The following is a 57,671-nucleotide window of genomic DNA, read 5'->3' on the forward strand; positions in this document are numbered from 1 at the left end:
TGTAACCACCTGAGGATTTTGCGCGCCTGAGGTAGACGAAACAAGAACTGGATCGAACTGCGCCAGAAGGCCGCTTTGTTTTTCCACCGTCACCGTGAAGGAAGCGGCGTTTGTCGTGCAATTGAATGATACCTCGTGCGACGTACCCGCCTTCAGCATGCGACTATCAGCCCCTTGACAGGTTACCGTCAAGCTTGGCTGATCGACAGAAGCCACTGTCAACGAGCTGGTTTCCGTATTGCTGCACACGCCGCGCATCATGTTGAGCGTTGCGAGCGCCGCACCGGGTGTCTCACCCGTCGCACCTGCTCCCGCATCCACCGTACCAGGCGCCTCACCTGCGCAGAGCTTCCATTCGATGCTGTACGTGCTTTCGGACGCACCCTCAGACAGTCCCTCGAAGGAGAAGGAGTACGCCCCCTTCGCAACGCTCCCATAGGTGCCCAGATTGAACGCCACCGTGTTGCCGTTGATCCAGGTGCCGCTGACCTTAATGCTGGAACTCGACGGCGTCAAACTAGCTGACGCGTTAAGCGGAACCTTAAATGCCGAGGCGTCCTTCTTGCTCAACGTACCGACCAAATACACCGTCGAGTTGGTGAGGCGATCGTCGCCCGCAGGCGCAGTTTTCACCGTGACGTCGGTCGTAGTCGCCCCAATCTCGCCAAGCGTCACCGTGCTCACTGCGTAGCTCACCTGTGCAGTGGCACCAAAGTCGATGGAATTCGTAGAATCCCCTGCAATCAGCGAGAAAGCAACCGAACCACCCGCCGGGTTGACGTCCGTATTAAGCTCACCGAAATCGGCGCTGAGCAGGAATGTCTCGCTTTCCCCTATTGCGCGGTCAGTAAACACAGGAGAAGCTGTATCCGTAGTTCCCATCTTGGTGAACTGCGAGAACTTCACCGTATTCGCGCCCCCGGCAGGAACCGTGTAGTGGTAATATGCGTTTGGTGCAGTATTGGTATTGGGCTTAGCATTTTCCGCGGCAAGCACTGTAAGGGTAAGGTCAGTACCCTCAGGCAAGAAGCTACCGAACTTCACCTCATAGTCACGACCAGTTACATATGTGCCCTCGCTTACCAGCTGCGCCGTCCACGCGCCCCGCTGCGAAACCGAAACTTGTTTGTCCACGTAGCCGTTTTCGAAGCCCGTGAACACCCTACCGCTCTTGATCAACGCCGATCCCGTCGGGTTCACCCAAGCATGAACGGTGAGCGTCTTCGTGCCGTCAGCATCAGCAGCACTCATGTCCTTGGATGTGGTATCCGCCGAGAGCTGCGTCTTACCATGCAAGCCACTCGGCCAATTAGTATCTGCACGCAAGCCGAGCCGTTTTGAACCGTCTTCATTTGCAATATACCAACAATTGAATTTACTAGCGTCGCCGCCTTCTGTCGGATTCGTCGGGTCTGCTGGTATGGCGTCATGAACAGCAGGAGTTCCCGCCGTGCCATTGTCGCCATATTGCGTTTCGGTACGCAGCACAGTGGGCAGTGATTTACCGTTTTCATCTACAAGATTAAGCCTCAAGGTGCCCGTATCATAGGCGATACGGTAATGATCTTGCACCAGGTTGCCAGTAATCTGCGGGTTGTTTTCCATGTTTACAAACGTAAAGGTGTTGTTCTGAGCCCCACACGCGCCGATGGTGGTCGCTGTAACGCTACCGCCGTTGATGGTGACCGTGGAAGCAGTGCTTGGAACAGGTGTTCCGTCGGCCCCTGTGGTCGCAGCGCCGCCGCCATTACTGCCAAGTTTGCCGTTTCCGCAGTTTGCCGTCACCTTGACCAGAGTCATGTTCCCCTTGGCTACAACGTCGGCGTTACCAGCAGGGTCTCCATCAACTCCTGCAGTAAGAGTTCCTCCCGTTTGGGCGTAATTTCCATCGCCGGATAGGCCCTTTTGATATGTTATGCCATAGCCGTTTTCGCCGCTTGCATTATCTTTGTCTGGAACGGGTTTGCTCTCAACCGTGAGCGTCTTGCCCGCCACAACAGAAGCCGCGTCTGTCACCACCAAGTTGCCGCTCAAAACCATCTTCACATCATCGTTGATAGTCAGCGCCCCAATGGTCACGTTTTTCGGGAGCGCTGTCGTACCATCCGTACTCGATACCTGCTCCGGTTGCTGCACCGTAATCGTCTTGCCCTCGCCCAGGCTAGTCACCGTTAAGGACGGCGGCGTAGCAGGAAGACCCTTTTCCTCCAGTAACAGGTAGTTCAAATGCAAGCTGCCACGGTCATGAACAACTTCAGCCTTGGTACTCGAATAAACCTGAGTGACCTTAGACGTCTCAACCTTAATATCGCCATTGGCGACCTCGATAATCTGGGTGCCATCGATGGTCACATCGGAAGCAATATCCTCTAGCACCATCTGTCCGGTAAAGAGCTTATTGGTTTTACCACTGTTGACGTAGGCAACCTGCACGGTGCTGCTTGTAATTGTATTGGCTTCATCGTCAACATTGCTCGTGATTGTGGTGACTCCACCATCCGTACCGATCATGGAGACATCACCGAGATCATATTCGTTCTGCAGATATATATTGCAGCCTGCGATGTTCAACGTACTTGCTGCGTGAATTGGCTCTTTTACCGGATTATCACTCGTGCCAATCGCACAATTCTTCAAAGACACCAAAGTGCCATCTAGTGCTTTCGCATTATGATTTGAGCTTCCTTCGGTTTCCGCAACGACCGTATTAGTCACGCTGACATTCCCCACACCAGCGCCACCGATCCATGCACCTTTGTACTGGCCGGATGCGTTCGTGCTTTCCTTTACGGCTATTCGGCTGTTGGTTATTGACACATTGCCGTATGAGTTTGCCCCTTCAGCGGGCGCTTGATTCCCAGAACCAATACCCGAAGAACTCAACGGAGCATTCAATTCCATCGACACATCAACCTTCTCCAAGGTGATGCCACCGTTCGCAGGATTCGTCTCAATAGCACCAATTGCAGCTCGATCTGATGTCGGTGCGAGCGTAATGGTCTTGTTTTGTGCGGCATCGCTTGCGTTATAACCACCCGTCAACGTTAGGCTCGTATTTGTCGGTACCAGAATATTCTTTGCCTTAATATTGCCTATCTGTGTCAGGTTGACCTTCGTGGTGGCATCACCTGCACCTGCCAACTGAATTGAATCCTCACTTGTAATGTTCAAGTTACCCAAACTAATTGTGCGCCCTACAGGGTTTCCTTCGCTATCAGCTTTATTATCGGAGCGCGTGGTCATATCGCCCGAAATCTCTAGCACGTTCGGAGTTTCGTGGAAGTCGCTATTGTCGCCCGCACACTGCAAGATCTTATAGTCGCCGCGCCACGTAACCTTCGACTCGTATTTGCCCTTCTGCGTAAACCCATCAGGGAACAACTCGATGGAACCTTCGTCCAAATACAACTCCATGACGTCGTCGTAACTGATGGCCACGTTGCGGGCAGGCATTGCGAACGTATAGTCATTGCCCACCTTCTGCGCGAACTCATCAAGGCGCTTCGTCTCTATGACCGTACCGCTGTCTGGATCCTTAAACGTTAGCGTAATGAATTCCGCAGGCTGACTTGAGGGATTCGGCTTAAACGTAACCGTTGAATGATACTTCACATTTGACGAAGTATCGCTCAAGGCGACATCACCGGTCGGAGTCGTATCAGCCGCACCATCTCCGTAGGTAATGTCCCATTTACCGCCCACAGTCGTATCTTTTTCGAGGGTATACTTTTTCGGCGCATATTCAGCAGAAACTGTTATCATGCCATCGTTCAGTTCTGCCTCTCTCGCGGCTGAGGTCGAGCCCAAACCATCCAGCGTCAACTGTGTCAGCGACAACGGCGACAAAGCGGCACCAGACGTGCTAGAAGGCGTATAACTCCAATTTGCTGCTCGGTCATAGCCCTCAAGTGCGAGCGTAGCATCTGTCGACAGTAAATTAGTTCCGTAATTCTGCGTGTCAACGCGGTGATAGACTCGCACATTCGCGTCGACCCCTGAGCCGATACCGGCGTCGGCCCCTGAGCCGGCACCCTCGCCTGCGCCCAGCGGCTTAAAGTCTTTGGGTGCCGATTGCGGCTGAATCAACTTCAGGTCTTCTGCTGGTTCTGGCAAAATCACCCGATAATCAACCTTATATTGAGAAGGGTTCAGCTTCACTGTGACATTCTCTTGCAGCCACTGGCTCTCCAAGGGGTTTTCCCCCGAGGATGAGCCTGCTTTGGCGAAGGTATATTTAATGACAAAGGAGTATTCTTTCTGTTCGGTCATGACCTTTGAATGGTAGAGCGACAGGGTAAGATTCCAGCCCTTCCCTATAGCTTGACTTCCAACATCCCGCTCAGCCCCTGCCGTCACGCTAGCTGTGATGGGAGACACGTCACCTTTTTCCAACTTCAACTCAAGAGCAACGGTATCATTTGCGGTGTGCTCCACACGGTCGCTCGACGTCCATGTGCTGTCGTACTGATGCGCCACCATGTCGTCTTTGCTCACCAACTTTAAATCGCCCGTGTAGGCAGAACCAGCCGGATCCGCATTCAGCACCTGATATCTCAGTGTTCCTTCCTGCATACTACCTGGCAACACATAGGAAGCACTGGGTGGATTAGTCGCTGTAGGATCGGCGTTGGCTACCAGCACTTGTTTGATAGTTTGCCGTGCCACATAGGCGGTATAGACGTTAATGTCATAAGTTTGAGTACTAGTAAACTTATTTTTCCAATCATCAATCTTCTGTTGGAAGATTGCATCGTCGTTCGGATACGCATTTGCCGAGTTAATATCACTCGAGCCCACGAACCAGCCCACCAAGGCATACCCCTTGCCCGGAGCAGTCAATACTCTGTAGTTTCCCGCCTCGTCGGTTAGGTATATTTCGGGATAATTCGTGTACTGGTTCCAAGGATAGGAGTACATGACTTTTTCCCGCATCAAGCCCTCACCGTCTACGTATCGCTCGATGAACACCAAAGAACGCTCGCGATACACGCCGTACATAGGGATAGTGGTGCCGGTTGGATAGTCGGGCACCTCGAAGGAATCAGAAGACGTCGCACTTACGGTAGCACCCCGTATGTTATCTTGATATTTTTTGTTCTCAGGCAGGAAGAAAACATCACCGTTGTCGAACATAGTTTTGCTGTTAAGCATGCGCGTGACCGCGCTCGCGTATCCGAGATAACAACTCCCTGAATCTGTTCGCGTACTATTGCCCGGGTCAAGTGCAGCAAAGGTCATCCCTAGCAAGAGACGACGTTCATCCTCGTCAGCGGTGTTGGCATCTGGGTTATGAGCGTACCACTCATTCTTGCTCGGCCAGGTGTTCTCAGGAATAGAGCCTGTAACTTGTTCAGGCCAAGTGTTCGCGCTAATGGGCTGTCCTACCATGACACCCGTAATAGTTGCAGTGTCGGGCGACGGATTATTGAACTGCGACTCATATGAATTAAAGCCCGCGTCCTTCACATGGAGCTCAAGGCTGTAGGTGTTCGGTACCCACTCCGCCTTCAAGCTGAGATCATTGAAACGCGGAACGCAACCGTAGTACTCGGCGATGCTTCCGGTGCCCCCGGCATCTCCAGTGCCGCCAGCGTCCCCTGAGCCTCCAGCATCTCCGGTGTCGCCAGCGCCCTCGGAACCTCCCGGTTCACTCGTGCTACCGTTTACGCGCTTCCAGCCTTTGAAGGTATAGCCTTTGCGAGACAAAGTATTGCGATAGTCGTTAGGGACGTACTCCTTGGAGTGCTGCTCATAATAAACGCTCGTAGTGCTGATTGCGCAATACTTTTCGTTTCTCTCGCCTGTAGCTTGACCCAGCTTGACATAGTCGTTGTTCTCGGTCAGATTATTGTCGATCTTGCTCTCTTCGACATACCCGGCAAGCGCGTTGCCATATGCCGGATTCTCTGACGGCTCATCCGCTTTCCACGTGCCGCCATTCAAATCATACGTGACTTTTACCGGGCTATAATTTGCGTACAGCGTTAAAGCCGGTGTGTCGCCTTTCTCGCTGCCCACATAGTTGTCCACCTTCAAGTTCTTCATCACAGCCTGACTCAATTCGTCTTCACTGGCAACAGTATGACTCACTCCCTCATCGTCAGTGAACTGCCAGTTCTTGAATACGTAGCCTTCTCGCCATGCAGAGGGAAGTGTATCCTTATATACCCTACTGCCCGCGCCTTCTGAAGCCTCTTCTTTTATCCAGAAATTATTGTTGTCTGCATCTGGCGCAGTATCGTAAGTCCAGAAATAATCAAGTGTGTTGTTCGTGGTCGAATTCACGCGCGGAGCAGTTTTATCCGTTGTCACCCATTGATTGCCCGTGTAAGCAGGCTCTTCTTTTGCACCTGTCGCTGCGCTGAACTGAACCTGGTAAGTGTTTGGCGTCCATTTGGCATAGAGCGTGGTTTTGCCCTCAATGCGCAAATCCTCCAAAGCCGTAGTGCCAGTAACGGGATCGCCCGTGCAGTCACTATCTGTGTACCAACCACCAAAAGTGTAACCCGGCGCAGTTGGCTTAATCAGTCCATCGGTAGCAGATGCTCCCGCAAATGCACTTATGTCACCCAAGGTTTTTGTGATGTTCCCGTATGCACTGACTTGCGAAGCCGTATCGCTACCAGAGTTCATCGGTTTACCTGGCACAAGATTAAACTTCGTGTCATCAGGATGTCCCTCAGCGTTTATGTTCTGATTCAAGGTTATCAGAACATTCAACGGGGCCGTACTACTCGATGGCACCTTAAGAACGAGAGCAGTTCCGCCTGTCACGTATTCATTTGCCATCTCCGCCGTTACGCGCGTATTGGGAACAACCGTACCTGGCTTTTCCTGTCCAATAGGCTTATCGTTGTAGAAAACCGCCTGAATACTCAAGGTGTTGGTGGTGTAATCGGCAAAACGAAGTCCGTTATCCGAAATGATTAGGTCGTCGTAGTCGACTTCCACGGGTTTTTTAAACCTATACCAGTTCTTTCCTTCTGCTCCCGAGCTGACGAGTTGCATAGTCTCGAAATTACATTCGCTCTCCGCCGCCTCAACTTGTATCTCGAAATTAACTTTCACCTTTTTCCACTTCGCGCCCAAATAAACGGCGCTGGAATTCGATTTGTCAATTTGTTCGACTTTTTCGTCGCTCTTAAACTCCTGCTTATCTGGGTCGTACTCATACCACCCCAAGAAGGTATAGCCACTGCAGGATGCATCTTGTAGCTCGTATTTTCTTCCAGCGTCGCTGCTCGACGTGACTACATAGTAGGGCAAACCTGTTTCCGCATCCGCATTGGGATTCACCACTCTCTCCACATCTTTAGAAAGAAGAAGGGTGTTCTTCGGCTGAACAACGTAGTGGACATCTACCATTTTCGTGCCGTAGACGTTTTTCTTGAGCCCCGACTGGTCATTCGCGGTATCAGTATAGCTGGAGTTACATTCGCCTTCGCCGATAGCGCCATAAGCATCGGTGGTATAGAGATAAGCGCGCGTTGTTTCATCGGTGTTAGCAACCAGAATCTTTCCCGACTCGCCCTTAGGCACGCTCGCGTAAGCGGAAGCGGCGTAGACTACCGAGCCATTCTGGATGGTAAGGTTCTTGGCGGACAGCTGGTTGGCCACGTTCACGGCAACTTTATCATGCTCCCTATCATTGCCGACATATGTATTGTTGTACGTTTTCCCAATAGCCCCGTCGATAGTGATATTGCCGCGGTTGGCCACCATGTCATAGACGCTGACAGCGGTATTCTCCCCAGAAACATTCACAGTACCGTAAGGCATAAGAATAGAGCCGCCTTTTTGGGAATCCCCTTCTCCAGACACCGCGCCTTCCACGGTGCCACCAGTTATAGTGAGGGAACCGAAGTTTGCGGGCGTTTGACCATGGGAAGTAGCATAGTTCAGCAGCGTCGTCTGCTGGGCGTCCGTCAACCCAAGAACGGCGTCTTCTGCAAGCTGCACTTTACCGCCTATGATGTTGACCTTTGCTTTCATGCCACCCAGATATGGAACCACGCCGCCTTCGGTGGCACCCTCGGGTCGAGCCACATTGACCGTGCCGCCCTCAATATTAACCGTAGTGCCTATAGGGATTCTTTCGTAGGTGTAGATGTATTTCTCGCCCAACCTCGGAACATATTGCGTGTAACCGTAGAGCTTGCCGGTGGTTCCGATGGCTGGGGCATTAACGGTGCCGCCCTTAACGGTGATCTTGCCGTTCACATCGCCGGTAATGTACTCCTTGGCCGTTACCGTGCCGCCATTAACCACCAAGCCGTTGTAGCCGCCTCCGTCTAAGACGAACTCACTCTTATTTATGTTATTTTGGAAATCGGTTTCTGACCTCCATTCGCCTTTTCCATTGTAGAAGCCAGAAACGATAATGCCGCCCGCCTCCAGCGTCGCGTTGTCGTTTGCCTGAATGTCCCCACAAAGCAGATAGCCATCTCCATTCTGTCCAGCTTTAACCGTGCTGGTTCCGCCGATCACTAGTTTTTTCAGGAGGGCGTGCTGCTCCAGGACTAGGGTCGCACTTCCCTTCAGCTCGATGGACGGAATCCGATCCGCATACAACCAAACCCGATAGGTCCTGTTGTCATCCTCATCCGAGGACCCACCCGGCACACGCAGGGAAAGATCAAGGGTGGAGTCCTCAATTACAAAGCTATTCTTGATTTTCGCGTAGAAGGTACTGGCCGGATTGTTGTCGTAGGCACCGTTGTGCGTGACGGTGATATTCGAGCCGTTACGTATGATGAGATTCTGGCTGTTGTCGCAGAAGAATCCCGGCCAGTCCCTCGACACCCGAATCTCAAAATCGCATTTGTCAAAAATTACATTTTGAGCTTTACAAGCAAAATAACCTCGGTCGTGCCAGCCGTGAGTGTTAGTTCCATCCAACGCTGTCTTAAAAACGCAGTTTTTGTACTGCACAGTATTGTTGCTATCGCAGGTGCTAAAGCCAAGACTTCCATTCAGTCCATCCTCTCTGCCGAGAATGGTTAGACCCCGCAACGTGATATTGCCCGCTGGGTCGTAGTAATTACCAATGGCAGCCCAGTCGTCTTTCCCTGGCTGCCCTTTTACGATTGGATAGATCGCATCCTGGGTTCGATCGTTGTTCTTTCCGTCCAGCGTGAAATCCGAATTCGCAGGGACACGGATGCGGCAGATTCGGATGGCCCCGTCCAGCAGGAAGCTAGCTTTAGCCCCATCCTCCAGGTCGATGCCGTGAGAGGTGTTGATGCCGTTCTGGTAAATTCGGGTCAGCGTTACAGTCCTGCTACCCGGTGCACTGTTATTAAATTCGTTGTCTACCAGAATCTTATTGTAAGTCTCCTTGTCCAACCCAGGGCTTTTCATCTGTTCTATATTGAAGTTGTTTATATCAAATTCGATAGACTGTGTTATGCAGCCCTGACGAATCACCAGATTTCCAAGGTAGTGGAACTTGGAATCCTCCCGCTCCGGCTCCGCGCTTGCCTCGGTGCGGAAACCGTCCTGCAAAAGCGTATAGGATGCAAGGTCCAGATCCAAGGTCAGATCATTCGTGACATAGACCTCAACGTCGGCTTTGGGCATAGTGAAGGTTATGATGTTTTCGTTCACGGTAGGGTTGACGCTGTGGATGATATTACTGCCATCGATATACCACAGGACGGTTTTGTCCCGTGCCATAACGGCATCCTTAAATGTCAACACAACTTGCCTGTCCGCCTTAGCGGAGGCTGTGGTTTTCTCGCCTGAAGTTGTTTTCTCAACCGCGGTGCCATCGCAGGTAATACTCGTGATTTGATCTGCACCCGCCTTGAAAATCAGGTCATAGTTGTCCTTAACCGCATACAGCTTCATCTGGATACGGTTATATGCGTTTATGTCAGCGGAAAGAGCGTCGCCTTCATTTTGCGGAATACCCTGTTCGGATATTGAATTTACACTGTTTCCGTTCAGACTGTCCCAGTTCCATCTTCCTGCACCAGCCCCAACTATACTGGGCGCGGTGAATGTCAGGGAGTTGTTGCTCCAATTCTGGGTGGCAAAGGTTGTGTCGCCGTTCCACATGGTTGTGAAGCGCAGACTGTTCTTGTTCAGCGGCGGTCCGTCGTTGCTGAACTGGGCCGGGTCGTAGACATAGTTGATGTAGACATCGTGATAGATTTTGGGCTCGACGTTAATGGTTGCCCCCTCACCAATGGTGACGGTACTCTTGGGCTGATACGCCTCACCAGGCACCGCCTCATCGGATACTCTCTTTTCAAAAGCACCGATCCTGTCCGTCTTCACCGTGCCGCCCTGAATGTCGGTACGCTTCCAGCGAAGCGTTCCATCCTCTAGGATGGTGGTAAGGTTGTAGGCGTTGCCGACGGCGGTGGCATCGATACTGCCGCCGGTGACCGTCAGGTCACCCTTACTGCCGAAGGAGCCGTTGCAGCATATGGTTCCCCCGGAGACCGTTGTGTCGTTATAGAAGGTAATATTGCCCGCAGCGTAAATCTCACCCCCGGAAATTTCAACAGATCGCCTGCCAGGGTCGGCGCAGTATGCACTGTTGCCCAGGACGACGCACTCGTTGCTTGTTAGTGTACTGCTTTTTACCACAGTCTCCACATCGGTGGTGTTCACAGTGAGGCTTTCATGAAGGTCGCCGTTTTCGTCAAAAAGCGGATTCATAAACGAGGCCACCGGGTTGCCCTCAGACATTGCCTTCAGCGTGGAATCGTATACTTTCTTCCCTGCATTATTCGGATCATTCGTTATCTGGTAATACCCCAGCAGGTAGATCTTGCCACCGCTGAAGGTATAGGTATTCGGTTCCGCAGCGCCATGGTGGTAAGTGAGGAAGGGATAATTGTCGTTGTTTTGGTCCGCTGCCTTCGCCTGGTTGCTCCTGAACGGATCATAGGTGTACGTATGCTCATCTTTCTTGTAGTCCCAGAAACCAACGGCCTGGTTTGTGATCTGGTTGGTGATGACGGTGCCGCCCTTAATTCCTCCAGTGCGGCCGAGAACCAGGTTGTTGCAGATCAGCGTGCCGCTATCCCAGCTGTAGCATGAGATATCGCAGAAGGTCCCCTTGACGATGAGGTAGTTATTCGTAGTGTCCGTTAAGGCGCCCGAATTGGACCAGTGATGGTAGTTCATCTCCAGATTTCCGTCGATAACCGCCTTGGAGTTGTTCGCAAGGTAAATCGGAATATGGCCGAACCGCGCATTTTCACGAATGCGCAGATAAGACTTGTCCAACATAACACCTTTGAAGACGCAAATGCTGTATAGCTCCACTTTGCAGCTTGTAAAGGAAACCTTCTCTTCATCCTTCGTCAGGAATCCCTCATGCACAGTCTTTTTCGGTGCTTTGATATCGGTGTCCCGGAATTGGGCGCCCGATTGGTTGGCGCCGTAGAAAAGATATTTGAATTCATCGCCCTGTTCTTTGGTATATTCCGTTATCGCAACATTAGCGACCTCATACCCAAAATAGCCAAAGACAGTGCCCAGCTTGACGGCGCTGCTATCCCTACTGTCGCCCTCCAGCTTCAGAGGACTTATGTTGCTTACCTGCAGTGTATCATGCATAATCGCGCCGACAGTGTTGTTCTTCCCCGCGAAATGGAGCGACGTGGTATAGGACGCGTGCTTGTTGATGTCGATGACGATGTTGGCGTAATCTGCCAGATCGACATTCTTGAGCTTGTCCGCGACATCCTGGGATGTGATCCCGCCATAGTTCTGGGAGCTCTCGCAGTCTACGTTGTTGAGCCAACTTCCGTTGGTGTTTTTCACATAGGTATCGCGCATTACAAGATTGACGTCTTTGAAATGCACGCCGTTTGTTAGGGCATTTACCAACGTGAGTTGGTTTTGAGTTTCAGCTTTTTTGCTTGTGACACAGAATTTGTCTGCGAAGTCCCACTGATAGAAGTACGCCTTGGTGGAAAGCGAATTTCCGCTTATATCTGTGCCGGAAAGCGTTTTTGTGTCACTTTGGAACAGTGGTGTCATTCCATCAATGAGATCGGCATACCAGAAACCTGCGCGATCCTTGTTTTGGTAACTAACCTTTTCCTGAAATTCGATGGGGCTTTTCGCTATATCAACCCAAATATCTTTACCCTCATTGTAGTCAGCTGTTACGTTGGCTGAGGGCATCGCGAATTGATAGGTGAGCTTTGAGTCGCCAGAGTTATACGGTTGCTCTCTTGGGGTGATCTTGTTGCTATCGGAGTTTTGTTTAAAATCCCATAAGCTGAAGTTCTTAGGAGCTACCGCACCCGTAGTGAGCGTGACGGTGGTGTTTTGCTGCACTTGGATAGTGCCGCCTGTTTGACTCTTCTCACCGATGGTTTTCACTGTGCCGTCCGAGCTGGTATAAGTCAGACTCCAACCCGCTGGCATGATTTCTGGCAACGCCAGATTGTAACTCATAGTACCCCAGACAGCGCGTATGGTGGGAGGGTTTGTATGCATACTTGTTTGGTATTCATTCAGCGGTGTTACTCCGCTTGGTAATAACATACCGTTTTCCCCGTACCGGAGTAATGTTGCCTCATCGACTGCTCTACCATCGGATGCCCAGCCAGCAAACTGCTGTGCCACGCCCGCTCCTCGGTTGTCCTTCAAAATCGGCAGAGTGCCTTCTTGCAATGCGGGGAAGACTTCCCTGAGATAAGCGCTGATGTTCTTATCATAGGCAATGGCGTTCTTTGGCCGAACGGTAAGTTCCGTTACGGTAACCCCCGCATTGTTGGCAAGCTCATCTAATGTCGTAAAAGTCGCGCCGTTGTTAAAGGAAATAAGAAGGTCATTAGCTGTTGCAGTACTACCTCCAAAAAACAGCTGAAAGTTGAACTCGTCTTCACTCCACTGAGCCTCCATGGTGACAATAGTGTTTTCGCCATCAACAGCGCAATCCTCATGCGCTATTGTGTACGTCGTAATGTCCTTAGAAATCACTCTTTGATTCGTACCACTCGTAACCTTCCAACCGGTAAACCTGTAGCCAAAACGGAAAGGTTCAGGAAGGGTAATAGTCTCATCCAGCTTGGCTGTTTTCGTGCTGACCCTTTCAGGATAATTCCCGCTACCATCTGCGTCGTTGGTGTATTTGTTGGGGGTATAGCTGCGGTCGAACTTCACCGTAACCTCGCCTGCTTCCATCACGGCAGACAAAGTTATATCTTTCGAGGCCTCGGAAAACGAGGTGATCGTATTGGTTGATGCTCCGAGTGTCCAGCCTTTATGCACGTACCCGGGCTGTTCAACACCCAGTGGCAAGGGAACGCTGCTGTTCTCTGTATAGGTTACGGCAGCACCATTGGCACCTTGAGCGTGGTAGCCTTGAATTGTCGTACTGCTTAGGTCTGCAGAGTTTGACATCACACGATAAGCCACCGGCCAGTTGGTTTGGGGCTTGATAGTGTCATCATTATGCTTATAGGTAATTGTGTAATCGTTATAGTAGGTGGTGTTGCTTGAGGAAGAAACCAAGTCAAGTCCCGTTATTGAAACCTGAACGGCACTGTCGGGCAAGCACCCAACAGCGATTACACTTGAGAATGTGTTACCGTTGTTGAGAACAAGTGTTTTCGGGTTGTTGTTGCTGTCGCCACCTTCGCTGCTTGCGACATACCCAAACAACGAGGCATTTTGAACCGTGCTACCCTCCATGGAAAGCGTATCTGTCGCTGTAATGGCCTTGTCAGACGCGTTCAGTGTCGTGTTGACCAGCGACAGATTCTTCGCGGAAATGCCCTGGCTTGCTTGGATGGGGCCGCCATGTAGCGCGACCGTTCCTTGACTCGTGAATGCGCTCCTTGCCTCCAGTGTTCCTGAGCCTGTTATTGTCAGCGTGCTGTTATTCCCGAGCGTGATGCCACCGTTCACGGTGAGGTTTGCATTCAACACTATGTTGAGCTGGGCGTCGTCATCCACAACCAGTCCACCCAGAGAAGATGCCCCGCTCACGGTGAGCAGCGTCTTGTTGTTGTAAACACCTTCGGCGGCTTCCCCCACGGGTTTCACCGTCAGGGTGCCCACCATGCTCAAATTGCTTAAAACAACGGGGATGTCCGTATTCATCGGCTTTGTGTTGTCGTCTCCCGCTTTCGCGTGGTTGCCAATGACGATGTTGCAGTCTGTTGTGTTGTTAGTGCCTAAGATAACATAGCTGCCGCTGCCATATATGGCTTGCTCTGCACTTGCGGCGCCCGAATAGTACAAGTAATTGTAAATGTCCAGGTCGCTGATTCCGTAGACCCCGAAATCAACCGATGTTGCGCCTTCTGAACCGCTGCCGGTGGCGGGATCGGCTATTGCTTCTGGGACGCTTGTTCCGAAGCAGCTCAACACTAGTAAAAGAGCGAGCACTACCGAGAGCGCACGCTCGAAAGGGGTGTTTCTTTTTTTGTTCATTTCCCTTGCTATCATCATTCTTGCTCCAGTGTTATTTCTGCGCCAGTGCCCGAAACAGGGACCTTATATGTTTCGGCGACGGTGCGCTTGAAGAACAACAGCTTGTAGGTGGAGTTGGGCTCAACCGTAAACTTGCCCTGCGAACTTCCCGGCGTAGCACCTGTCGCGCTTGCGTCTGTCCACGACGCCATCAGATCGTTGGTGTTGTCGGGCGAAAACTTACTGCTGTCCCACTTCAGTGTTACTTCACCAGCGTAGTCGTTGGTTTCAACCGTCACCAACACCGTACCGTCGCCCTTATCGGCAATCTTGTAGCTGGGTACGCTGCCGGCAACCGTAAATGTCGCAGCAAGCGTCTTGGCGTAGGGAGAGGTCGTTTGCACCATCACCGTAATGGAGCTGCCCGGCGAGGTGGGTGTATTAGGCGTCACGTGAAGCACCTGTTGTGCTTTATCATCTGCGTCCGTTACCTTATTAAGCTGGTAGCTGCTACCAGCATCGGGGCTTACCTCTGTCCCATCAGCGGTTTTCACACTCACTGTCGCATTTTCAGTCGTCACTTCTACCGTGTACATTATGTCCACCTGTGAGATGAGCGCGATGTTTTCCTTCTCGTAGTTGTATAAGCAAATATCGAAAGCGCCCGCGTACGGTACCACGCGCTGTTTAGGGGTTTGCCCTTCAGAGCACTCAACAAGATAGTCGGAGCTTATGTGGAATGTAGCCGATTCCATTTCGGACCTATAGGGATTCTCCGTCACGTAGCGCGCCGCCACGCTGCCAGCCGCTAAAACGACCATGCAAACGATCAACGCCACCCATGCGGCGACATGCTTGCCGCCCTTGATGGGTGCGCTCTCGGCAATTTGTCGTTTATCGTTTCGCATTCCTATTCTCTCTTCCGTACTGAGATTTCGCTAGCCTACTCGGACACGCAGCACGTTGCGCAGGCTGGCAGAGCCTCAGTCGATCTGCTCTGCTCTCACGGTTAGCCTCACTTCCGCCACCGCATTTCGTGAGGCGTATTTCGCATCGTTTTTTTCTTTTGGCCAAGTGGCTGTGAGCACATAGGTGTCCGTACGCGGCGTTGCAGCGGCGAATTGGGACGCTTGCCCTGTCTTCTCAACAGGAGATGCCGAACCGTCCTCCAATCTGACCGTGAGAGTCGACGAACCCGGCCCGCTTTCTCCGTCCGAACCCCCTGACCCCCCTTCGCCTTCCGCTGTCTCCGTACCAGCCGCGACCAGAGCATCACCTGCGCCCCTTGCAGCGCCCGCATCTCCTGTGCTCTGCTCTTTGATCGTGCATACAAGCGGCATGCTGCCGTTGAGCTGCACGGTGAACGAGCACTGCAGCGCCACCTCGCTGACCACGGTACCGTCGGTATTACCATTGCTCACCGTGAAGGTATAGTCCTTACTGTCTCCTGGTTTCTTGATGCTGCTCAAGTTAAAGGTTGCCCGGTCCTTACCCTCTGCCATGAACGCAAACCCTGCCACGCGGGCGGCGTCTTGCGATTCACCTTCGGAGGCGAAGCGGGCGTGGAGGGTTACGGCGAGGCACGTCGTGATGACGACGAGCACCAGCAGCACGCACGCTGCCCGCGTCGCGCTCCCCCTCTGCTCTCTCGCCTCGCCTTGCACGTACCTCATAGATCCTTCTCCGCCTTCGGACTTGCCTCGCGACCAGTTTTCGCTTCGCGCGCGATTGCCGACGACTCAGGCCCGACAACCACTTTGCGAACTGCTGTCGCTTCGCACGCCATCGCCGAATTGCACGCAGCCGTCGCTCCACGAACCGCTGCCGTCTCACCCGCCGCTGCTTCGCGCGCCTTCGCCGTCTCGGCGCGCAGACGAGTGACCTCGTTCCGCAGGGCGCTCAGCTGTGCGTCCTGCTCGCGCTGCTCCGCCTGGGAGGACAGCGCGAGCAGAGCGAACGAACCCAGCACGATGATGACGATCGCCGCCGGGGTCTTGAGCGTGCTCACCACAGCCCCCAGAAGCGGGATGCGCAGCGCCACCACGCCCTTCACCGCGCTTTCGGCGATCGGCTCGTCCGGCGCGTTGTTCGCGTCGCCCTGCGTGGTGAGCAGGCCGCCCTCGCGCGCGATCACCCGGTGCGTCACCAGGCTGCGCCCCGCCTGGTACACCACGACGTCGCCCACTGCGTAGCCGTCCTGCGCCTGCACGATGACCAGGTCGTCCACCTCGAGCGCCGGGGACATGCTGCCCGACATCACCGTGGCCACGCCGAACCCGAAGGGCATGGGCAGCGCGTCACCCGCCAGGACGACCGCGACGAAGCGGTAGATGCCCAGCCCGAGTACGAGGCCCACGACCGTCAGCATGACGCAGCGCACCGCCGCGGAGATGCGGGGCGCGCGCACGCGGCTGGCACGCGACGCAGCGGCGGGCTGGGACGCAGGTTGGACCGCGGCACGGGGTTCGACGGCGGGCTCAGCGAAGGGACGGCCTGAATGCCGCCCCGCATTGCCGCCGGCGCCCTGGCCGATGCTGCAGCTCACGTGTTGCTCTGTGCTACGGACGGGCATCGCCTGCGTCCTCCTTGCGCCTGCGCCGCAGCGCCACTACGATCACGAGCAGCGCCAACGCCGCCGCACCCGCAAGGCCCGCGGCCAGCGTCGCCAGAGCGGCATCGCCCGTCTGGGGCAGCCAGCTGGCAACGATGTCCCACGGGGTCTTCGGGCTTGCAGAAGCATCCGACGTGGGGTTGCCTGCGGGATCCTTGGTAGCTGCCGGGTCATCAGCGACTGTCGGGTCGTCGGGCCTGGCAGGGTTCGTGACCTGCTCTGCTCGCACGAGGATGGTTGCCGTGGCGCCGAAGTCCTCGCGTACCGCCCGGTCGCCATGAGCCGTGTCAGCATCGTCGGCGTTGGCAGGAGCAGCAGCCGCGGGGGCACTTGCGCCGCTGGCGCCATTGGCATCCACAGCATCAGCTGAGCTGGCAGCGACGACCGAAGTGTCAGTTGAGTCGATTGCGTCGGCATTGGCGTTCGCAGAGCTGGCGCCTGCGTCAACGGCGGCGTCGGTGTCCTGCTCGTATGGCCAGCGCCACTCAATGGCGTACTTTGCCTGTCGCCCCGCACCCAACGTGGCGCTGTCGAGCACCTCCTCGCTACTGCGAAGCTGCCAGTCGCTCACGGGAGCCCCGCTGGCGTCCAGCAACCGCCATTCCAGCGGGATGATGGTTGCAGCATCAGCTGGTTGGCTCTCTGACCAGGTGTCCACCTTGAGCACCACCTCGTAGCCCAAGGAGACATCGGCGTTGTTTCGCAGCGTGAAAGCGTAGCTGCTCGTGGTGCCAGGGGCGAGCAACTTGTCCCCGTCGGCAGACGCCACGTTACCGTCGTAGCTTCCTTTGAACAGATCGACCTGCGTCTCACTGCTCCACACCTGCACGTCGTCGGCAACGTCCAGCTTGCCGCCAGCATCGGAGCTTGCCGAGGCACTTGAGCCCATCGAAGCGTTAGAGCCCGTTGACGTGCCAGCGTTTCCCGACGCATCAGAGTTCGATGACGCTAGTGTGTCAGATTTCTCCGAGGAATCGGAACCTGTTGATGCGCTGACACTTGTTGACGCCTTGACGTTTTCAGACGTGCTCGAATTTGCCGACGCGTCAGCGCTTCCTGATGCGTCGGCGTTATCTGATGTGTTGGAGCCTGACGATGCGGCAGGGATCGTCGCGGTCGTCGCCGCACGACCCTGTTCCGAAGAGTCCGTCGTGTACGACGCTGTTGATCCAGAACTCGCTGTCGGATCGGATGTCTCAGCAACGGCAGATGGGACAAGGGGGATCGCATAGGCGTCGTGCGACGAGAAGCGGCCGAGGCTGCTTCCGAGCACCGTCATGCTCACCGCCACGCCCAGCACCACCAGCAAGCAAACTGCTGGAAGCCACGATGTCGAATGATTTTTTTGAGAATGGGCGGCCTGCTGCGAGGCCGTCTGATAGCTACGCGGCTTCTTCACAGAACACCTCCTCGCAAAAAGCACTGTGTCAAGCCTCGTTTTATACTCTCTGGAAAAGCAGGAAGCGCCCTCTCCCTTCAGACGCAAAGGAAGAGGGCTTTTTGCGCATCACGCATTATGAAAACTGCGCCGCATAGGATTAGTCGATCTGAGTGACAGTAGCGGTGTAGGTAAACCCTATCGCCGGTGCAGAATTCAGATCGCCAAGAGCGGTGTCTTTTTCATCGGTCCGATAAGCACCATCAGTAGTTTCGCCGTTAAAGTCCCAAACCCAACCAACCGCGTGGTCGTACTCGTCAGCTAAGTTAACGCCAGGAGCGACGTTCTCTTCTTTTTCTAGAGCAGTCTCTACTCCTGTTATAAAGTCAGCGATAGTATAATAGGTATAGATATGCTTCCCATTGACCTCAGTAGTGCCCTTACTTGCACCCATCTTATACTGATCACCATCAATGGTGATCACAATGGGGCAATATTCATTACCATTAGCAGTCCAATCAGTAAGGTTGAGCGTCGCTTCGGTCTTCACCTTGACCGCTACCTCAGGAGCACCGGAAATAATAGCGTTAACCAAAGTACCAGACGTACCAGGAGCAACTACCTTTTCGTTACTTACGACAGAATTGCTTATTGCATTATTATTATCATCATTAACTGCACCATCCGTAGAGTATGCCTCTGCAAACGCACCATCGCCTGAGAGCGTTACCATCACACCCCACTTCGCAACGCGCGCCGTATCGGTAGCGTCATCACTGGTCGTGTACTTCGCGAAGGTGGCGCCGATGATGCAGGTGGTCAGCAGCACCAGGATGAACAGCCCGGAGGCTGTGCGGAGAGATACGTTCTTCTCCATCCTTACATCGTCTCCTCTCTTAACAGGCTATTCTGCTGAGCTCGCAGCTGCTCGAGCTCGCTTTGCAGCAGGCTCGTCTCAGCCCGCATGCGCTTCTCGTATTGGCGGCGGCGGAACACGTCCCAGCCCACCAGCAAGATAATGGGACACACCACGCACAGGACCAGCCCCGCGGGCGTCTGCATGAACATGACCACGTTGCCGAGGCCCGGAAGGCGCATCTGGTAGACGCCCACCAGCTTGTCAGCCGGCACGGGCGTGGCGTCGTCGGCGTTGTTGGCGATGCCGCGCGTGATCCACGAGACGCCGCCCTCGCCTTTCACGACCTCCGTCACGGAGTGCGACACGATGCTCGTGCCGTTGCCCGCCGGATCGAAGAAGGCGATGGTGTCGCCCACCTGGACCTCCTCGGGCTCGACCGCGTGGCATATGATGAGGTCGCCGCTTTGGATCTCGGGATACATGGAATCCGTCAGCACGATGAGGGGGAACACGCCGCCCACGCTGGGAACCTCGTCGGGGGCTATGAAGCTGCGTATGATGAGGGTGACGTTGATCGCGAGGATCGGGAGCAAAATCACGCAGAGCACGATGCCGATGACCGTGCCCACCTTGTGCCTCAAGCTCGAAGGCTGCTTCTCGCCGGCGCGCTCCGCACGTGGTGCTTCCCCTTGACCGTGCAGCTTCGCGCTATCCTGCTTGGCTCGCGCCATTTCCCCTAACTCCTGCTAACGCCACCCGAGCCTTCCCTCGGGCTGTGATAGGCTGACATTATGGCAGCCATAAAGTTACTATATGGTGACCATGATACCAGTTATGGCCCTAAATGAAAGTATTTGTCAGGGCCATGACATACCAATTCTAACGGATTCTGGAATTTCTCTTCCACGGGAAACGCGCTCGTCAGGTACCGAAAGCAAACGAATGTTTCACGTGAAACATTCCGACGTGCTCTCAAGACGCAAAAAGCGGCCCCTCGGGTTGAGGGGCCGCTTCGTCAATTTGGGGGCGGGGGTGCCAGTCGTTCGCGCGGTGACAGACAGTCAGCTAATCGCGCAGCACGCGGACGGTCGGCAACCCCAACAACAGCGCGCGGACGGTCGACAGCGCAGACAACAGACGGCGCCGGCAACAGCGTGCAGACGGCCGGCGGCGCAAGTAACAGCACACGGGCGGCAGACGGCCGGCAGCACCATCCCCAGCGCGCGAACGGCAGGCGGCGCGCCCGCCGTCGCCCAGCGCGCTACATCTTCTCGGGGGCGGAGACGCCGAGCAGGCTCAGCGCCAGGGCCAGCACGATGCGCGTGGCGTCAACGAGCGCCAGGCGCGCCTCCTGGAGCTGCTTGTCCTCCACGAGCACGTGGCAGTTGGTGTAGAACTGGTGGAACAGCGCCGCGAGGTCCTGGCAGTAGTGCGTCAGGCGGAAGGCCGCGCGGTCGCGCGCCGCGAGCGCCACGAGCGTGCCGAAGTCGGCCATCTTGCGCATGAGCGCCAGCTCGGAGGCGTCCGTGAGCACCGAGAGGTCCACGTCGGCCGGGATCACCTTCGCCGCCAGCTCGTCCATGGAGATCTCGCCCGCCTCGGCGGCCGCAGCCACGTCGGCCGGGGCGGCCTTGCGCAGGATCGAGCAGATGCGCGCGTGCGCGTACTGCACGTAGTACACCGGGTTGGAGTTGTCCTTCTTCTTCGCCACCTCGATGTCGAAGTCGATGGGCTGGTCAGACGAGCGCGACAGCATGAGGAAGCGCGTGGCGTCCACGCCCACCTCGTCGATGAGCTCCTCGAACGTGATCATCTCGCCCGTGCGCTTGGACATGCGCACCGCCTCGCCGTTGCGGAAGAGGTTCACCAGCTGGCCGAGCATGATCTCGAGCGCGCCAGGCCAGCCCCACGCGGCCAGCATGGCCTCGCAGCGGGCGATGTAGCCGTGGTGGTCGGCGCCCCAGATGTTGATGAGGTGGTCGAACCCACGCTCCATCTTGTTGTAGTGGTAGGCCACGTCGCTCATGAAGTAGGTCATCTCGCCGTTGGCCTTGATGAGCACGCGGTCCTTCTCGTCGCCGAACGCGCTGGACTTGAACCAGGTGGCGCCGTCCTTCTCGTAGATGTAGCCCTTCTCGCTCATCGCCGCCAGCGAGCGGGACACGGGCGTCTCGCCGCCCTCGTCCTCCACGTAGAGCGAGCGCTCGCTGAACCAGCGGTCGAATGTGGTGCCGAAGCCCTCGCAGATGCGCTTCTGGTCCTCGAGCATCATCTGGTAGGCGCGTTCGCGGAAGTTCACCATGCGCTCGTTCTGGTCGGCGTCGAGCCACTTGTCGCCGTCATCGTCGATGATGACCTGCGCGATGTCCTTCACGTAGGCGCCGGCGTAGCACGCCTCGGGCATCTCCACGTCGCGCCCGAGCAGCTGCTGGTAGCGCACGGCCACGCTCTCGCCGAAGTTGTCCATCTGCACGCCGTGGTCGTTGACGTAGAACTCCTCGTACACGTCGTAGCCCGCGTGGCGCATGACGCGCGCCGTGGCGTCGCCGAGCGCCGCCCAGCGGCCGTGGCCCACGTGCATGGGGCCGGTGGGGTTCGCCGAAATGTACTCGAGGTTGATCTTGCGCTGCCCCTCGGGGATGGTGCCGCGGCCGTACTCGCCGCGCACCTCGCGCACCTCGCGCACGACGTTCTGCAGCACGCCGTTGGACAGGCGGATGTTGATGAAGCCGGGGCCGGCGATCTCGATCTGCGCGATCATGTCGTTGGCCGGCACGTGGTCGACGATGATCTGCGCGATCTCGCGCGGGTTCTTGCGCGCGAGCTTGGCCGAGCGCATGGCGACGGTGGAAGCCCAGTCGCCGTTGGACTCGTCGCGCGGGCGCTCAAGCGCTGCCTCGGGCGCGCTGTCGAGCTCAAGCGAGCCGTCCTCACGCGCCGCAGCAATGGCCGCGTCGATGATCTGCTCCAGTGATTCGCGAATATCCATAGTGTCGTCTTCTCCAAACTCGTTCGAGGGCAGCCGCGCCGTCCCCTGCCGCGCAACGCGCCCGCTCATGCGGCGCGCCCCGCGCGGCGGCGCACCCGTCGGGATGGTGGTCCTTCGGGGTGGTGCTTTCGCTGGGGCAACGCGCCCGCTCGGGCGGTGCGGCGGCCTGAAACCGCAAGTGGGCTGATTCTACCATCTTTCACCTGTCTATGCGGGCGTTTTGCCGCCGCAGCCCCCGCATTCGCCATTCGTTCACAACTCCCCGGTGCAGTCCGCTACCTAGTCCGCTGCCTTCCTCCCTGCGCGCAGGATCCCAGCCGATCGATCGCGCCGTCAAAGCAGCTCGCCATGCCCGCGATGGAGCTCGTCGATATGCCGCTCGCACGCGCCGCCTTGCGCCAGCCCCCTAACACGCGCGCCATATCCCCGCACGTCGCGCGCGCCCCCTCGGCGCTTACGCGGAAGTACTCGCACACCGAAACGGCCGCTTGCGGAAGCGCCTCGGTCGCCTCGTAGTCGAGCGCCGTGTTCAGGTACTTGAGCTCATCGCCCGGCGTGGGGTTCACGTCAAACGAGGGAGCAAGGCGCCATCCTCGCCCATCGTGCAAGAAGCCGTAGTTCCGCAGGTGGTTGTCAACGTTGCCTATCGCGCAGCTGAACAGGGCGCGCCGCCAGAGCTCGGGAAGGTCCTTGCTAGGCGCCGACCCGTTCTCCTCCAGGAACTCAACCAAGTCGAGGTAAGAGTACCGTTCGCCGTCCGTCCCCTGGACCGCCGTCAAACCGCTGATGTACGGGATGCGGCGCTCGCCTTCGCGGTCAAAGCGCCTCAGGAGCAGCACAGAGCGACCCGACACGCGCAGAAGCCGCGCGGGAGGAACGCACATGCCCGCGCGCTGCGCCAAATGCGCCGCCACGTTCTCCCATGCGCACACGTCCTCGTCGGGAAGCTCGTCGGCCTTGGGGAACTTGGCCACGTTGAGCACGCCCTTCTCGTCACGCACCGAAGCCTTCGGGCGCGCGCCGCCGAGGCTCGACCCCGCCGCGAGGAGGTCGCGCACGTCGGCGTCCATGTCGCGCGCAGCGCGATCAGCCGAGGCCAGCAGCGCCGGTATGCTCACCTCGCGCGGAACGCCCGAGGTGCTCGGCGCGAGGGCAATGCCCTCACTCCAGAAGCGCAGCGCCCCTTGACGCGTCTCGTCGCTCACGCCGGCAAGCAGATCGCCCTCGAAGAGGGAGCGGGCCGCACGACCTTCCTCGCGCGCCGCGGCCCGCTCTGCTCGCTGCATGAGGTTTCGCCCCCAGCGATCGGGCATGCAGTCCTCGAATGCGCGAAACATCGGCGACGAGCCCGCATGCAGCGTGCCCGCCGTAAGTCGCATGCTCGGATCGAGGGCGATGGCGTGCGGCAAGGCGAGGTACGCTGCGTCATACGTGAAGCTTGCCGACTCAACGCCATGCCGCACGTGGGTGTAGAGCCGCCCCGCCAGCACGTCCTCCCCGCACAGCTGAACGGTGACTGCGAGCTCCATCGCTACCCCCTCACGCGCTTGGGCACGTCATCGTAGGCGCGCAGCTTGCCCATGGGGGTGTTGAGCGGGTCAGTCGCCTTCTCCACGTAATCGAGAAACCCCAGGATGCGCGCCACGCGCAAGAAGTTCTCAAAGCTGCCGGCGCCTTCGTTGAGCAGCTTGCGAACCGTCGGAACGGAGAGGCCGGCACGTTCAGCCAGAAGCTCCACGGTTATGCGCTGCTGGCGTCGCGCAAGGTCGAGGTTGCGCGCCACGTTACGCATCGCCCGGTTGACGGGAAGCGGCGTCCTGGTTGGCATATGGCATCTCCTTTATAGAAATAAATGTTTCCTCCTAAGAGTATAGTTGAAATATTTGTTTCTGTTAAATAGACAATATGAACGCCCAACTCCCCTCCCCCATACGCGAAGATGCGCCCGGTTTCCCAGGCGCATCTTCTAGTGCTCGGACATGAGGCTACGGTTCCTAGTGCCCGAGGGGTGCTCACATGGTCATCGGAATGGCCAGCATGGCGACGGTGAGGATGATCGCGCACGCCACGCCCAGGACCACGAACAGCTTGCCGCCGAACTTGAGCCAGGTGCCGTACTCGATCTTGGCGAGCGCCAGGCCGCCCATGATGGCTCCGGAGGTGGGGGTGAACAGGTTCACGAGGCCGTTGCCAGCGCTGAAGACCATGATCATGGTCTCAACCGAGAACCCGAGCTGCCCGGCCAGGGGGCCCATGATGGGCATGGACACGGTTGCCATGCCGGAGGAGGACGGGATCAGGAAGGACAGCACGATGTAGAGCAGGAAGGACAGCGGTGCGAAGATGATGGCCGACACGCCGGCGAGGGCGTTGGCGGCGTTCTCGAGGATCCACATGCTCAGGCCCGTCTCGCCCATGAGGACGGTGATGGAGCGGGCCAGCGCGATGATGAGGACGACCGACATCATGTCAGCAGCGCCGTTGATGAACGCCTTGACGAAGCGCCTCTCGGAGAGGCCACCGATGATGCCGATCACGAGCGCCATCAGCAGGAACCAGGTGGAGGCCTCGTCGAAGTACCACTGGCCGAGCGGCAGGCCCGTCAGGAACGACGACCAGCCCTCGGTGACCTGCTCCTCGGCGACAGCCGTGCCGGAGACGTCACCGTCGAGCGTCAGCGCGGTGCCGGTGGCCTCGTCGTACACGGCGGCGATCTCCTCGCCGTCAACCGTCGTCTCGACTTCCTCGTAGGTCGCGCCCGCGTTGAACACGTCGACGCCGAGGTCCTCCCACGGGATGAAGCTGACGATCATGATGACGAACGTGAAGGCGAACACCACGAGCGTCCACTTCTGGCGGCCGGTCATGGCCGGAGTGTTGTCAGCCGCGGCCTCTTCCTCGACATGGCTGAACTCGGCGTGCATGATCTCCTGCTCCTGGAGGGACAGGATGGTTGACCCCTTGTCAGCCTTCACCTTCTTGGCGTAGCGCATCACGAACACGATGGAGATGGCCAGCGTCACGAGCCACAGCACGGCGCCGAGGCCGATGATGATGCCCTGGTTGATGACGAGGCCGGTGGCGGACAGCGAGTCGATGGCAGCGCCGACGGCGAACGGGTTCACCGTGGAGCCGAGGACGCCGCAGCCGGCGCCGAGCAAGACCACGGCCGCGCCGACGAGGCTGTCAAAGCCCGCGGCGACCATGGTGGCGGCCAACAGCAGGTAGAACGGGACCGTCTCCTCGCACATGCCGTAGGTGGTGCCGCCGATGGAGAAGATGAGCATCAAGATGGGGATGAGCACGAGCTCGTTGCCGTGCAGCTTCTTGACGAGCGCGGCGATGCCAGCGTCAAGAGCGCCGGTCTCGGTGACGATGCCCAAAAAGCCACCGAGGATGAGCACGAACAAGCAGACGGGCAGGGCGTCGGTGAAGCCCTTGACGGGCGCGGTGAGCACGCCCGAGAGCGTTGCGCCCTCGATGCCCTCGACACCGACGGCGCCCATGATGACGGTGATGACGGCCAGTGCGACGAGCATGATCAACAGGATGGTAAACGAGGATATGCTTCTCTTCTTGCGATCTTTCTTGGTCTCGGAAGTCATGATATCCCCTCCTTTTCTCAATAGAGGTTGAGTATGGGTCGCACCACGGCTCCCTTAAGCCGTGATGATGGTACCGGTTTCTCCCTTGAGGCCCGCGGCGGCGCACTCGAGCGAGGTGATGAGGGCGCGTCCCTCGGGATGCGCCTCCAGGTACTCGATGCATGCCTGGACCTTCGGGAGCATCGACCCGGGGGCGAACTGCCCCTCGTCGATGTACTTGCGCGCCTCAGCGACGTTCATGACGTCGATGTCGCGCTGGTCGGGCTTGTTGAAGTTGATGGCCACCTTCTCGACAGCCGTGAGGATCACGAGCATGTCGGCCCTGAAGTCGGCTGCCAGCTTGGCGCTCGAGCGGTCCTTGTCGATGACCGCGGGCACGCCGTGGTAGCTGTCGTCGCGCTCGACGACCGGCACGCCGCCGCCGCCCGCGGCGATGACGATGTAGCCGTCGTCCATGAGGTCCCTGATGGCGTCGAACTCAACGATGCGCTGGGGCTTCGGCGAAGCCACCACCTGGCGCCAGCCGCGGCCGGCGTCCTCTTTGTAGGTGTAGCCGGTCTCGGCCGCGCGCGCCTTCGCCTCCTCTTCGCTGAGGAAGGCGCCCACGGGCTTCGTGGGGTTCTCGAACGCCGGGTCATCAGGGTAGACGACCGTCTGCGTGACCACGGACGCCGTCGAGCGCATGATGCCGCGGCGCTTGAGCTCGCCGAGGATCGCCTGGGACAGGTGGAAGCCGATGTAGCCCTGGCTCATGGCACCGCACTCGGGGAAGGGCATGGCCGGCGTCTTGCCGTCGTGGGTGCTTGCGTAGTCAAATGCGTTGTTGATCATGCCGACCTGAGGACCGTTGCCGTGAGACACCACGACGTTGATGCCCTCGGCCACCATGTCGACGATATGGATGGCCGTGCTCTTCACAAGCTCAAGCTGCTCGGCCGGCGTATTGCCCAAAGCGTTGCCACCCAATGCAATGACTACGCTTTTGCCGTCGCCTTTCTGATAGGCCATTGAAATCACCACTCTCAGGTCGAATTTGGGAACAGCGACCTAGGGGAGGCCCCCTAAAGCCTCCCCCACAGGTCAGGGGGTACTAAAAACAAACCAGCGCTGGTCGTTCTAACGCACAGGTCGCTCGCAAGATCGAGCAGCTCCGCTTGCCCTGGCGGGGCAAGCGGAACCAACCTACCTCAAGGTTGCGTACATGACCGCCTTGATGGTGTGCATGCGGTTCTCAGCCTCGTCGAACACGCGCGACTGCTTGGACTCGAACACCTCGTCAGCCACTTCCATCTCGGTGACGCCGAACTGCTCGGCGATGTCGGCGCCGATGGTGGTCTTGGTGTCGTGGAAGGACGGCAGGCAGTGCATGAAGATGGCGTCGTCGGAGGCCATAGCCATGACCTCGGTGGTCACACGGTACGGCTCGAGCAGGCGGATGCGCTCGGCCCACAGCTCAGCCGGCTCGCCCATCGACACCCAGATGTCGGTGTAGATGACGTGCGCGCCGGTGCAGGCTTCCTTTACGTCCTCGGTGAGGGTGATCGAGCCGCCCGTCTCCTCGGCGATCGCGCGGCAGGTCTCCACGAGGTCGTCCTTCGGCATCTGCGCAGCTGGGCCGCAGGCCACGAAGTGCAGGCCGAGCTTCGCGCACACCACCATGAGCGAGTTGCCCACGTTGTTCTGCGCGTCGCCCATGAACACGAGCTTGAGGCCCTTGAGGCCCTGCGGGAAATTCTCCTCCACCGTGAGCATGTCGGCGATCATCTGCGTGGGATGGAAGTCCGTGGTGAGGCCGTTCCACACCGGGACGCCGGCGTTGGCGGCCAGCTCCTCCACGATGGACTGGTCGAAGCCGCGGTACTCGATGCCGTCGTACATGCGGCCGAGCACGCGGGCGGTGTCCTCGATGGACTCCTTCTTGCCCATCTGCGAGCTGCCCGGATCGAGGTAGGTGACGCCCATGCCGAGGTCGTACCCGGCAACCTCGAAGGAGCAGCGGGTGCGCGTGGAGGTCTTCTCGAACAGCAGCACGATGTTCTTACCCTCAAGGTAGCGATGCGGCACGCCTGCGCGCTTCATGTCCTTGAAGTTCTTGGAGAGCTTGATGAGGTAGCGGATCTCGTCAGGGGTGAAGTCAAGCAGCTTCAGGAAGTGACGACCACTCAGATTAACAGGCATGTTGGTTCCTTTCGGTAGAACATGGAAAAAGCGAGGGAGTGCCGGCTGCCAGCGGGGAGACCGGCAGCCGGCACAGGGGAAGGTTACTCGTCTTCACGCCACAGCGGCATGGACATGCAGCGCGGGCCGCCACGACCGCGGGAAAGTTCGGCAGACGGCACCTGGATGGTGCGAATGCCCTTCTCCTCGAGCAGAGCGTTGGTGACGTCGTTGCGGTCGTAGACCACCACGGTGCCGGGACGCACGCACAGCGTGTTCGAGCCGTCGTTCCACTGCTCGCGCTCAGCCGCGATGCGATCGCCGCCGCCGCACGGGATGAGCTCGACGGGACGCCCCATGTACTCCTCGAGGATGCTCTCGAGCGTGCCGTTCATCTCCTTCACCTTGATGCCGCCCTGACCGTCAGACTTGATCTCGAACACCGTGAGCGGGCCGAGGATGCCGGGATGCACGGTGAACTTGTCGTAGTCGATCTGCGTGAACACCGTGTCGAGGTGCATGAAGGCGCGGGAGTTCGGGATGTTGAACGCCAGGATGGTGTCGATGGGAGAGTCGGACTCGAAGATGTTCTTCGCGATGCCGTCGATGGCGTCCGGCTCGGTGCGCTGGGAGATGCCGATGGCGAGCACGTGCTCGTTGATGTTCAGGATGTCGCCGCCCTCGATGTGGAACGTGTTGTAGCGGCTGTAGTACTCCGGCACGCACTGCAGCTCCGGATGGTACTTGAAGACGTACTCGCCGTAGATGGTCTCGCGGTTGCGGGTGACCGAGTACATGCGGTTGATGGACACGCCGTTGCCGATCATGGCGAACGGGTCGCGCGTGAAGTACAGGTTCGGCATGGGGGCCACGACCATCTTGGAGGCCTCGCTCACCAGGTCAACCAGCGAGTTGGACTTGTCGGTGTGCAGCTCGGTGAGGTTGATGCCCTCCATGGTCTTCAGGACGAGGTCCTTGTTGGCAGGGTAGTTGTCGTTCAGGTAGTCGAAGATGATCTTCTGGTAGCGCGAGGTGCGGATGCCGGCCTCCTCGATGAACTGCTTGAGGAACTTCTCGCGCAGCTCGGGGTACAGATCGAGCACCTCGGCCATCAGGTCCTCGAGGTACACGACCTCGACGCCCTCGTCGCGCAGGGCCTGCGCGAACGCGTCATGCTCGGCCTGGGCCACCTGCAAGAAGGGGATGTCGTCGAAGAGCAGCTCTTCGAGGGTGTTCGGGGTAAGATTCAGAAGCTCTTTGCCCGGACGGTGCAGCAGAACTTTCTTCAGGGGCATGATCTCGCTTCTAACGTTCACACCAGCCATGAGAATCCTCCTGTTCGTGTGTTGAATGATTGCCTTCGCCAAAGCGCAAGGCTTCGCGCATCCGCTCGCACGTTTATAGGTTCGCACGCTTTGGTGCTCTAAACGTCTCACGGAACGCACAGGAACGCAACGGAAGTTGCCGTTTGTTAAGAGGACGGAAAAGAACTCGGCATCTGCAGGTTGCCGTGCCGTCATCCAGCGATTTCTCGGTGCTTCCCTTCCTGCGGCCCTTCGGCCGCTCGGCCTTTACTTGCACCTCAGCTGATTGCATACCTGTATTCTACGCACCTTTCGACCCAAAATATATGTCAAACGTGGCCATATATGACATGATTTTTGGTGTATGGTGACCATATGGGTTTAGGACGAAGGAGCGAGCGCGATGCAGTTTCCCCTCGACGTGATCACCGGGTACTTCGACGAGAACGACATGCGCGTGACCAAGCACCCCCGGCACCCCAAGGACCTCTTCTCGTGGGTATCGGCCTTCTGCGACGACGACGCGCCGGGCATCGGCGTGGCGGGGATCGAGGGGAAGCCCGTCTACGTGGTGGAGTCCCGCGGCACGCTGCCCGAGAACGCGTGCTGCGTCATCGTGTCGAAGCCGGACGAGGGCGCAGGCGGAGGCGCCGGGGCGGCCTCCCCCGCCGCCGAGAGCGGGGACGCCGCTGGGGCCTCCCCCGCCGCCGAGAGAGGGAACGCCGCTGGGACCTCCCCCTCCTCCCCCGCCGGGGCGCGAGCCGACGACATCTGCGTCGAGTCCGCCCTCGAGCCCGCCGTCATCGCTGACCGTATCCAGCGCTACCTCATGGGCATCATCCAGTGGAACGACGTGATGGGCGACATGCTCGAGAGCGAATGCATCTGCCAGGACCTGCTGAAGGCGTCCGAGCCGGTGCTGAAGAGCTACGTGGGGCTTTCGGACTCCACGTACTCCTACATCGCACACACGCCCAACATCGCCCCCATCGACGACACGAGCCGCTACTTCATCAAGAACAAGTTCTACAGCTCCGACGCCCTGGGCAAGGCGCGCGAGAAGGGGCTGGTGCGCACCTGGGCGCACCAGGACTGGACGACCGTCCACAACGAGCCCAACGAGATCACCTCGCACCCCTCCATCGAGCGTGTGTTCCGCTTGAACGACGCCTACGCCGCGCACCTGGTGATGGTGTCGGAGAAGCCGATCAGCACCGCGCGGGTGTTTCTGTTCAACCTGCTGGCGAAGCGCGTGGAGATGTGCCTCACGCACCACTGGCGGCTCGAGAACCCGCTCGAGCAGCGCTACACCTACTTCTTGAAGGAGATCCTCACCGGCAACGCCTACGGCGGCGCCTACCTGGAGGAGCGCGCGCTGCTCCACGGGCTGCCGCTGACGGGCCTGTTCGAGATGTGCCTGATCGACAACACGTGGCGCGCCGGCTCGGCCAGCTACTTCGCGAAGAAGGTGCTCGAAGCCGACCCCAACTGCAAGGTGGCGTTCGAGGGCTCGCGCGTGGTGGTGCTCCTGTGCACACCCGAGCCGCGGCGCGGGCGCATCGCCGGCATGGAGGAGCGCCTGTTCGAGCTGGCGGGGCAGATGCGCCTGGAGGTGGGCGTGTCGGACCGCTACGAGCACATCGACCAGAGCGCGCTCGCGCTTGAGAAGGCGCGCATCGCACTCAAGTACGGGCACCGCCGCTCGCGCCGCTACACGACGTTCGACCAGGGGCTCACCGCCGAGGGGGTCTTCCGCTTCCGCCGCTACTTCCCCTACTTCGTCACCGACCCGTTCAGCCGCAGCGAGAAGTTCGTCGCCAAGCTCCTGTCCTCGCCCAACCCGCTGTCGATACTGCGCGAGGCCGACCGCGAGCGCGGCACGAGCGACTTCGAGATCCTGCGCACGCACCTGTACTGCGAGGGCTCCATCAAGAAGGTGTGCGACATCATGCACATGCACCGCAACACGGTGAACTACCGCCTCGGCAAGATCCGCGAGACCATCGCCACCGACCTGGAGGACCCCGACATGCGCATGTACCTGCGCACGCTCTACCTCCTGAACGAGTGACGCGAGAGCGGGCGGGCGGACGGATGCGGCGCGGGCGAGCGGGAGCGGCGCGAGCAAGCGGGCGGGCGGGCGGGCACGGGAACGGGCGCAAGCGGGCGGGCGCCGCTCTTCCCTTCGCTGCAAAAGACAAGCAGGTCAGCGACTTCACATCGCTGACCTGCGAATTAACTGGTGCGCCCAGTAGGAATCGAACCTACAACCTACGGATTAGAAGTCCGTTGCTCTATCCGTTGAGCCATGGGCGCGCGGGGCGGCGTTGCCGCCGCCAACGTATTATAGAGCAACCGTCGGCTTACAAGATAGTAAGGAATTCGTTCTTTCGGCGCAAAGGGGCACCTCATGCCCGATAATGTTGAGGGAGGAGCACAGGAATGCAGTTGAGCGGGCGCGCGGCGCCCGGGAAACGGAGTTCGTCATGGCTTATCTCGAGAACCACCAGCTGTACTACAAGAAGTCCTGCCCCTTCTGCGTGAAGGTCCTTCGCTTCATGGAGGAGAACAAGATCACGCTCGACCTGCGCAACACCCTCGAGCCCGGCATCCAAGACGACCTCGTGCGCATAGGCGGCAAGAAGCAGGTGCCGTGCCTGGTAGTTGACGGCAGGGCGCTCTACGAGTCCGACGACATCATCGCGTACCTGCGCAAGCGCGTCGGATAGAACGCGCCGAGCAGCCCGCGCCAGCCTCCAGACAAAAAACGCGGCGCCCCATAAGGGACGCCGCGCCCGTCAGCCAGAAGTCGTCGACGATGAAGCTCGCACGGCGGTTCGCATCGGCGATGCAGTTCGCCAGGCGGCCTGCATCGGCCGATCCTGCACCAGCTAGAAGTAGTTGTGCGGGTTCACCGCCACGCCGTTGACCTCAACCTGGAAGTGCAGATGCGCGCCGAACGACTGGCCCGTGTTGCCCACCAGCCCGATGTTCTGCCCGCGCGAGACGGTCTGCCCCGGCGACACGAACACGGCGCTCGAGTGCATGTACTTGGTCACCATGCCGTTGCCGTGAGTGATGACCACCCAGTTGCCCGCGCCGCCGTTGTAGCCGCCATCGTTGGTGGCGTAGATCACGGTGCCGCTCTCGGCCGCGTAGTAGGGCGTGCCCTCGGGCGCTGCCATGTCAGTGCCCTTGTGGAACGAGTTGTCGAAGGCACGCCAGCCGAACCCGCTCGACGTGCTCGCCGCCGGGCACGGGTTGGCCAAGGTGCCCGACCCCACGACCACCGACGAACCCGCCGACGCGCCCGCGAAGCTGTTGGCGCCCGATCCGCCCGATCCGCCTGAGTTGGCCGCGGCCAGCTGCTGCTGGCGAGCCGCCTCGGCCGCTGCCGCCGCCTCGGCCGCCTGACGCGCCGCCTCAGCCTCGAGCTCGATCTGGGCCTGCATCTCGGCCACCTCGGCCGTGATGCTGTCGGCCTCGACCTTCAGCGCGGCCTGCGTGCTCGCGATCTCGTTCTTCAAGTCGAGCGACTTCTGCATCTGCTCGGAGGCGATGCGCTCCTGCTCGGCGTACTCGGCGTGCGCGGCCTCAGCCTCGGCGCGCACGTCCTTGGTCTCCTGCACGAGCGCCGCGTCCTGGCTCGTGATGCGCTCGATCATGTCCCAGCTGGTGAGGAACTCCTCGAAGGAGGAGGCGCCGAGGAGCACGTCGAGAAGCGAGGAGCTCCCGCCCGTCTTGTACATGCTGTTGGCGCGGTCGCCCAGGCGCTCCTGCAGCTCGGCGATGCGCGCCTCGGCGGCGTCGATGCGCTTCTGCGCCTCGTCCATGGCCGCCACGGCCTCGTCATGGGCGACGACGGCGTTCTCGTAGTCGACGTTGGCCTGGTTGAGCTCGGTTTGCAGCGCGTCGATGCGCACGAACAGCGCGTCAGCCTCGGCCTGCAGCGCGTCGCGCTCCGCCTCGCTCACCGCGAAGGCCGACGTCACGGGAACGCACGCCAGCGACAGGCTGGCAGCTATCACGCAGAGCCCGATTCGCCTGGAAACGGGGGTGCGGCGTGTGTTTTCGTAGGTCATATGCACCTGCTCTCTCGTTACGATTTCGCAACGCAGCCCATCATAGCAGCAACCTCACGACCACACATTGATTAAACCGAAGCCCCATAACGCCAGATGAGAGAAAGGAAAAGGAAGAGGCGGGCTCTCCCGCACACCGAGAGCGAAGATCATGCCTGTTGGTTTTCTGCGCTGGAGGAGGGGAAATGGAGCGGGCGACGGGAATCGAACCCGCGTCAGGAGCTTGGAAGGCTCCGGTTCTACCATTGAACTACGCCCGCAGTCTGAGGACGGATTATAACCCAAGATCCCGGAAAGCCAAAACGAGACGGCGAAGAATTCCACCGAGCGGCCAAATCACCTGATCGGGAAGCGAGTCCACGCTCGCGACCGCACAGCCCGGAGCCGAACCGAAGCGAGCTCACGCTCGCGGCGCGCGACCCGAAACCCGAGCACAACGCCAGATGGGGCCCTTTGCGCTGATGGTGGTAAGAAAAGGGGCCGGGCGTGGCTTGCGGGCCCTGCCGCACCGGGACACAATGGCGGGAAGATGCCTGTCTGGCAGCTGCTGGTCCCCAAAAGGCGAAAGCTCGCGCTTCGCCGAGACGCAAGGAGGAAGCCATGTACGAAAGGTCCATGAACGCGTACGGTCCCGACCAACTCTCCTACTACGTGGAAGACGTGGAGAAGTCCGCAGAGGAGTTCGCGCGCCTGTTCGGCGCGGGTCCCTTCATAGTGATGGAACCCGTGGTGTTCGACACCTGCGTGTACGACGGCAAGGAGATCAGCCTGCGGCTCAAAGTCGCGCTGGGACACTGGAGCAACATCCAGGTTGAGCTCGTGCAGAAGCTCAGCGACGAGCCGTTCCTCTCCGACGAGGTCGGATTCGGGTTCAACCACATCAACGTCACCGTCCCCAACTACGACGAGGCCGTCAGCGAGCTCGAGGCCGAAGGCTGCGAGATCGGCATGTACATGGAGGTCGACGGCATGAAGGTGGCGTACATGCGCTGCCCCTCGACGGGGCACTTCATCGAGATCCACGAGGCAAACCCGTCGAACGACGCCACCAAGGCCCTGGCGGCAGCTTGGGACGGCCAGAGCCCGTTCGTCGGATAGGGCATGCGCAAAGCGCCGAGCACGCGCTCGGCGCATCATGCAGCATGAGGGCAAGCGCGAGGGGGTTGCCGAAAGGGAGCCCCCTTTTGCGCTTGGAACGACAGGCACGGCTGGCAGGAAAAGGCAGGCGCAGGGAATAAAGGATCCCGGAGCGCACGAGGGGGCGGACCGCGCGGTCCGCCCCCTTCGCTTCCTCATGTCGTCATCGGCCGCCCTCATCGTGCGCGGGGCCGCTGTCCGCCGGCTTAGGCAAGCGGCACGTCGCCGAGGCCGACGTCCTTCTCGGTGGTGTCGACGGCCAGCTCCTTGACCTTGCCGTCCGCCTCGATGGTGAGCGTCCACTCAGCGTCGGGCAGGCCGCGCAGCCAGAAGTCGCCCATGTCATCGGTGACGACGGAGAACTCCCCTGCCTCGCCGCGAACCGTGCACAGCGCGCCCTCAATGATCTCCTTCTCCACGGGGTCGTAGACCGTGCCGGCGATGAACTTCTTCGGCAGGTTCTTGTACCAGATCTGCGGGCCCGTGCCGTACTCGGGATGCAGGCGCTCTGCACCCTCAAGGTCGAGCTCGGACTCCTCGCCGTAGCGGATGGCGTCATGGACGCAGTTGTCGAAGCAGCGTGGCACGCTGATGGGATGGTCGCCGTCGATGAGGTGGGCGCATCCCGTGCATTTCTGCGCGATGCCCAGCCCGTCGTTGAAGTAAACGGCGCCGTACGGGCACGCGCCCACGCAGTCCCCGCAGCCCGTGCACCTCGCCGGGTCAAGCAAGACGAGGCCGTCCTCGCGCTTGCTCAGGGCACCGTCGGCGCAGGCCGCCACGCAGGCGGGGTTCTCGCAATGCTGGCAGGGAACGGGCAGGTAGGTCACCTTGACGTGCGGTCGGGCGCCCCGCTCGAACTCGTCGACACGCATCCAGAACTGGCCCGTCTCGGGCTGCTGCCTGGCGTAGGGCATCCACTCGTTGGTGCAGTGCTCGTCCTTGCAGCCGATCTGGCAGGCGTAGCAGCCGACGCACTTCTCGAGGTCAATGAGCATGGTCTTCATTATTCCGCTCCTTCCACCCAGCCGTCGTAATGCGAGCCGGACGCTGGGTCGTATGCCCGCTCGAACGCATCGGGATAGTCCTTCTTCCACTGCTCCATCTCGGCGTCGTCAAGCTTGGCGACCTCCACCAGGTAGCCGGTGACGGCGAAGCCCCAGCAGTTCTTGGAAATGGGGCCGGGAGGGCTGATGAGGTTCGTCGAGCCGCCGCGGTCGATGTGCGGGGCGATGGGGTCGACGCGCGCGCCCTTGTCGATCTTGACGGTGCGCGGAAGCACGCGCTCGGAGATCACGGCGCCGCACAGGATGGTGCCCTGGTCGTTGAACACCTTGACGATGTCGCCGTCCTCGATGCCGCGGGCGGAGGCGTCCTCGGCCGCAAGCCAGCACGGCTCGTACAGGTAGCCGTCAGGGCCCTTCACCTTGCAGGTCGCTATCTCGCGCAGCCACACCACGTCGTCATTCTGGCAGTGGACGCGCCAGCGCCCGGGCGACGAGTTCAGCGACAGCGGATAGGTCTTCGCCTTCTCGCCCAGAAGCGTCTCGTCATGGCTCCAGCCCTCTTCCTCGGGACCGCCCTGGATCCATTTGGCGATGGGCTGGCGCTCCTTGTCGTCGGGGAAGTGGTCGGCGAGCGCCTGCGAGAACAGCTCGAGCTTGCCCGAGGGCGTCTGCAGCGGGTAGTTCTCGGGGTCGTTGTAGAAGTTGTACATGCCCGCGGGGATGTCCTGCCAGTTCGGAACGAACGGCGGGATGTAGTAGCCCTTCTCCTTCCACTCCTCGTAGGTGATGTCGCCCGGCATGCACGAGGTGTCGTAGGCGTAGCGGCGCTCGTCCTCGATGGTGAGCCCCTGCGTCAGGCACTCCTCGATGCCGAACGTCTTGGCGACCTCGACGGCGATCTCGTAGTCGCTTTTGGGCTCGCCGACGGGGTCGGTCGCGGGCTCCTGGATGGCGAACACGGGGACGGAGCAGGTCATGGACGCGCCCACGACGTCGGCCTCTTCGGGGCCGCACGAGATGGGCAGGATGAGGTCGGCGAACACCGAGTCGTTCTCAAGCCACTGGTGATTCGAGATGAACGTCTCGATCTTGGGGTTGCGGTAGGCGTCCTGCAGGAAGAAGCCGCCGTTCCAGCTGCCCTGGTTGGAGGCCTTCTCCGACCAGATGAAGTGGAACTCGCCCGCGCCCTCGACGTCCTTGTTGGGATAGAAGCGCTGCTCGAACTGCTCCTCGGCAGACGCCAGCATGATCTGGGGCGACCCGTACCAGGAGACCTCGCCCTTCTCGATGGCATGGTGGACCATGGTGCGGGGAACCGACAGCTCGTTGGGGTAGAACGTGTCGGCATGCCCCATCACGTACTCGGAGGGACCGCCGGACCACTGCGGGACAGCGCCCTTGGCGGTCTCGAACGAGAACAGGTGGATCTGGTGGACGCCGGGCTTGCCCACGCCCTGCATGGCGAACTTGTACACCTCGGTGCGGCCGGGCTCGTGGCTGTAAGGCCCGCGGATGTGGGCGCCGCAGAAGTGCCCGATGGACGTGCGGCTCTTCCCCCACTTGCGCGCGACGGCCTTGATGGTCCACTCGGGAACGCCGCAGATCTCGGATGCCCAGGCAGGCGTCTTGGGAACGCCGTCCTCGTCGCCCATGATATAGGCCTTGACCTCGTCGAATCCCACCGTGTGCGTAGCGATGAAGTCCTTGTCGTATAAGCCCTCGGTGATCCACACGTACATGAGGGCGTAGTCGAACGCCGTGTCGGTGTTCGGGTTCAAGGGGACCCACTTGACGTCGTCATGGCAGACGGCAGTATAGCTGCAGAACGGGTCGATGACGATGAACTTGATGCCGAGGTCGAGCCAGAAGCGGATGGCGGTGCTCCACCATTGGCCAGCGTAGTTCTGCACGGTCTCCCAGTCGCCCGCCTGCAGGACGATGACGTCGGTGTTGTCGGAAACGTCTTTCACGATGTTGTCAGAGGGGTCGAACATGCCCAAGCCCGCGAGCAGCCCAGGGCCGAGCACGTGCTTGGCGCCCCAGTAGAAGCCCTCGACTGAGTCGGGGGTGCGGACCTCCCTGACGAAGCCGCCCAGGTTGCGCAGCAGGCGCATGTGGTTGCCGCCGGCATAGTGCACGACCTTGGACTCCTTGTGGCCGTCCTCGCCGATGGCCAGGATGCCCGAAGGCCCGTAGGTGTCGTACATGCGCTGGATCTCGTCGTGGATGATCTGGATGGCCTCGTCCCACGAGATGCGCTTGAACTTGCTGCGGCCGCGGTTGTGGGCGTTGATCTTCTCAGGATCGCCTCCAGGCTCCCAGTCGACGCGCTTGAGAGGATACTTAACGCGGTTCTTGGAATACACGCGGTTCTTGTAGGCCAGCGCGTAGTAGGGCGGAGACGACTTCGGCGGGCACTTGAACGTCTTCCCGCGCGACTCGAACTCCCACAGACGCCCTTCGAGTTCCTCTTCGGTGTAGCTGGTGGTCCACGTCAGCGGACGAATGCGGACGATCTTCCCGTCCTTGGAGTCCATGACGACAGGCTCGCCGCCCGTGCCGCCCGAAGCGATGCCTCGCACCACGCTCCTGTCAACTGCATCAGACATATGCCTCTCCTTTCAGAACAGGGTTGCTGTGCAAAACGGGTACCCGTTCCCCATTCTAGGAAGGAAGCGCTTCGGGCATAATCCACGAATGACCCGAATAAGTAGGCCGAGAGGCCACTTTCAGGAGGGAGCGGCGACAGCGCGAGCGCGCGTCAGCTCGCGCAGCCGGGAAAAGCGCAGGAAGGCGAAGCGGGGGAAATGCGGGCCTGCGAGCACGCCCGCGAGCGGGCGTCAGCTCGCGTAGCCGGCGCGGAAGGCGTAGGCCACGGCCTGGACCCTGTTCTTGACCTGCAGCTTCTCGAGCAGGGAGCTCAGCTGCTTCTTCACGGTCCCCTCGCTCACGTAGAGCGCCCGCCCGATCTCCTCGTTGGAGAGTCCCTCGGCGAGCAGGCGAAGTATCTCCCTCTCGCGCTGGGTCAGCTCCTCGACGGGATGCTCCTGCCGATACCGCAGGCAGCGCATCGAGAGGGCGTCCTCGTCCCGCGACCTCGCGAGCAGCTTCCCCATCGACGCCTCGTTCGCGTGCAGCATGCTCAGGATGCGCCCGAGGCTCTGCTGGATGGCGTCGCCCTCGTCCTGCCGCCGACGCGCCAGCCCTCGCTGGGCAGCCTGCAGCTTCAGGGAGTTCTGGACGGCGATGCCCAAGTACTGCCCGAGCGCTATCAGGAAGTCCTCGTCACCCGGCGACCAGCTGTACATGCTCTTGTAGAGCAGCGCGTAGAAGCCGACCACCTCGCCTTCGGCGTAGAAGGGAACGCAGATGCTGTTCTTGTAGCCGACCTCCGCGAAACGCGGGGACACCACGTCGCTCGGATGCGGCGTGGCAAAGTCGACGACGACGCAGCGCCTGCTCTCGATCATCTGCTCCATGCGGCCGACGGAAAGCGACAGGAACCTGTTCTCCTCGACGATGTCAGGGCCGGCTTCGCCCGCGAACGAGTATTCGATCATGCAGCCTCTGTCGTGCGAGACCAGGTAGACGACGGCGCTGTCGGCAGCGGTGATCTGCATCATGAGGCTGGAAGCCTGCAGGCACAGCGCGTTGACGTCGGCTGATCGACCGGGCAGCGCGCAAATGCGCGCAAGGGCGTTGTAGCGGCTCCGCTGCAGCGCGTTCGCGGCCCAGCAATCGTCGTTCGGTTTGCGCAGCACAACGTCTTGTATCATGAGATCTCCAGGCGTGTCGTGCCTTGGCGTCATGGTGCGAGCTTGGGGCCTTGCGAAAGCACGGCAAGCGCACGCTCGCTGCGGATGACGCCCCTCGTCCCTCTTCGACCAGTATACGCCAGCATGCTCTGGCTTGACAATGCCCTGCACAGGGTCGCCAAAGGCTGCGAAGCTGCGCGGCCTCGCCTGCCTGCGAAAAGAAAGCAGGCCAGAAGCCGAGTCGTGCTTCTGGCCTGCGATTTTTCTGGTCGGGATGACAGGATTCGAACCTGCGGCATCCTGCTCCCAAAGCAGGCGCGCTACCAGACTGCGCCACATCCCGATTGCTTGGCAGCGAAAGCGATTATAGCAGAACTTGCGCCGCACATTGACCAGCGAAAACGCTTCGCAGCGCGCTTTTCCAAAACACCGCAAAACCGCAATGCATCCCGCCTGCCTCGGCATCGCTCACCTGCCCTATGCCCCAATCGCCCTGCCCGCGCGCGACCGTGAAGCCGGCGGCCCGACGCCTTACGCCAGCTGGGACTTCAGCTTGCGCAGCGCGTTGCCACGGTGCGAGATGGCGTTCTTCTGCTCCTGGCTCACCTCGGCCAGCGTGAGGGCGCCCGAGAACTCGTCGGGGAGGAACAGCGGGTCGTAGCCGAAGCCCTCGCTGCCGCGCTCCTCGTATCCGATCCGGCCCTCGATGGTGCCGCGCGCCACGCGCTCGGTGCCGTCATCGTCGATGAACACGAGCGTGCACACGAAGCGCGCCGTGCGCTCCCCGTCCGCCACGCCGTCAAGCTCGCGCAGAAGCTTCGCGTTGTTCGCCGCGTCGTTTCCGTCCTCGCCCGCGTAACGCGAGGAGTACACCCCCGGCGCGCCGCCGAGCGCGTCAACCTCAAGCCCCGAGTCGTCCGCGAGCGCCGCCACCGCGCCGCCGCACGCCGCTCGCGCCGCGCGCGCCTTGATGCGCGCGTTGCCCTCGAACGTGTCCGCGTCCTCCGCGGGGTCGGACTCGACGCCCATCTCGCGCAGGGTCTTGAACTCCCAGCCCTCGAAGTCAAGCGCCGTGGTGATCTCGGCGACCTTGTGGGCGTTGTTCGTGGCTATGACGACCGTCTTCATGGATGGCTCCTTCTTCTGCTTCCCGCGCCGGCGGCGCGGCCTCTAGAACTCAACGTGGCCCACGTGCTCGACGGGGCTCGACAGGACGCGCGCGCCGAAGCGGGCGAACTCCTCGACGTCGTTTCCCGAGGTGAGGAACAAGCGCTGCGCCTGGTTGCCCGGATGGGCGAGCGCGCCGCGGCGCTTGAGCAGCTGCTGCACGTCGCGCGCCGTCTCCTCGGCCGAGGACACCAGCGTGACCTCGCGCCCGATGACGCCGCCGATGAGCGCCTTGAGCAGCGGGTAGTGCGTGCACCCCAAGACCAGCGTGTCGACGCCGCAGCGCCGCAGCGGCTCCAGGTACTCACGCGCGATCTCCTCGAACTCGGGGCGGATGTAGACCTTCGACGCCTCGGACATGTAGCTCTCCACCGGGCCCTCGGCCATCTTGATGCCCAGCTCGGCGATCTCCACGAAGCGCGGCGTGGCCGTCGAGAACACGGTGATGCCCGCGTCGAGGTGCCGGATGGCCTCCGAGTACGCGTTCGAGGCGACCGTGCCCTTCGTGGCGATCACGCCCACCCTGCGGTTGCGCGTGATACGCGCCGCCGCCCGCGCGCCGGGCTCCACCACGCCCACGATGGGCACGTCGAACGTGCGCTGGGCGTGCGCGAGGCCCGCCGCCGTGGCCGTGTTGCACGCGATCACGATGAGCTTCACGCCGCGCCCCACCAGATACGAGCAGATCTGCTGCACGAAGCCGTCTACCTCGCGCAGGTCGCGCGGGCCGTAGGGGCAGCGCGCCGAGTCGCCCACGAAGATGACGTTCTCCTGCGGGAGGCGGCGGCAGAGCTCGCGCACCACGGTCAGCCCGCCGTAGCCGGAGTCGAATATGCCGATGGGTGCGTTGTCGTAGCGCGCCGACTCGGTTGCCGCGGCGCTTCTGAGCTCGTCGTTGGTGTCCATGGCCGCTAGTATACCCCCTCGCGCCGCACGCGGGCGGCATCAGGCGGCCCTCCGTAAAGAACCCATGGGCGACGTGCGTGTCCGAGCCCCGTCAGCTACAATCAGCACGGCACGATGAGAGGCCGCGCGAAAGGCCGCCGAGCCTCGAGGGCCGGCAGGCCGCAGGCGGACAAGCCGCGAACCCGCCGCGCATGGCAAGGAGGATCCCATGGCAAAGCAAGCGCACGACCACAAGACCAACGCCATGCGCGTCCTCGACGCGGCGAGCGTGGCGTACGACTTCCGCACGTTCGACTGCGAAGGCGCGCCCTCCGGCGTGGAGGTGGCCGCGATGCTCGGGCTCGACCCCGACCGCGTGTTCAAGACGCTCGTCACGCAGGGGAAGTCAGGCGGCTTCTACGTGTTCATGATCCCCGTGGCCGCCGAGCTCGACCTCAAGAAGGCCGCAGGCGCCGCCGGCGAGAAGGCCATCCACATGATCAAGTCACGCGAGCTTTTGCCACTCACCGGCTACGTCCACGGCGGATGCTCGCCCATCGGCATGAAGAAGCTCTTCCCCACCTTCGTCGACGAGACGGCACAGCTGTTCGAGCGCATCATGTTCTCAGGAGGCCGAATCGGCTGCCAGGTGGAGCTTTCCCCCGACGACCTGGGAAAGGTGGTGCCCTACGAGTACGCCGACCTCACCAGTGGACCACTACCACGTCACCCTTCTCGATGATGCCGTAGAGCGCGGCGGCGGCGTCGAGCGAGATGTTCACGCAGCCGTGGCTGCCGTAGCCCTGCTGGTAGCGCGAGCCGCCGAACGCCGCCTGCCACGTGGCGTCATGCAGCCCGATGGAGTTGCCCACGAACGGCATCCAGTACGAGACCTTCGTCTCGTACTCCGGCTTGCCCGTCTTGGGGTCCTTCTCGCCGATGAGCGTCGAGGGGCTCTCCATGCCCCACGTGATGTACCACACGCCGGGCGGCGTGCCGTGCTTGCCGTCGGGCGTGCCGGTGACCACGGCCGTCTCCCACACGCAGGCGCCCGAATCGTCGTAGAAGCGCGCGTACTGCTCGGAGAGGTCGATGTCGCAGTAGCGCGCGCCCCAGTCCCTGCTGCCGAGCTCGGAGAAGCCGTTGCCGCTCTGCAGCACGGGGATGTCGATGTTGCCCACCGTGCCCGCATGGACCGCGTCAGTCACGAGCGTGCGCAGCGCGTCGCCGTCGATCTCCCAGCCGTAGCTTCCGCCCGACACGGTGACGGCCCTGCCGTCGGCGCGCGTGTAGGAGCGCTCGCTGCCCACCGTGTTGCACTGGGCGCTTATCTGGTCGATCCACGCCGTGAAGGCCTCCTCGTTGAACACGACCGTCACCTCGGGGCTCACCGTCACCCATGACGCGATGAGCGCCGGGGTCACCTCGGCCACGAGGTTGCCGTCCATGTACAGGTCGAGGTCGGCCTTGACCATGCCGTTGGCCTCCTCGACCGCCGCGGCCAGGCGCGGGTCGTCCTTGAGCACCGTGGGCTGGAGCAGCACCGCAGGCGTGAGCGTGATCTTCGGCTCGAGCTGCATGGCGCCCTCGGTGATGGCCTCCATCACCTTCTCAGCGTCAAGGGCCGTTCCCGCCACCTCGGGCACGATGGCGAAGGCGCCCTTCTCGGCGTCGAAGGCGATGGTGGCGTTCGTGGGGAGCACAGCGCCCTCGTTCACCTTCGTGACCTCGGCGTTCACGGCATCGACGAGCGCGGTCGAGCCGTACGAGGCAACGAGCGACTCCGTCTCGTCATGCGCGGAGAACACCTCGACGGGCCACGCCCACGCGTTCACGTCAGCCATCATGCTCTCGGCGATCTTCGCGGAGTCAAGCGTCATGCCGGCTTCCTGCGAGGTGAATGTCATGTCGAGACCCTGGCCCACCACGCGGAAGCTGTAATCGCCGATCAGGTCGTCAAGCGCAGCATGCACCTCTTCGGGCGTCTTGAGCGAGATGTCCACGTCAGCAACGTACGTGTTCGGGAAGAACCGCCCCGAGAACACGACGACGCCCGCGGCGTAAACGGCCACGAGCAGCGCCACGAGCACGCCCATGGTGATGCCGAATATCTTGAGCCCCTTGCGCTTGCGCTTCTCGTTGTTCTCCTCAAGGGAGAACGCCGGGGCCATGCCGCCTGCGGAAGGCTGCTCGACCGGAAAGGCGTCCTGTTCAGGGGCCGTATGTTTGCCTGCTGCGTGCTTTGCCATAGAATCGCTCTCAACTTCGAATTGCTATCGGAGCCATTGTAGCGAATCGCAGGCTTAATCTTCCCTTAACTTTCCCTCCGTTGCGCACGTTCGGCAAACCGACGCAAATTCCGTCACCTACGCCGCCTGAGGGGATATGAGGAGCGCGCGAATCGCAAGCCTGCCTTCCTTGGCCATGGCAGCCGAGTCAGCGCACGCGAAGTTGCTGTCAAGCCATTACCGTGCTCTCCGTTGCATCCCAGGATGAAGCGCGTCGCGATCTGGTAGATGCGCTTTTATATTAGGCCAGAAACGTCATGCGTTATTCGTCTTGCTGCCTTTCTTCGAACCTGCGACGTTCTTCCTGAATGTAGGCCTCGAGCTCTTCGGGCTTTGGAATCGTCGTTTCGTATTTGGAAGCAAAGACGTTCTTGTCATCTGCCAACAGGGAATACCGTGCGACCGCTTCGTTTTTCTCCGAGCAAAGCACAATGCCTATCGTGGGATTATCGTTCGGCCCTCGCTGAAACTCGTTATACAGGCGGACGTAAGTGTCCATCTGCCCTATGTCTTGATGGGTGAGCTTGCCGACTTTCAGGTCGATCAGAACAAAGCAGTTCAATAGGTAGTTATAGAACACGAGGTCAATATAGAAATGGTCGCCATCTAAGTCGATGTGCTTTTGGCGAGCGACAAACGCAAAGCCGCGTCCCAATTCCAGCAGGAATTCCTGCAAATTATTGATGAGCGCCTGCTCAAGCTCGCTTTCGCGAAATTGCGCATCTTGGTTTATGCCAAGGAATTCCAAAACATAAGGGTCGCGGATGATATTTTCTGGTCGCTTCGGAGGCTCGTTCTCGAAGACCTCCACTATAACTTCCGGGCGCCTTTCCTCTTGCGTTGCCAAGAGCCGTTCGTAATAGAAGCTGTTGATCTGACGTTCAAGTTGTCGCGTCGTCCAATTGCTCTCGGCGCATTCGTTCATGTACCACAGCCGCTTGTCTGCATCCTTCACCTTAATGAGCAGCCTGTAATGCGTCCAACTCAATTGGTCACGCAACGCGTGACTATTTTGAAACGCCAGATAAAACTGTCGCATATACTTGAGATTGGTTTGAGTAAAACCTTTTCCGAAATCTTTGGTCAGACGAGCAGCCAAATCGCTCAGAATGCGTTTTCCGTATTCAGAGCGCTCTTCTCCGCCTTGGGCTTCAACGATGCTTTTGCCAACTTCCCAGTAAGCCTTCACCATTTCGAAGTTGACAGCACGATAGGTTCGAACGCGCGCTGCTTCAAGGATCTCGCGAACTTGCGAATAGAGCCCGTCAAGATCAACGTGTTCCAGAGCATTTTGCCCTAACAATGAAGCGCCTTGCTTGTTCCCAGGCTCCATCATGACATCTCCTTAACGCGCGTTTCGATGAACTCGATCTTTTCTTCGGAAAGGCCATGTTTAGCATAGAGCTGTTGGTCGATCTCGGCAACGGACTTGCTTCGGTCGATGCCGGATTTGACTGTAAAGTTCTGAAGGTAAAGCACCCATGCTCCCGCATAAGCAAAAGCAGGCCAGACGCACTGAGCATCTGGCCTGCCTGATCTCTGGAGCCGGTGACAGGAATCGAACCCGCAACCCACTGATTACAAATCAGTTGCTCTACCGTTGAGCCACACCGGCGATGTCGCGCCCAAGCGGCGCGTCAGCGTATTGTACGCCAACGGGCACGTTTAGGGAAGCCCTCGGCGCTGGCGCCCGACAGCCGCAATCCGCTCTCTCCCGGCAGCCGCGTCCAGAGCCCGGCACCCGACGCTTCCCGCGCAACCCGCGCATCCGGCGCCCGCGCGACCTGCGACGGCGCCCAGCGCCGCGCTACTCGGCGCTCTTATGCCTTCGCGCCGTACTGCTCGTAGTAGGCGTCGAGCGCGGCCTTCACGGCGTCGTCGATCACCACGCGCCCGCCGACCTCGCGGTTGTGCAGAAGCTCGCACACCTCGGCCATGCTCACGATGGAGGCCACGGGGAAGCCATACTTCTCCTGCACCTCCTGCTGAGCGGTGACCACGCCGCCCTTGCCCACCTCCATGCGGTTGAGCGACACGATGAGGCCCTTCACCTCCACGTCGGCGGCGGCCTTCAGGATGGGGTACGTCTCGTCGATGGACTTGCCCGAGGTGGTCACGTCCTCCACGATGATCACGCGGTCGCCGTCGCGCAGGTCGGCTCCGAGCAGGTTGCCCGCGTCGGCGCCGTGGTCCTTCGCCTCCTTGCGGTTGGAGCAGTAGCGCACCTCGCGCCCGTAGAGCTCGTGGATGCCCATGGCCGTGATGACCGACAGGGGAATGCCCTTGTAGGCCGGCCCGAACACCACGTCGAAGTCGAGCCCGAAGTTGTCGTTGATGGCCTGCGCGTAGTACAGGCCCAGGCGGTGGAGCTGGTCTCCCGTGACGTAGGCGCCGGCATTCATGAAGAAGGGGGACTTGCGGCCGCTCTTCAGCGTGAACTCGCCGAACTTGAGTACGTCGCTCTCCACCATGAACTCGATAAACTCCTGCTTGTAGGCCTCCAAGGAACCCTCCTCACCTCGTCGGGAGCCGCGCGGGCGCGCCTCCCCTTACCAATGCCCTCCATAATACTACGATTGAGCCGCGCGCTCGCCGGGTCGTGCTAAGATGGGCGGCGAACAATTTTGAAAGGACGCGCACGCCCCATGCAGACCTACATCGCCCACTACCGGTCCCCCAACGCCTCGGCCAAGCGCGCCAAGGGGCTCTTCGAGTTCGCCAGCGAGGCGCGCGTGGGCACCAAGGCCAACATGCACGACGCGCGCGTGCGCATGCTCGAGATATTCGGGTCGGACGCGGTGTCGTGGACGATCGACAAGGTGGAGCGCAAGCGCGCGACGGAGACGCACAACGACGGCCAGCTCGAGCTGGACTTCCGCGCGCCGAAGCCCGAGCGGAAGCGCAAGGTCAAGCGGGAATACTGGTAGGCGCCCGCCGTGAAGGAGACAGGCATGAAGAAAAAGAACGTGAAGTTCCTGAAGGCCCTCGTGGAGACGCCCTCGCCGACAGGCGCCGAGGAGCCGGTGGCGCAGCTCGTGCGCGAGCGCCTCGCGGACGTGGCCGACGAGATCCAGACCAACACCATGGGCTCGGTGCACGCCGTGCTCGAGGGCACGGGAAGCGCGCCCTCGCTCATGCTGGCGGCGCACATGGACGAGATCGGCCTCATGGTCACCTACATCAGCGATGAGGGCTTTCTGTCCGTGGCCGCCGTCGGCGGCGTGGACGCGGCCATCCTGCCGGGCATGCGCGTCGACGTGCACACGCACGTGGGGGCCCTGCGCGGCGTCGTGGGCCGCAAGCCCATCCACCTCATTGAGGCCGACGAGCGCAAGAGCGTGACCCCGCTCTCGAAGCTCGTGATCGACCTGGGCCTTCCGGCAAAGGACGTGCAGGAGGCGGTGCGCGTGGGCGACGTCATCACCTTCGGCGTGGGCTTCGAGCGCTTCGGGAAGGGCATGGCCGTCTCGCGCGCCTTCGACGACAAGTGCGGCGTGTGGGTCGCCTGCCGCGTCATGGAGAACCTCGCGCGCGCAGGGCGCGCCCGCGGCACCTTCGTCGCCGCGGCCACCGTGCAGGAGGAGATCGGCACGCGCGGCGCCATGACGAGCGCCTTCGGCGTGAACCCCGACGTGGCGCTCGCGTTCGACGTCACGCACGCCACCGACTACCCCGGCATCGACAAGACGAAGTACGGCAAGATCACCTGCGGCGACGGCCCGGTGATCGCGCGCGGCCCCAACATCAACCCGCTCGTGTTCGAGCGTCTGGTGGCGGCGGCCGAGGCCGAGGGCATCCCGTACCAGCTAGAGGCCGAGCCCTCCGTCACGGGCACCGACGCGCGCGCCATCCAGGTCACGCGCGCGGGCATCCCCACGGGCCTCGTCTCGGTGCCGCTGCGCTACATGCACACGCCCACCGAGGTCATCGCGCTTGAGGACCTCGAGAACACCGTGCGCCTCATCACGCGGTTCGCGCTCGACCTCGACGAGGACGCCTGCTTCGTGCCGGGCGTCGCCGCGCCAGTGCGCCACGCGGGCGCGCCCGAGACGCTCGACGACGTAGCGGACGACGTGGCGGACGACGCCGCGCCCGCCGGCGAGCCTGCCGCTGCCGGTGACGCCGCAGCCGCCAGCGAGCCCTCCCAGGCATGAAGGCGCCCATGAAGAAGAAGCAGGACACCACCATCGCCAAGAACCGCCGCGCGCTGCACGAGTACGAGGTGATCGAGACGTTCGAGGCGGGCATCGAGCTCGTCGGCTGCGAGGTGCGCTCGCTGCGCGACAACGGCTGCCAGCTCACCGACTGCTTCGCGCTCATCCGCAACGGAGAGGTGTGGCTAAACAACGTGCACATCCCCCCGTTCGCGCAGGGCAACATCAACAACGCCGACCCCGACCGCAAGCGCAAGCTGCTCATGCACAAGCGCCAGATCCGCTACCTGTCCGAGAAGGTGAGCGAGAAGGGCCTCGCCCTCGTCCCGCTCAAGATGTACTTCAAGGACAACGGCCTGGTGAAGGTGGAACTCGCACTCGCACGCGGCAAGAAGCTCTACGACAAGCGCGCCAGCATGAAGGAGCGCGACACCAGGCGCGAGATCGACCGCGCGTTGAAGGAACGCAGCAGATAGGAGCCCGCCATGGCTGACGAGGAGATCATCGAGCTCGAGGTAGGGGAGGACGACATCTACGCCTACCTCGTCGACGAGGACGACAACGAGATCGGGTTCGTGGTGCTCGACGAGAACGGCGAGGAGCAGGAGTACTACTACGCCGAAGGCGAGGAGGGCGAAGGCGCCGAAGAGGGGGCTGACGAGGTCCCGCAGCCTTCGAAGGCCCTCGACGAGTACGACCTCGGCATCACGCGCGAGGGGGTCGCCGACGCCACGGCTGACATGAACGCCGTCTACAAGGACGGCGTGGCCGTGGTCACGGAGCTCAAGGGCGCGTTTGACGACATAGCGTCAGGCTTCGACTTCCTCAAGAAGAAGTGATATAATCCCCTGATTCCTCGGTTTCGCGCCTCGCGCGCATTTCGGGGGCGACTGGTTTCGACATGGTAAGTTCGAAGTGAGGAGCAGGCCGTGGTCTCCTCGCCACGTTAAACAGGGGTAACGTCAAGTTAATTGGCAAGAAGAACACTTACAGCGCTCCGGCGCTCGCCATGGCTGCTTAATCGCGCTTGGCTGCCGAACCCGCAGGTTCCCCGATGCGGGCAAGGCATCATCTGAGGGGAATGCCCCGCGGCACGTAGCCGGTATGGCTCGCGGGAAAGACTGAACCGGCTCGGGGCGTTGACGCTGGTCGACGAGCAGACGCGCCCCTAAACTCGATCGTCGACTAAGCTTGTAGCGCCTTGCGGACAATTTAGTATGGACCGGAGTTCGATTCTCCGCGCCTCCACCATAAGAGAATTGCACGAACTATTCGCATTTACGGATAGTTCGTGCATGACCTTCGGCGGCGTGAAGGCGCCGGGCCCTCTTGCTTCTTATGCCCTCGCCATCTCCTTGCGCGGCCTACCGGCCTTCGGGTGCTCGGCGATGCGAGCTTCGACGCTTGCGCGGGTGACGAAAGTGACACGCCCACGCGCATACCCCTCGAGCTGCCCCGTCTTGAGCATCTGCGACACGCGCGAGCGTGAGACGCCCAGCATATCCGCAGCCTCGCTCGCCGTGACAGCGTCGATCGTCTCAAGCCCCGCGCTCACCGCCACGACGATGTTGCGCCCGCCGTGACGCGGCTCGTTGTCGAACGTGGCTTCCGGGAGCGGCAAGTCGCACATGACGCGGTGCTCCATCTCCCCTTGGAGCCAGTCTGCGGCCATTTCGCAAACCTCCTTGAAGTCAGCACCCTGCGTGCCCCCCTCCATGTCGTAGGGAAAGGCGAGCAACCAGCCCTCGTCCTCAAACACCTCGAACTCATACACGTGAAGCATCGCACGCCCCTCTCCAAGCTGACGACGGACTCATTTCAACCCCGCCTGCTTCTTGATCTTCTCGAACAGCTGCTCCGAGATCTCCGCATGCCTTGGAACCTGAGTCCAACGCACACCATCCGTCCAATGCTCATGGCCTTTGCCCGCATCAGGGTAGAAGCCCGCATCGCGCAAGGTCTTCACCACCTGCCGTCTCTTAACCATCAGCAGACTCCTCCCGTTCATTAATTCTAAACTATATTTATATTTTTACAGTCTCAACTCTAAACTTCCTTTACCGTTTCACATCCCTCCATGGGTATGCCTCCCCCGAGGCGTGCCTCAGGAGCGCGTTTTCACGACGAGGGCCTGGGAGTCCTCCTGCATCTCGGTGAGGTTCCTCCAGAAGCGCTTGGGCATGAAGTGGCGTCGGAGCTCGGGGTTGTAGCGCGACTCCACGGCCACCGTGCGGTAGAAGCGCTTCCACGCCTGCTGCATCGCCGCCTCGTCAGCCGCGTGGCCGGGGAGCTCGAGCAGCGACGTTGCGGGGTCGTCCGTGCGGACGAGATACCACGTACTCCCGTCGAAGACGCCAGCGAGGTGATGGTTCTCGTCGTAGATGATGAAGGGCTGTACGCTGAAGCGCTCGACGAAGTGCCCCATGACCAGCGGGATCACGCTGTCGCGCGGGTTGCAGCGCGCGAACCACACGTCCGCCTCGTCCGATGTGAGGTGCTCGAAGCGGATGAACTGGCGCATGTGCTCACACTCCTGGTCAACTGCGCGCGCTATCCTGAACAGCGGCTCGACCGCCGGGTGCGTGACGTCGGATAGGGCGCGCCCGCGCTGCTTGGGACACGGCCCCCTCCCCTGCGCGCCCGAGCACGTCGCGCGCTTTCGGCAGCGCGCGCAGTCGCGCTTCTTCTGGCTGTCCATGGCGTAGCGGACGAAGCGGTACGCGGCGGTTCCCGCGTCCTCGCGCGCGGAGAGCGCCGCCTTCTTCACGGCGCTGAACGCCTGGTGCCCGCACGCCCGGCACAGCCCGCGGCGCACGCGGTCGGCGTGCGCGACGTCCGTCTCGATGCGCGACACGCGCTGCGACAGGCGCGGCTGCATGACCCCCTCGCGCATGACGTCAGACGGGTCCTCGCGGTTGGCGTAGGCCGCGAAGATCGCCGAGAGCAGGCCCTCGAGCGTCCCGTCATAGACATAGGCCACCTCGTCATACACCTCAGGCTGCGCGGGCATCAGAACAGCGCCTCCACCGTCGGCTTCGCGCGCCGCGAACCCGCGATCAACCGGCGCTCCTGCGCGCCTGCGCCTCTGGCAGCGTCCGCCCTGCCGGGCTCCGCCACCGCGCCTGCGCCCGCGCCCGGGTCCGCGCCCGCGCCCGCGCCAGCCGCCGTGCCCGCACCTGTGTTAACGCCCGCGAGCGCCCTGCGCTCCTGCGCGGCGCGCCCCCTCCCGAGCGCGCGCTCCTTTTCGGGCGTGCTCACGGAGTCGAACAGGCTCATCTGGCCGGGGAGCGCCTTGTCGACGCGCCTGCCGTGCCGCCCGCCCTCGATGGGGGCCGCGAGCGCCGCGTGCAGCGCCTCGCGCGAGAACTCGACGCCCGAGCCCGCGTACGCGCCGTTGCACGTGATGAAGTAGCGAGCTCGCTTGTAGGCCACGCCGAGGCGGCGCAGCTCGGCCTCGCGCAGCGTCGACTGGCGGCGGGCGCGCACGATGAGCTTGGCGCCGCGCACGCCGATGCCCGGCACGCGCAGAAGCGTCTCGAACGGCGCGGTGTTCACCTCGACGGGGAACAGGTCCAGGTTGTTCAGGGCCCAGTTCGCCTTCGGGTCAACGTCGGTGGCGAGAAACGGGTGCGCCTCGTCGATCACCTCGCCCACCTCGAACCCGTAGAAGCGCATGAGCCAGTCAGCCTGGTAGAGGCGGTGCTCGCGGTTGAGCTGAATGGCGTCGGTGGAGGGAAGCCGCGCGTCGGCGTTCACGGGCAAATACGCGCTGAAGAACACGCGCTTGAGCGAGAGCGAGCGGTAGAGCGCGGCCGACAGGCTCAGGATCTGGTAGTCGCTCTCGGGCGAGGCGCCGATGATCATCTGGGTTGACTGCCCAGCGGGCACGAAGGCGCGCGCCGTCGTGCGCGGGCGGCTGTTCGCCATATACACGGTGGTGCGCCGCCGCGTAAGCGCGCGCGACTCGGCGTCCTCCGCGATGGACTCGCTGATCTGCCGCATGGGGGCCAAGATGGCGCGCTTCGACTTCTGCGGGGCGAGCAGCGCGAGGCTCTCGCTCGAGGGCAGCTCGAGGTTCACCGACATGCGGTCGGCCAAATGCCCGAGGCGGGCGATGAGCTCAGGCGAGGTGCCCGGCACCGCCTTGGCGTGGATGTAGCCGCGAAAGCCGTACTCGCCCCGCAGTATCTCGAGCGTCTGGATCATGAGCTCGGAGGTGAAGTCGGGGTTGCGCATGACGCCCGAGCTGAGGAACAGCCCCTCGATGTAGTTGCGGCGGTAGAACCCGATGGTGAGGTCAGCCAGCTCGCGCGGCTTGAAGCACGTGCGCACCACCCCCTCGTTGCTCGCGCGGCTCGAGCAGTAGGCGCAGTCGAACACGCACACGTTGGTCATGAGCACCTTGAGCAGCGTGACGCAGCGGCCGTCGGCGGTGAAGCTGTGGCAGCAGCCCGCTGACGACGCCGCGCCGAGCCTCCCCTTCTTCCCCGCGCGGTCGACGCCCGAGGAGGTGCAGGCCACGTCGTACTTGGCCGCGTCGGCGAGGATCTCGAGCTTGTCGGCGACGTCCATGGGCCGGACCTCCTGATTGGGAAAACATCTGTTCTTGCGAATATTTGTTTGCTATAATATCGAACAGACATTCGCCTGTCAAGGGGAAGGGAGGCCCGAAGGATGCTCAGAGGAAGCTGCCGCAGGAACCTACGCGCCCGAAACCTACGCGCCCGTGCCAGAGAACTCCGGGATGAAGCTCTCCTCGCACGCGCCGCCCTCCTGCCAGAAGTAGTCGGGCACGCCGAGGGCGTCGGCGAAGTCAAGCAGCTCCTCGTACTCCTCGTCGGGCACGCGGCGCGCCAGCTCGGGGCAGCGCGCGAGCACGCGGCGCGCCCGCGCGTCGCCCGCCTGCGCGGCCGTCGCCACCACGGGCGTGTACTGGTTCATGATGGAGAGGCGCACGTCGGCGCCGTAGCGCTCGTGCACCGTCCGCACCACGCGCTTGGAGTCGTCCAGATGCCCCGGCAGAATGAGGTGGCGCACCACCACGCCGCGCGTCATGCGCTCCTGCCCGCGGAGCTCGTCGTAGGCCGGCGCGCCCACGGCGCGCACCATGGCGTCGAGCGCCTCCGTCGCGCGCTCGGGGTAGTCGGGCACGTGCGAGTAGCGCGCGCCGAGGGATGCGTCGGCATACTTGAAGTCGGTGAGGTACACGTCCACCGTGCCCGTGTTGTCGCAGATGGCACGCACGGTCTCGTACCCGCTCGTGTTCCACACGACGGGAAGCGCCAGGCCGCGTGCGCGCGCCAGGCTCACCGCCGCGCGCGCGTGGGGGGCGTAGTGCGTGGGCGTGACGAAGTTCACGTTGAGCGCGCCCTGCCGCTCGAGGTCGAGGCACATCGCGGCCAGGTCGGCCACGCTCGCGGGCGCGCCGAGGGCGCCGTGTGCGATCACCGCGTTCTGGCAATAGTCGCAGCGCAACGGGCAATGCGCGAAGAAGACGGTCCCGCTGCCGTCCTCGCCGCTGATGGGAGGCTCCTCCCACAGATGCAGCGCCGCGCGCGCCACGAGCACCTCCGCGCCCGCGCCGCACGCGCCCCGCTCCCCCGCCGCGCGGTTCGCGCCGCACGCCCGCGGGCACAGGTCGCACGCGGAGGGGTTGAGGCCGCCCTCGTCGAGAGTGGCGGCCGCATCGCGGGCGCCGGCACCAGCGCCCGAGCCGACGTCGAGGGAAGCAGCCGCGCTGCAGGCGCCAGCGCAGGCGCCCGAGCCGGCGTCACCGAAGGAGCTCATGAGACGTTCGCGCTCCTTGGTGCCTCAGTTGTTGGAGAAGGTGCCGTAGGGGTCGTCGAGGTCGTAGCCCTCGTAGTCGTCGTAGCGGTGCTCGTGGTCGTGCCCGCAGCCGCAGCCGTCGTCCTCGAAGGCGTAGTCGTCCTCGTCGTCGTGCTTGCCCGTGCCGTAGACCTCCTCGGCGCGCGTCCAGTCCAAGCCGTGCTTGGCGCACTCGGACTCGTCGCCGTACACGAGCGACAGCGCCGCGGGCGACTTGTCGGCGCCGCCCACCACGGCCAGAAGCTCGAGCAGGTGCAGCGCGGCCTCAGCCTGCGGCAGGATGAGCTCCACGTCGTCGGCCGCCATGATGGCCGCGGACAGCGCGGACATGAGCATCTCGGCGTTGTAGGCGCCCGTGAAGCGCTCGGCGGCCACCGCTTCGAGCACCTGGGCCGCCGCAGGCGACGCGCCGCCCGGCTGCTCGCCCGCCCCCGCGTTGCCGCACGAGACGCTGCGGCGCGTCGCGCGGAAGAGCGCGTCGGCCTCGACGGCGCCGATGACCTGCGCCGCGAGCTGCAGCGTGTACGCCGCGCGCGCGAGCTGGGCCGACCCCGGAGAGCCCTCCTCGCTCACCTGCCCGAACAGCGCCTCGAGCACGGGCCGCGCCTGCGCGACCGCGTCAGCCTCGCCCGCCGCGAAGCACGCGGCGTTCTCGCGCGCAAGCGCGTCGACAGCGGCCACGTCGGCCACCACGAGCGGCGCCTCGACCAGCGCCAAGTCGCTCACCGTGGCCACGGCGCTCATCTCGCGCGCGAAGCTCGGCGTGGTGGCGCTCAAGTCGATGAGCAGCGCGCCGGGCATCGCCGACTGGATGACGCCCCCCTCGCCGAAATAGAGGTCCTCAAGCGCGCTCTGGCTCGTGCAGAACGTGATGACCACGTCGGCGGCGGCCACCTCCGCAGTGCGCGCAAGCCCCGCGGCCTCAAGGCGGCCCGCCACTGCGTCGACGAAGCCCTCGCTCCCGCGGTAAGCGTACGACTGAGCCATGATCTAGTTGCCCCCCTTCACGCGACGCGCGATGCGGTCGGCGACCGACAGGTTCTCGCGCTTGTCCTGCCCCCAGAACACCACGGCCAGCATGCCGGGCCCCACGTGGCTGCCGATGACCGGGCCGATATTGCACTCCAGGAACATGATGTTCTCGTCGACCTTCAGCAGCGCGTCCTTCAGGCGCTGCGCGTCCTTCGGGCAGTCGGCGTGCCCGATGGTCACGCACTGGCTCGGCCCGTTGCCCGCCGCGTTCTTCTGGTAGTACTCGACCAGCTGCTTGATGCCCTTCTTGCGCCCGCGCGCCACGCCCACGAGCGCCAGCTTGCCGTCGACGTCGATGTTGAGCAGCGGCTTCACGTCGAGCGCCGAGCCCGCCACGGCCACCGACCCCGGGATGCGCCCGCCGCGCCGCAGCGCTTCGAGGTCCTCCACCATGAACTCCTCGTTGATGAAGCAGCGCGCCTCCTCGGCCCAGCTCGCCAGCTCGGCGGCGGAGAGCCCCTTCTCGCGCTGGTTGATGGCCTCGTAGACGAACAGCCCTTCCGCCACCGACGCCAGGCGCGTGTCGACCACGTAGAGCTCGAAGTCAGGATGGGCCGCGCGCACCTGCTCATACACGAGCATGGCCACGTCGTAGCTGCCCGACAGCCCGCTCGTGAACGCCAGATACACCGTGGGGATGCCGCTGTCGACGGCAGCGTTGAAGGCGTCGATGATGACGGGCATGGAGATCTGCGAGGTGGACGGCTCGGCGCCCTTGCGCATGGCGTCGTAGAACTCCGGCGCCGAGACCGACTGGAACAGGTCGTCCTCGAAGGTCTGCCCGTCGAGGATGTAGGGGAACTTCAGCAGATAGACCCCTTCGCGGTCGACCACCTCGGGCGGGAGGTCGCAGCACGAGTCGATGATGAGGTTGCATTTCGGCATGTTTCCAAGCTCCTGTTCGCTTCTGTCCACTTCCGTTGGCTCCTGCTCGCTTCGTCAGGCGGAGAACACCAGGTCGGCGGTGTTTCCCGCATACTTGCCCGCAAGGGGCGCGTCGCACTCGTAGGCGATGCCCACGGCGGGCCCCACGTGGCACCCGATGACGGGGCTCACCGGCAGCACCTCCACGGCGCGGCCCAGGTAGGGCTCCACGGCCTCGCGCGCCCACGCGAGCGCCGGCGCCGCCTCGCCGATGTAGTGCACCACCACGCGCTTGAGCCCGTGCGCCTCGACGTCCTCTCGAAACGCCCTCAACATGCGGTCGAGCGCCTTCTTGCGCGTGCGCACCTTGGCGAACGTGGTGGCCTCGGCCTCGGACACCGTGAGCACGGGCGCGAGCTGGATGAGGTTGCCCAGAAGCGCCGCCGCGCCGCCGATGCGCCCGCCCGCCTTCAGAAAGGCCAGCGTGGCCGGCGTGAACAAGAAGCGCGACGAGGCGCACGCCTTGAGCACCGCCCGCGCACACTCCTCGAGGCTTCCGCCCGCGTCGCGCACGTCGACGGCGTCGAACACGGAGAACGCCTCGTCGTAGCTGTTCGACGTGGAGTCGATGACCTTGCACGCGAACCCCTGGTGCCGCGCCTTCACGCTGCGCGCCACGCGCACCGCGCCCTCGAACGTGCCCGACATGCGCGACGACATGAACACGCCGAGGACCGCGTCGCCCGCCTGGGCAGCGCGCTCGAACGCGTCCTCGAGCACCTGCTGGGACGGCTGGCTCGACGTGGGGATGTCGTCGACCATGGCGTGGATGCCCTGGTAGAACTCGTCGACGTCCATCTCGGCGTCGACGTACTCGCGCCCCTGGTGGTGCACGAACATCGACACCACCTCGATGCCCTTCGCGCGCGCCACCTCGGCGGGAATCGACGCGACCGAATCCGTGATGATCCTTACCACAGCTCCCCCGTTCCCCTCATGCGCTCACCCCGTCGATAAGCGTCAGGCTATACGATACCACGCAGCTCGGCGACGAGCGCGCGGCGGCGCTCGTGCAATCCGTACTCAAGTCCCACAGGGTAGGTGTGCGGGTTGAGCATGCGCAGCTGGCTCTCGTCGAGCGTGGCGAGGCCGGCTTGCGCGCGCGAGCGCGCCTGCATGGCCGAGCGGTCCTCAGGCCCGAGCACCACCTGGCCCGCGCGCGCGAGCGGGCGCAGCAGCGTCTCGAAGCGCAGGCCCGCGAGCTTCTTCTGGCGCAGGTCGTCAACCGGGTCGACGATCACCTCGCGCGGGTCGACCTCGCACGTGACGTCGAACACCATGTCGCCGGCGATCTTGCCGTCGGCGTGGTAGTAGCGGCGCACGTCGAGCACGCCCGGCATGGTGAGCTTGGCCGCCGACTCGGAGATCTTGAGGCGGCGCGTCCAGGCGTCCTGCCCCGGCTCGCGCACGGCGGAGAGCTTGTACACGCCGCCGAGCGTGGGCTGGTCGTACGCGGTCGCGAGCTTCGTGCCCACGCCCCACGACGACACCGGCGCGCCCTCGTCGAGGATGGACTTGATGGTGTGCTCGTCCAGGTCGTTCGACAGCACGATGCCGCAGTCGGCGAGCCCCGCCTCGTCGAGCATGCGCCGCGCCATCTTCGCGAGCCACGCCAGGTCGCCCGAGTCGATGCGGATGCCCGCGAGGCGCTCGCCGCGCTCGCGCATCTCGAGGCCCACGGTGATGGCGTTGCGGATGCCCTGCTCGACGTCGTAGGAGTCGACCAGAAGCACGCAGTTCTTCGGGAAGATGCGCGCGTACTCGCGGAACGCCGTGAGCTCGTCGGGGAACGACATCACCCACGAGTGGGCGTGCGTGCCCGACACGGGGATGTCGAACAGGCGCCCCGCGTCGACGTTCGAGGTGGACGCGCAGCCGCCGACGACCGCCGCGCGGCTCGCCCACAGGCCGCCTATGCCCTGCGCGCGGCGCAGCCCGAACTCGGCCACGGGGCGCCCGTCGGCGGCGCGGCAGACGCGCGCGGCCTTGGTGGCGATGAGCGTCTGGAAGTTCACGCAGTTCAGAAGGGCTGTCTCGAGGAGCTGGCACTGCATGATGGGGCCCGTCACCCGCACGATGGGCTCGTGGGGGAACACGATGGTGCCCTCGCGCACCGCGTCGAC

Annotated in this window: 41 protein-coding genes, 4 tRNA genes and 1 other RNA gene (2 of these 46 running past the window's edge); 10 read left to right on the forward strand and 36 right to left on the reverse strand. The window is 61.6% G+C overall.

From position 1 onward, the window contains the following. From G7Y50_RS07310 to G7Y50_RS07330, 5 genes are all read right to left on the reverse strand, one after another. Nucleotides 1-14,409: the 5' portion of an InlB B-repeat-containing protein gene (locus tag G7Y50_RS07310; protein WP_165051161.1), read on the reverse strand. 150 nt of this gene lie to the left of the window's left edge; the window shows 14,409 of its 14,559 coding nt (coding positions 1-14,409); its start codon is at nucleotides 14,407-14,409; its stop codon lies beyond the left edge, outside the window. 14 nt (nucleotides 14,410-14,423) lie between these two features. Next, nucleotides 14,424-15,296, reverse strand: a complete 873-nt coding sequence (locus G7Y50_RS07315) for a hypothetical protein (RefSeq protein ID WP_165051136.1) — start codon at nucleotides 15,294-15,296, stop codon at nucleotides 14,424-14,426. A gap of 75 nt (nucleotides 15,297-15,371) precedes the next feature. Next, nucleotides 15,372-16,061: a hypothetical protein gene (locus tag G7Y50_RS07320; RefSeq protein WP_165057012.1), complete on the reverse strand. Its 690-nt coding sequence runs from the start codon at nucleotides 16,059-16,061 to the stop codon at nucleotides 15,372-15,374. Continuing rightward, nucleotides 16,058-16,933, reverse strand: coding sequence for a signal peptidase I (locus G7Y50_RS07325; protein ID WP_165051115.1), 876 nt, complete (start codon nucleotides 16,931-16,933; stop codon nucleotides 16,058-16,060). The genes G7Y50_RS07320 and G7Y50_RS07325 overlap by 4 nt, the downstream gene beginning before the upstream one ends. Before the next feature lie 13 nt (nucleotides 16,934-16,946). Continuing rightward, nucleotides 16,947-17,888, reverse strand: a complete 942-nt coding sequence (locus G7Y50_RS07330) for an LPXTG cell wall anchor domain-containing protein (protein WP_165051103.1) — start codon at nucleotides 17,886-17,888, stop codon at nucleotides 16,947-16,949. A 64-nt stretch (nucleotides 17,889-17,952) separates the two neighbouring features. On the opposite strand from G7Y50_RS07330, the gene G7Y50_RS07335 reads away from it, so the two are divergent. Further along, on the forward strand, nucleotides 17,953-18,231 hold the full coding sequence (locus tag G7Y50_RS07335) for a hypothetical protein (RefSeq protein ID WP_165051092.1): 279 nt from the start codon (nucleotides 17,953-17,955) through the stop codon (nucleotides 18,229-18,231). Nucleotides 18,232-18,537: 306 nt separating this feature from the next. On the opposite strand, the gene G7Y50_RS07340 is transcribed toward G7Y50_RS07335, so the two are convergent. The 9 genes from G7Y50_RS07340 to arcA form a co-directional block, all read right to left on the reverse strand. Beyond that, nucleotides 18,538-19,254 (reverse strand): hypothetical protein, encoded by a 717-nt coding sequence (locus G7Y50_RS07340; RefSeq protein WP_165051082.1) that lies wholly within the window; start codon nucleotides 19,252-19,254, stop codon nucleotides 18,538-18,540. A 2-nt stretch (nucleotides 19,255-19,256) separates the two neighbouring features. Next, entirely contained in the window at nucleotides 19,257-19,967 is a 711-nt protein-coding gene (locus G7Y50_RS07345; protein WP_165051070.1) for a signal peptidase I, read from the reverse strand. 530 nt (nucleotides 19,968-20,497) lie between these two features. Then, entirely contained in the window at nucleotides 20,498-22,225 is a 1,728-nt protein-coding gene (argS, locus tag G7Y50_RS07350) for an arginine--tRNA ligase (RefSeq protein WP_165051061.1), read from the reverse strand. Nucleotides 22,226-22,500: 275 nt separating this feature from the next. Next, nucleotides 22,501-23,754 (reverse strand): type II toxin-antitoxin system HipA family toxin, encoded by a 1,254-nt coding sequence (locus G7Y50_RS07355; RefSeq protein WP_165051051.1) that lies wholly within the window; start codon nucleotides 23,752-23,754, stop codon nucleotides 22,501-22,503. 2 nt (nucleotides 23,755-23,756) lie between these two features. Beyond that, nucleotides 23,757-24,053, reverse strand: a complete 297-nt coding sequence (locus G7Y50_RS07360; RefSeq protein WP_165051042.1) for a helix-turn-helix transcriptional regulator — start codon at nucleotides 24,051-24,053, stop codon at nucleotides 23,757-23,759. 184 nt (nucleotides 24,054-24,237) lie between these two features. Further along, a complete protein-coding gene (locus G7Y50_RS07365) occupies nucleotides 24,238-25,830 on the reverse strand; it encodes a YfcC family protein (RefSeq protein WP_165051031.1) in 1,593 nt (530 codons plus the stop codon). Between the two features lie 54 nt (nucleotides 25,831-25,884). Continuing rightward, nucleotides 25,885-26,838 (reverse strand): carbamate kinase, encoded by a 954-nt coding sequence (gene arcC, locus G7Y50_RS07370; RefSeq protein WP_165051020.1) that lies wholly within the window; start codon nucleotides 26,836-26,838, stop codon nucleotides 25,885-25,887. Nucleotides 26,839-27,012: 174 nt separating this feature from the next. Then, nucleotides 27,013-28,008, reverse strand: a complete 996-nt coding sequence (argF, locus tag G7Y50_RS07375) for an ornithine carbamoyltransferase (RefSeq protein ID WP_165051008.1) — start codon at nucleotides 28,006-28,008, stop codon at nucleotides 27,013-27,015. An 83-nt stretch (nucleotides 28,009-28,091) separates the two neighbouring features. Further along, nucleotides 28,092-29,312: an arginine deiminase gene (arcA, locus tag G7Y50_RS07380; protein ID WP_165050987.1), complete on the reverse strand. Its 1,221-nt coding sequence runs from the start codon at nucleotides 29,310-29,312 to the stop codon at nucleotides 28,092-28,094. Nucleotides 29,313-29,694: 382 nt separating this feature from the next. Here arcA and G7Y50_RS07385 point away from each other — a divergent pair, with 382 nt between their 5' ends. Further along, entirely contained in the window at nucleotides 29,695-31,362 is a 1,668-nt protein-coding gene (locus G7Y50_RS07385) for a CdaR family transcriptional regulator (RefSeq protein WP_165050979.1), read from the forward strand. A 169-nt stretch (nucleotides 31,363-31,531) separates the two neighbouring features. Here G7Y50_RS07385 and G7Y50_RS07390 read toward each other — a convergent pair. Beyond that, nucleotides 31,532-31,607 (reverse strand) — tRNA-Arg (locus G7Y50_RS07390). Nucleotides 31,608-31,777: 170 nt separating this feature from the next. On the opposite strand from G7Y50_RS07390, the gene G7Y50_RS07395 reads away from it, so the two are divergent. Beyond that, nucleotides 31,778-32,020, forward strand: a complete 243-nt coding sequence (locus tag G7Y50_RS07395; protein ID WP_165050972.1) for a glutathione S-transferase N-terminal domain-containing protein — start codon at nucleotides 31,778-31,780, stop codon at nucleotides 32,018-32,020. A 162-nt stretch (nucleotides 32,021-32,182) separates the two neighbouring features. On the opposite strand, the gene G7Y50_RS07400 is transcribed toward G7Y50_RS07395, so the two are convergent. Then, entirely contained in the window at nucleotides 32,183-33,373 is a 1,191-nt protein-coding gene (locus G7Y50_RS07400; protein WP_165050961.1) for a M23 family metallopeptidase, read from the reverse strand. A gap of 186 nt (nucleotides 33,374-33,559) precedes the next feature. Further along, a tRNA-Gly gene (locus G7Y50_RS07405) sits at nucleotides 33,560-33,633 on the reverse strand. Nucleotides 33,634-33,973: 340 nt separating this feature from the next. Between G7Y50_RS07405 and G7Y50_RS07410 the strand changes: the two genes are divergently transcribed. Next, nucleotides 33,974-34,471, forward strand: a complete 498-nt coding sequence (locus tag G7Y50_RS07410; protein ID WP_165050958.1) for a VOC family protein — start codon at nucleotides 33,974-33,976, stop codon at nucleotides 34,469-34,471. A 245-nt stretch (nucleotides 34,472-34,716) separates the two neighbouring features. Here G7Y50_RS07410 and G7Y50_RS07415 read toward each other — a convergent pair whose 3' ends face one another. From G7Y50_RS07415 to murI, 6 genes are all read right to left on the reverse strand, one after another. Beyond that, nucleotides 34,717-35,517 (reverse strand): 4Fe-4S dicluster domain-containing protein, encoded by an 801-nt coding sequence (locus tag G7Y50_RS07415; protein ID WP_165050955.1) that lies wholly within the window; start codon nucleotides 35,515-35,517, stop codon nucleotides 34,717-34,719. Continuing rightward, entirely contained in the window at nucleotides 35,517-38,126 is a 2,610-nt protein-coding gene (locus G7Y50_RS07420) for a molybdopterin-dependent oxidoreductase (protein WP_165050950.1), read from the reverse strand. The genes G7Y50_RS07415 and G7Y50_RS07420 overlap by 1 nt, the downstream gene beginning before the upstream one ends. A 231-nt stretch (nucleotides 38,127-38,357) precedes the next feature. Beyond that, a complete protein-coding gene (locus tag G7Y50_RS07425) occupies nucleotides 38,358-39,293 on the reverse strand; it encodes a LuxR C-terminal-related transcriptional regulator (RefSeq protein ID WP_165050943.1) in 936 nt (311 codons plus the stop codon). Between the two features lie 245 nt (nucleotides 39,294-39,538). Further along, a tRNA-Pro gene (locus G7Y50_RS07430) sits at nucleotides 39,539-39,615 on the reverse strand. A gap of 188 nt (nucleotides 39,616-39,803) precedes the next feature. Beyond that, nucleotides 39,804-40,400, reverse strand: a complete 597-nt coding sequence (gene rdgB / locus G7Y50_RS07435) for an RdgB/HAM1 family non-canonical purine NTP pyrophosphatase (RefSeq protein WP_165050940.1) — start codon at nucleotides 40,398-40,400, stop codon at nucleotides 39,804-39,806. A 42-nt stretch (nucleotides 40,401-40,442) separates the two neighbouring features. Continuing rightward, a complete protein-coding gene (gene murI / locus G7Y50_RS07440) occupies nucleotides 40,443-41,345 on the reverse strand; it encodes a glutamate racemase (RefSeq protein ID WP_165050909.1) in 903 nt (300 codons plus the stop codon). Nucleotides 41,346-41,553: 208 nt separating this feature from the next. Here murI and ybaK point away from each other — a divergent pair, with 208 nt between their 5' ends. After that, nucleotides 41,554-42,066, forward strand: a complete 513-nt coding sequence (gene ybaK / locus G7Y50_RS07445; protein WP_165050896.1) for a Cys-tRNA(Pro) deacylase — start codon at nucleotides 41,554-41,556, stop codon at nucleotides 42,064-42,066. Here the strand turns inward: ybaK and G7Y50_RS07450 are convergent. The 4 genes from G7Y50_RS07450 to pyrE all read right to left on the reverse strand — a co-directional run bounded on the left by G7Y50_RS07450 (nucleotide 42,029) and on the right by pyrE (nucleotide 46,116). Further along, nucleotides 42,029-43,573, reverse strand: coding sequence for a L,D-transpeptidase family protein (locus tag G7Y50_RS07450; protein ID WP_165050872.1), 1,545 nt, complete (start codon nucleotides 43,571-43,573; stop codon nucleotides 42,029-42,031). The genes ybaK and G7Y50_RS07450 overlap by 38 nt on opposite strands. Before the next feature lie 301 nt (nucleotides 43,574-43,874). Then, nucleotides 43,875-44,948, reverse strand: a complete 1,074-nt coding sequence (locus tag G7Y50_RS07455) for a YhcG family protein (protein WP_241156428.1) — start codon at nucleotides 44,946-44,948, stop codon at nucleotides 43,875-43,877. Between the two features lie 204 nt (nucleotides 44,949-45,152). After that, a tRNA-Thr gene (locus G7Y50_RS07460) sits at nucleotides 45,153-45,227 on the reverse strand. A gap of 205 nt (nucleotides 45,228-45,432) precedes the next feature. Beyond that, nucleotides 45,433-46,116 (reverse strand): orotate phosphoribosyltransferase, encoded by a 684-nt coding sequence (gene pyrE, locus G7Y50_RS07465; RefSeq protein ID WP_165050841.1) that lies wholly within the window; start codon nucleotides 46,114-46,116, stop codon nucleotides 45,433-45,435. A gap of 141 nt (nucleotides 46,117-46,257) precedes the next feature. On the opposite strand from pyrE, the gene G7Y50_RS07470 reads away from it, so the two are divergent. The 5 genes from G7Y50_RS07470 (at nucleotide 46,258) to ssrA (ending at nucleotide 49,017) form a co-directional block, all read left to right on the forward strand. Continuing rightward, nucleotides 46,258-46,539, forward strand: coding sequence for a hypothetical protein (locus tag G7Y50_RS07470; protein WP_165050821.1), 282 nt, complete (start codon nucleotides 46,258-46,260; stop codon nucleotides 46,537-46,539). 24 nt (nucleotides 46,540-46,563) lie between these two features. Then, nucleotides 46,564-47,766: a M42 family metallopeptidase gene (locus tag G7Y50_RS07475; RefSeq protein WP_165050818.1), complete on the forward strand. Its 1,203-nt coding sequence runs from the start codon at nucleotides 46,564-46,566 to the stop codon at nucleotides 47,764-47,766. Between the two features lie 8 nt (nucleotides 47,767-47,774). Further along, a complete protein-coding gene (gene smpB, locus G7Y50_RS07480; RefSeq protein WP_165050814.1) occupies nucleotides 47,775-48,242 on the forward strand; it encodes an SsrA-binding protein SmpB in 468 nt (155 codons plus the stop codon). 9 nt (nucleotides 48,243-48,251) lie between these two features. Beyond that, nucleotides 48,252-48,605, forward strand: a complete 354-nt coding sequence (locus G7Y50_RS07485) for a hypothetical protein (RefSeq protein ID WP_165050804.1) — start codon at nucleotides 48,252-48,254, stop codon at nucleotides 48,603-48,605. A 43-nt stretch (nucleotides 48,606-48,648) separates the two neighbouring features. After that, nucleotides 48,649-49,017, forward strand: a transfer-messenger RNA (tmRNA) gene (ssrA, locus tag G7Y50_RS07490). A gap of 85 nt (nucleotides 49,018-49,102) precedes the next feature. Here ssrA and G7Y50_RS07495 read toward each other — a convergent pair. From G7Y50_RS07495 to G7Y50_RS07535, 9 genes are all read right to left on the reverse strand, one after another. Then, nucleotides 49,103-49,549 carry a helix-turn-helix domain-containing protein gene (locus G7Y50_RS07495; RefSeq protein WP_165050800.1) on the reverse strand — a complete coding sequence of 149 codons (447 nt, stop codon included), beginning with the start codon at nucleotides 49,547-49,549 and terminating at the stop codon, nucleotides 49,103-49,105. 30 nt (nucleotides 49,550-49,579) lie between these two features. Then, a complete protein-coding gene (locus tag G7Y50_RS07500) occupies nucleotides 49,580-49,753 on the reverse strand; it encodes a type II toxin-antitoxin system HicA family toxin (protein ID WP_165050794.1) in 174 nt (57 codons plus the stop codon). A 117-nt stretch (nucleotides 49,754-49,870) separates the two neighbouring features. Further along, nucleotides 49,871-50,776, reverse strand: coding sequence for a TIGR03915 family putative DNA repair protein (locus G7Y50_RS07505; RefSeq protein ID WP_165050789.1), 906 nt, complete (start codon nucleotides 50,774-50,776; stop codon nucleotides 49,871-49,873). Then, nucleotides 50,776-52,338 (reverse strand): putative DNA modification/repair radical SAM protein, encoded by a 1,563-nt coding sequence (locus tag G7Y50_RS07510; RefSeq protein ID WP_206214803.1) that lies wholly within the window; start codon nucleotides 52,336-52,338, stop codon nucleotides 50,776-50,778. The genes G7Y50_RS07505 and G7Y50_RS07510 overlap by 1 nt, the downstream gene beginning before the upstream one ends. A 144-nt stretch (nucleotides 52,339-52,482) precedes the next feature. Beyond that, nucleotides 52,483-53,553, reverse strand: coding sequence for a radical SAM protein (locus G7Y50_RS07515; protein ID WP_241156427.1), 1,071 nt, complete (start codon nucleotides 53,551-53,553; stop codon nucleotides 52,483-52,485). 24 nt (nucleotides 53,554-53,577) lie between these two features. Then, entirely contained in the window at nucleotides 53,578-54,579 is a 1,002-nt protein-coding gene (locus G7Y50_RS07520; RefSeq protein WP_165050784.1) for an NAD(P)-binding domain-containing protein, read from the reverse strand. A 3-nt stretch (nucleotides 54,580-54,582) separates the two neighbouring features. Further along, nucleotides 54,583-55,509: a DegV family protein gene (locus G7Y50_RS07525; RefSeq protein ID WP_165050780.1), complete on the reverse strand. Its 927-nt coding sequence runs from the start codon at nucleotides 55,507-55,509 to the stop codon at nucleotides 54,583-54,585. Nucleotides 55,510-55,563: 54 nt separating this feature from the next. Beyond that, the gene (locus G7Y50_RS07530; protein ID WP_165050778.1) at nucleotides 55,564-56,466 is read right to left on the reverse strand and encodes a DegV family protein; all 903 of its coding nucleotides are present in this window, start codon (nucleotides 56,464-56,466) and stop codon (nucleotides 55,564-55,566) included. A 47-nt stretch (nucleotides 56,467-56,513) separates the two neighbouring features. After that, a protein-coding gene (locus G7Y50_RS07535) for a nicotinate phosphoribosyltransferase (protein ID WP_165050776.1) crosses the window boundary here: on the reverse strand, nucleotides 56,514-57,671 show its 3' portion. It continues 297 nt past the right edge of the window; 1,158 of the gene's 1,455 nt are visible here — the last part of the coding sequence; the start codon falls outside the window, past its right edge; it ends in the stop codon at nucleotides 56,514-56,516.

The organism is Adlercreutzia sp. ZJ176 (genome assembly GCF_011038975.1).
Lineage (GTDB): Bacteria > Actinomycetota > Coriobacteriia > Coriobacteriales > Eggerthellaceae > CAAEEV01.

Excerpts from the sequence above, each read along its gene's own strand:
- G7Y50_RS07400 (WP_165050961.1), bottom strand. The coding sequence starts at position 33,373 with ATGACCTACGAAAACACACGCCGCACCCCCGTTTCCAGGCGAATCGGG.
- G7Y50_RS07340 (WP_165051082.1), bottom strand. The coding sequence starts at position 19,254 with ATGGAGAAGAACGTATCTCTCCGCACAGCCTCCGGGCTGTTCATCCTG.
- G7Y50_RS07525 (WP_165050780.1), bottom strand. The coding sequence starts at position 55,509 with ATGCCGAAATGCAACCTCATCATCGACTCGTGCTGCGACCTCCCGCCC.
- G7Y50_RS07385 (WP_165050979.1), top strand. The coding sequence starts at position 29,695 with ATGCAGTTTCCCCTCGACGTGATCACCGGGTACTTCGACGAGAACGAC.
- G7Y50_RS07485 (WP_165050804.1), top strand. The coding sequence starts at position 48,252 with ATGGCTGACGAGGAGATCATCGAGCTCGAGGTAGGGGAGGACGACATC.
- G7Y50_RS07470 (WP_165050821.1), top strand. The coding sequence starts at position 46,258 with ATGCAGACCTACATCGCCCACTACCGGTCCCCCAACGCCTCGGCCAAG.
- G7Y50_RS07410 (WP_165050958.1), top strand. The coding sequence starts at position 33,974 with ATGTACGAAAGGTCCATGAACGCGTACGGTCCCGACCAACTCTCCTAC.
- G7Y50_RS07395 (WP_165050972.1), top strand. The coding sequence starts at position 31,778 with ATGGCTTATCTCGAGAACCACCAGCTGTACTACAAGAAGTCCTGCCCC.
- rdgB (WP_165050940.1), bottom strand. The coding sequence starts at position 40,400 with ATGAAGACGGTCGTCATAGCCACGAACAACGCCCACAAGGTCGCCGAG.
- G7Y50_RS07355 (WP_165051051.1), bottom strand. The coding sequence starts at position 23,754 with ATGGAGCTCGCAGTCACCGTTCAGCTGTGCGGGGAGGACGTGCTGGCG.
- G7Y50_RS07455 (WP_241156428.1), bottom strand. The coding sequence starts at position 44,948 with ATGATGGAGCCTGGGAACAAGCAAGGCGCTTCATTGTTAGGGCAAAAT.
- argF (WP_165051008.1), bottom strand. The coding sequence starts at position 28,008 with ATGCCTGTTAATCTGAGTGGTCGTCACTTCCTGAAGCTGCTTGACTTC.
- G7Y50_RS07425 (WP_165050943.1), bottom strand. The coding sequence starts at position 39,293 with ATGATACAAGACGTTGTGCTGCGCAAACCGAACGACGATTGCTGGGCC.
- G7Y50_RS07450 (WP_165050872.1), bottom strand. The coding sequence starts at position 43,573 with ATGGCAAAGCACGCAGCAGGCAAACATACGGCCCCTGAACAGGACGCC.
- arcC (WP_165051020.1), bottom strand. The coding sequence starts at position 26,838 with ATGGCCTATCAGAAAGGCGACGGCAAAAGCGTAGTCATTGCATTGGGT.
- murI (WP_165050909.1), bottom strand. The coding sequence starts at position 41,345 with ATGGACACCAACGACGAGCTCAGAAGCGCCGCGGCAACCGAGTCGGCG.
- G7Y50_RS07505 (WP_165050789.1), bottom strand. The coding sequence starts at position 50,776 with ATGCCCGCGCAGCCTGAGGTGTATGACGAGGTGGCCTATGTCTATGAC.
- G7Y50_RS07495 (WP_165050800.1), bottom strand. The coding sequence starts at position 49,549 with ATGCTTCACGTGTATGAGTTCGAGGTGTTTGAGGACGAGGGCTGGTTG.
- G7Y50_RS07420 (WP_165050950.1), bottom strand. The coding sequence starts at position 38,126 with ATGTCTGATGCAGTTGACAGGAGCGTGGTGCGAGGCATCGCTTCGGGC.
- G7Y50_RS07515 (WP_241156427.1), bottom strand. The coding sequence starts at position 53,553 with ATGAGCTCCTTCGGTGACGCCGGCTCGGGCGCCTGCGCTGGCGCCTGC.
- arcA (WP_165050987.1), bottom strand. The coding sequence starts at position 29,312 with ATGGCTGGTGTGAACGTTAGAAGCGAGATCATGCCCCTGAAGAAAGTT.
- G7Y50_RS07360 (WP_165051042.1), bottom strand. The coding sequence starts at position 24,053 with ATGCCAACCAGGACGCCGCTTCCCGTCAACCGGGCGATGCGTAACGTG.
- G7Y50_RS07415 (WP_165050955.1), bottom strand. The coding sequence starts at position 35,517 with ATGAAGACCATGCTCATTGACCTCGAGAAGTGCGTCGGCTGCTACGCC.
- G7Y50_RS07320 (WP_165057012.1), bottom strand. The coding sequence starts at position 16,061 with ATGAGGTACGTGCAAGGCGAGGCGAGAGAGCAGAGGGGGAGCGCGACG.
- G7Y50_RS07315 (WP_165051136.1), bottom strand. The coding sequence starts at position 15,296 with ATGCGAAACGATAAACGACAAATTGCCGAGAGCGCACCCATCAAGGGC.
- ybaK (WP_165050896.1), top strand. The coding sequence starts at position 41,554 with ATGGCAAAGCAAGCGCACGACCACAAGACCAACGCCATGCGCGTCCTC.
- argS (WP_165051061.1), bottom strand. The coding sequence starts at position 22,225 with ATGGATATTCGCGAATCACTGGAGCAGATCATCGACGCGGCCATTGCT.
- G7Y50_RS07330 (WP_165051103.1), bottom strand. The coding sequence starts at position 17,888 with ATGGGCTCAAGTGCCTCGGCAAGCTCCGATGCTGGCGGCAAGCTGGAC.
- G7Y50_RS07500 (WP_165050794.1), bottom strand. The coding sequence starts at position 49,753 with ATGGTTAAGAGACGGCAGGTGGTGAAGACCTTGCGCGATGCGGGCTTC.
- G7Y50_RS07510 (WP_206214803.1), bottom strand. The coding sequence starts at position 52,338 with ATGGACGTCGCCGACAAGCTCGAGATCCTCGCCGACGCGGCCAAGTAC.
- smpB (WP_165050814.1), top strand. The coding sequence starts at position 47,775 with ATGAAGAAGAAGCAGGACACCACCATCGCCAAGAACCGCCGCGCGCTG.
- G7Y50_RS07475 (WP_165050818.1), top strand. The coding sequence starts at position 46,564 with ATGAAGAAAAAGAACGTGAAGTTCCTGAAGGCCCTCGTGGAGACGCCC.
- G7Y50_RS07345 (WP_165051070.1), bottom strand. The coding sequence starts at position 19,967 with ATGGCGCGAGCCAAGCAGGATAGCGCGAAGCTGCACGGTCAAGGGGAA.
- G7Y50_RS07520 (WP_165050784.1), bottom strand. The coding sequence starts at position 54,579 with ATGGCTCAGTCGTACGCTTACCGCGGGAGCGAGGGCTTCGTCGACGCA.
- G7Y50_RS07365 (WP_165051031.1), bottom strand. The coding sequence starts at position 25,830 with ATGACTTCCGAGACCAAGAAAGATCGCAAGAAGAGAAGCATATCCTCG.